Here is a 55,641-nt window from a genome sequence, read left to right on the forward strand (position 1 = left end):
ACCCGCCCCGGCCCACCCGCTCCGGCCCACCCGCTCCGGTCAGTCGAACCAGCGGTCCCTGGCCAGCTCCTCGGTCCTGGACGGGTCCTCCAGCAGCGCCGCGACCTCGAACCGGCGCGGCCACTCCCGGGCCGCCCACGCCAGCCCGGCTGCGACCCCCTCCAGGGTGGCTGCGTGCAGCACGCCGTCGCGGGTCAGCCGCCAGTCGATCTCCACACCGTCCACGACGAGTTCCTCGTGCTCGACGTACGTGGCGGGCGTGCCCGGCCCGAGCAGCGCCCGCACCGGCTCCGGTACGTCGTGTTCGGTGCCCTCGCTGTCGACGTCGCCGGTGACGGACTCGCTCAGCCGCCGCACCTGGAACAGTTCGGCCAGCTCGGCGGCGCGCGAGGGGCGGACGGGCAGCAGGGCCACGCCCTCGGTGAACGGCAGCAGGTCGGGCGAGTCGACGACCACCGCGTCGGCGGCGTCCACCACCTCGACCCGGCCGTCGACCACCGCGCGCAGCTCCTCCGGCAGGGTCACCTGATCCGGGTCCAGGTCGGCCAGCGCCCCGTAGAGGGCGTGCAGCCGGCCGGAGGTGACCGCACGGTCGGGGTCGGCGAGACGGTCGAGGAGTTCGGCGGCGCCACCCGGTTCGTCGAGCAGCGCGGACACGGACGTACGGACGCCGAGGGCTCGCAGCACCTGCTCGTCCTCGAAGCCGGTGGCGTCGGCCTCGTCGTACAGGCCGCGCAGCAGCGGGTCGCTCCCGGCGGCGCGCAGACCGGCCGGGCGGCGGCCGCCGAGCACCGGGTGCCCGCGCAGCCACCAGGCGGTGTAGGGGCGTACGACCTCGTGGGTGCCGTCCGGCAGCAGGACGCGGACCGGCTGGGTGAGCGCGTCGCGCAGCGGCGGGCGGGCGAGCAGCGCGAGGGCGCGGGGCCACTGGTCGTCGTCCACGAGGTCGAGGTCGCGGACGGCGACGAGTTCGGTGGCCACCGGCGGCACCGGGCTGTCGGGGAAGCGGTCGAGGACGTCCTCGCTCCACACGTCCACGGCGTCCAGCAGGCCCGCGTCGTCGGGCTCGGCGAAGTCCCCTTCGCGGGGCTCGAGCTCGTCCGGGTCGAGGACGACGTCGGTGGCGCGGACGAGGACGAAGTCGACCAGCACGCCGCAGGCGGCCAGCGGAGCCTCTCCCCACTTGTCCGCCAGTTCGCGGTCCACGGCGGCGAGTTCACCTTCCCGCATCACCTGGGCGAAGGGGCCACCGGGGAAGACCAGTTCGCAGGCCGGGGAGAGTTCGCCGTCCTCGTCGGGCAGGGCGAGGGCGCCCAGCCACGGCTCGTCGCCGGGTTCGAGACCCGCGTCGCACACCAGCCCGAGCACGGTGTCGGCGAGTTCGTCGGCGTCGGGTGCCTCGTCCTCCCAGTTCAGGGCACCCTCGTCGTCGAGGGAGGCGGCGACGGCGGCCCGCACCTGCGGGGTGGTGAGCACCGCGCGCGGAGTCGCCGGGAGGGCGCCGAGCTTCTCCAGCAGCGGGTGCGCGGCGTCCGGGTGGGCGACCTTGAGGCCGAGCCGGGCCAGCGTCGCGGGGTCGATCCGGGCGGCCTCGGCACCGGGCAGCAGCACCTGCCGGGGCCCGATGGCGGTGCGCCCGTCGGCCAAGGGCACCGGCAGCCCGGAGAGCCGGTCCGGGTCGACGCCGGCGAGGCTCTCGTACAGCCGCCGCCACCAGTCGGGCGACTTCTCCAGCCCGGCCAGCCGGTCGATCGCGTCGGCCAGCGGGAGGCGGGCCACACCGAGCGTGCGCAGTTCGGCCCGCCGTTCGAGCCCGGCGGGCAGAAGGGTGGGCAGCACCTCGGCGAGCACCCGGACCGTGTCCGCTCCGGCGCCCTCGACGACCTCGGCGTCCCGGGGCCGCAGCGACTCGGGCAGATCGGAGTCCTCGCCCTCCTCCCCCTGCCCGCCCGGCTCGACGGCGGGCGGCAGGAACGAGGTCCGCGGGAGCCGCCCGAGAACGGCCTGTCGCAACGCGCCGTCCAGCTCACCTTGGCCGAGCGGACCGGGCACGAGGTCGATGATCCCGGCGGTCACCGGGCGCCAGGCGGCGAGCAGCCCGGTGTAGGCGTCGGCGGCGCGCTCCACCAGGAAGTCGGTGAGCGGGCCGGGGGCGGTGTGCCGGCGGGTGGAGTCCAGCGGGAAGGAGGCGATGAGCAGGGCCGGGACGCCCAACGGCTCCTCGCTCGGCGTCGGCGCGTGCACGACCGGGCTGGTGCGGGGCCGGGCAGGGGTGCCGTCGGCGTCCACCGGCACGGCCCACGTCACCGACCAGTGCGGGCGCAGCCGCTCCTCGATGGGCCGGTCGGCGAGCAGGTCCGCGGTGAGCGGCCCGTGCGCGGCGACGGTACGCCAGCGGGTGGTGCCGTCCCTCGAGTCCTCGATCACGGTGAGGGTGCCGTCGCTGCCGCGCCGCACGGTGCGGGGCGGGGCGTCGCCGATCTCGACGACGACGTCCTCCAGACCGGGCAGCGCGAGCAGCAGGGCGTCGTCGACGGCGTGCAGCAGCCGCTCGGCCAGATCGGCGGCGGCCGTGTCGCGCAGCGGCAGGATGACGGCGGTGTCGTACGGGGCGGGGGCGGTGCCCTCGGCGGGGAGGGGAAGCCGCAGCAGCGGCACATGCCCGTCACGCCGGCGGATCTCCTCCCCCAGCCCGGCACTGCCCCCGGCGCTCTCACCGGCCAGCCCGCGTGCTTCGGCGAGCGACCAGCGCACCCCGCCGTGCCGGCCGACGACGGCGGGCTCGTCGGTGACGGCGAGGACGGCGGCGAAGCCGACCCCGAACCGCCCCACGGCCCGGTCGGGAGTGTCCCGCTTGGCGGAGGCCCGCAGGGTGGACAGCGACTCGACCCCGGCCGCGTCCAGCGGGGCCCCGGTGTTGGCGGCGACGAGCACCCCGTCGCGCAGCGTGAGCCGAAGCCGCCCCGGCACCCCCGCGCGGGCGGCGGCGTCGGCGGCGTTCTGCGCCAGCTCGACGACGAGACGGTCCCGGTACCCGCCGAGGACGAGGTCCTCCTCGGCATTGGCGTCCTCACGGAACCGTGCGGGGCTGGCGGCCCAGGCATCCAGCACCCCGCGCCGCAGCCGCGCCGTACCGAACGGGTCCGTGCCCTCGGCAGCGGGCCGTACGAACTTGCTCACGGTCACTCTCCTCATCGGCCCTGATCGGCGTGAGATCGAAGGTACCGCGCCCGACGTCCCCGACGAGCCGAGCCCGGCTCGGGCCGGGCCCGTGCTGTCCCCTATGGAGGCCGGGCACCTCCCTGGCCGGGAAAGCGCCTTCAGTGACGTGCGGGAACAAGCAGCCGATACGCGCAGAGGGAACGTGACCGCGCAACGCCGGATGTCCGGGCGCCGGTCAGGCCGCGTGCTCCTCGAAGCGGAACCCGGGACTGGTACGAGGGTCGATGCGGGCTCCGGCTTCCAGAGCCGTGGCCAGTCGCTCGATCAGCGCCGGCGTGGGGTCGACACCGCTCTCCTCGATGGCCTCTTCGGACAGCTCGGCACGCCGGGCCGGCTCCGCGGTGGTCCAGCCGAGAGCGGAGCGCCGGTCGTAGACGGCCTGGGCGAGGTCCATGCGGCGGCCCGCGGCACGGTACGCCGGATCCTCACGGTGTTCCGGCGGCACTTTCCCACTCGTGTGGTATCCGCTGCTCATCGGGCCTCCTCTTCCCTACTGTAGACGGCGTGCTCACTGGCTGGTGTGTGCTCCGCCTCGCACAGTTTCCTCGCTCGCTGCGCTCTCAGGAGGACATCGCCGGCCGCCGCATCTCGAACAGGGCGTGCATGTAGTCCGCTGTCTGCAACAACCCGTGAAGGTTGTGGGTCCCGTATGCCGTCAGTTCGACAGCCCGCGCCTCCAACTTCGCGATGTCCCGAACCGTCTTCGGGTACCGAATCCGCTTCACGTCCTCCCAGGCCGCCGCGACGAGCCCGCCCGCGTCCAGCACCTCGTCGGCCTTGACCAGGTACTCCCGTTGGGGAATCCGCTTCCCGCTCTCGACCTTGTAGGCGAGGTCGTCCCCGTACCCCATCGCCGCCGCGAACTCGGGGACCCTCATGTCCATCGCCTCGCGGCGCGGCTTCAGTTGCCGTCCGACGGTGGTGATGACCACGACGCCCCACTCGTCGTCCGGATCGACCTCCCACCCCGGCTCGTCCGCCTCACGGCACAGCTCCCACCCCCACCGCCGTTCCGCGCACCCGCCGACCCACCGCCAACCGAGTCGTACCGCATGCGGAACTGCGACGGCTGCGAACGCGGCTTCCGCGCCCCCGAGTCCCAGCCCCGCTGCCACGACTGCCTCCCCGCCGCAAGCAATGGCCACGCCCCCTCTTGAACGGGAGAAACGCACCTTGATGTTCGCGCCCCGCCCCCCGGCCGCCCCAGGCGACTAACCTGACCTGTGCACTCCCGGGAGGACTCCATGAGCACACAGGCCGAACACGGGCATGAGCTGGCTCCCCGCCCCGAGCAGACCCCGGACGCCCTGCGAGCCGCCCTCGCCGTAGTCGCCCCGGGGCGTCTGCCGGAAATGCAGCGGACGAAGGACGAGGCCTTCGCCAAGGCCGTTGAATGGCAGTCCCTCAGCCCTGTACGCAGTTGGGTCCTGGCCTGGGCCCGGGACATCGAAATCACCCGCCGCCCCGACCTCGCCACCCGCTACGCCCACGCCAAGGCCGACCTGGAACACGAGGACCCCGCCGTGGCTCATGAGGCTCTGCGGGAGCTGAGCACCGTCCTGGACGAGGCCATGGAAGCAGTACGCGCTTGAGCTGGACCTGGGAGTACGCCTTCGGCGCGGAGGAAGCCGCCCGCACCGCGCCACCCGCCTTCCTCGCCGAAGTGACCCGCAAGGCCGACGAGCTGGTCAGAGCGGCAGAAGCACAACACCTGCACGGCCGCGCACATGCCGGGAACGACCCGCCAGGAGGAAGCACTGTCGTCCCCGGCGGAATGTTCACGTACCAGATCGTCGTACGCAGCCAGCGCGTCTACGTCATCCAGATCACCTACTTGGGCTTCTGAGACGGCACGCCCCAAGACACTGCGGACCCCGGTGCCGAAATCGGGTGGTCAAGCATCCCTGAGGGAAAGAGAGACCGGGGTCCTCACCAGGAACACCGCCTACGAGTGGCCCAGCTCCGCCGACGCCTCGTCCTCCGTGGCCGGGACCGAGCCGGAGTCGGCGGCCGGCCGCAGCGGGAACGGGTCGACGCGGGTTTCGTCGATGACCGGGGCCGGGGGCTGGGGCGGCTTCGGCATGACGGCGGCCTCGGAGTGGCCGCCGCAGCCGTAGGAGAGGGAGACCACGCGGCCGTCGGCCGGGGCGAACTCGTTGGCGCAGATACCGAAGGCCTGGCCCAGGGAGCCGCCGATGGGGGCGAGGAAGCCGCAGCTCACACAGGGCGCGGGGGCAGCCTGCGCCATCGGGGTCTTGGCGCCGAACGCCTCCTCCCAGCGGTCGGCGGCGATGTGCAGGCCGTAGCGGGACAGGACGCGGGCACGGCGCATGCCGAGTTCCTCGGCGACCGACGCGATCGAGCCGCGGGCGGGTGCGATCGTCAGGTCGGCCGGGGCGACCCCGGTGACCTCGGCGTCCTCCGCCTCGACCAGCTCGGCGAGTTCCGCGGAGACCGTGGAGTTCGGCGACGGCTCGTCCTCGCCGGAATAGCCGGGCTCCAGGCGCAGGTCCTCGGCGTCGGTGGGCAGCAGGTCGCCGGGGCCCATGTCACCGGGGCGCAGCCGCTCGCTCCACGGCACCCACTCCGGCGCGAGCAGCGCGTCGGGGCCGGGCAGCAGGACCGCCTCGTCCACCGTGACGATCTTGGCGCGGGAGGCGCGGGCGACGGTGACGGCCCAGCGCCAGCCCCGGTAGCCGATCTCCCGGCACGCGAAGAAGTGGGTGACGACCCGGTCGCCCTCGGAGACGAGCCCGTCGTGCTCTCCGACGACCCCGGGCGCGGCGGCCTCCTCGGCGGCGGCACGGGCGAGGTCGACCGCCTCGGCGCACAGGCGGTCGGGGGTGCGGCTTCGCGTTGTCGCTGCGCTCACAGGTATCGCTTCTCTCCTACGCCGTCTCACGAGTGCGCCACTCCCAGCGCGGGGGCGGACGGAGCGGACCGGAGGACCGCGTCGACGTCCGCGCCGATTCGTGCTCGGGCGCGCCTCCATCCATTCTGCGGGATGGCTGAGATACGCACGCTACCTTCTCCCGTGCGTATGGCCTACACCGACGGTAGCTCTTGGGCCACCGCGCGCCGGAATCCGCCCGGTCCACGTCACCTCGCCAGAGCCGTCACACCCGTACCGCACCGGTGTGGCGGGTACCCGGCAGGGCGGTCGGCAGGCACTGTGCCGATGCGGTGTTCCGCCGGACAGCGGCACGCGTCGGGGCCGTCACCCCGGTTACGGCACTACGTACCGCCCTATCGGGGCACTATGAACGTCGTGGCTACCGCAAGGACACCCCAGGGCGCCACCGGGACCGGTGGGGCGAACGGGGTCAGGGTGAAGGAAAAGGGCCGACGCGTCGGGACGGGCCGGACAGGCCGCCCCCTGCGTGCGCTCGGGCGCGGCCTGCGCTTCCCGGTGACCGGAACCGCGCGCGGAATCCGCCGGGCCACCCACGCGCACGGCGCCGGCGAGTCCGGGCTCGGCAAACTGATCGAACTGCACGGGGTGAACGGCGCCGGCGACGTCATGGTCACCGTCGCGCTCGCGTCCACCGTCTTCTTCTCCGTGCCGACGGACGAGGCCCGCGGCCGGGTCGCCCTCTACCTCGCCATCACGATGGCCCCGTTCACGCTCCTGGCCCCGGTGATCGGCCCGCTCCTCGACCGCCTCCCGCACGGCCGCCGGGCCGCGATGGCGGGCGCGATGCTCGCCCGCGCGATCCTCGCCCTGGTGCTGTCCGGGGCGGTCGTCACCGGCAGCATCCAGCTGTATCCGGCCGCCCTCGGCGTGCTGGTCTCCTCGAAGGCGTACGGGGTGGTCAGAAGCGCCGTCGTGCCCCGACTGCTGCCCCCCGCGTTCTCCCTGGTGAAGGCCAACTCCCGGGTCACCCTCGGCGGGTTGCTGGCCACCGGCATCGCGGCGCCGATCGGCGCGGGACTCCACCAGATCGGGCCGCGCTGGCCGCTGTACGGGGCGTTCGTCCTGTTCGTGACGGGGACGGTGCTGTCGTTCACGCTGCCGTCGAAGGTGGACTCCGCGAAGGGTGAGGGCATGGCGCTGCTCGCGGCGGACGAGACGCATCTGCGCGGCCCGCACCTCAAGCCGGTCAAGCGGCCCGGCCTGCGCACGGTCGGCCCAGCCGTCACCCACGCGCTGGCCGCCAACGCGTCCATCCGCTGTCTGACCGGGTTCCTGATCTTCTTCCTCGCGTTCCTGCTGCGCGAGCATCCGATGACCGGGCAGAGCGCCGCCGTGTCCCTGGGGATAGTGGGCGTGGCGGCGGGCGCGGGCAACGCGCTCGGTACGGCCGTCGGGGCGTCGCTGAGATCCCGGGCGCCGGAGATCATCATCGTGATGGTGGTCGCCTGTGTGGTCGCCGCGGCAATCACCGCGGCGGCGCTGTTCGGCGCGGTCGTGATCGCCTGTCTGGCCGCGGTCGCCGGGTTCGCGCAGGCACTGGCCAAACTGTCCCTGGACGCGCTGATCCAGCGGGACGTGCCCGAACTGGTCCGTACGTCGGCGTTCGCGCGCTCCGAGACGCTGCTCCAGGTGTCGTGGGTGCTCGGCGGGGCGGTCGGCATCGCGATGCCGCTGATCGGGTCGCTGGGCCTGACGGTGGGCGCCGCGATCGTCGCCACGGGCTGGCTGACCACCGTGCGCGGCCTGCTCGGCTCGGCCCGGCACGGAGGAGGCGCCGGGCGCGCCCGGGTGGCGTGAGCCCGTTCGCCGTACGACGGGGGTTTCGTGCGACGGGGGTTCCGTACGACGGAGGTTTCGTGCCACGGAGGTTTCGTGCGACGGAGGCGCGGCGTCCGCGTGCGAGTGGCGTAACGCTCCGGCCACGCCGTACCCCCACGTGGGCAGCGGACGGGACGCGCCCGATAGCCTTTCGCCCATGACCACGTTGCCTCGCGGCACAGCCGCTCCGAGTGCCCGCGCCGTGCGACGCCGCCGCGCCGTCGCCACCGCCGGCGCCGTATCCGCCGGACTGCTCGTCCTGTCGGCCTGTGACAAGCCGACGGCGATCTCCACCCTCACCGTCGGCAGTTCCTCGGTGAGCTCCGAGGCGACCTGCGGTGGCCGCGGCGAGGCGCTGAAGGCCTCCGACGTCACCAAGTGCCTGCAGGACAAGGGCGTCAAGGAGATCACGGTCGACCCGGACGAGACCGTGCGCTTCGGTGTCGACCCGAAGATCGCCGACAAGGGCTGGACGATCCTGATGAACGGCCAGCCGCTGACCGACTCCAGCACCAAGACGTACCGCACCATCCCCGGCAGCGTGTTCTTCAACGCCCAGTACGGCGCCCAGGGCGACTCGACCCTGGTGTCGGTCAAGGAGGGCGAGAGCAACGCCACGGGCCTGTGGTCCTTCCGGCTGAAGAAGGACGCCTGATCAACCCGAGGAGCGGCTCGAGCGGCCCCGGTACGTCCGCCGCCCCCGGGTCCCCCGCCCGTACGGGGCTGAGGGCCCGGGGCGGCGTTCTCGTGACCACCGCGGTCCCCGCCGAACGGGACGCGGTGGCCAGGGCGTTCCCGGGGGCCTCGCACGAGGTCGCCCTGCCGGGAGTGACCGTGGTCGAGATCGCCGCCGGTCCCGACGTGCTCGCCGCCGGTGTCGGCCCGGCCCTCGCCGCCGCCTCCACGGCCACCGCCCTCACCGCCGCCGCCCTGACCGGCCGCCCCTACGACCTCGTCGTCTCGGCCGGGATCGCCGGCGGTTTCGTGCCCCACGCGCCCGTCGGCTCGCTCGTCGTCGCCGACGAGATCACCGCCGCCGACCTGGGCGCCGGGACGGCGGACGGCTTCCTGCCGGTGACCGCCCTCGGCTTCGGCACCGTCACCCACCTGCCCCCCGCCACCCTGGTCCGGGACGTGGCCGCCGCGACCGGCGCGCTCACCGGCGCCGTCCTCACCGTGTCGACGGTGACCGGCACCGCGGCCCGCGCCGCGCACCTCGGCGACCTGCACCCCCGCGCGCTCGCCGAGGCCATGGAGGGCTTCGGGGTCGCCGAGGCCGCCGCCGCGCACGGTGTGCCCGTGCTGGAGATCCGGGCGGTGTCGAACCCCGTCGGCCCGCGCGACCGCGATGCGTGGCGCATCGGCGACGCCCTGGCGGCCCTCACCGAGGGCTTCGGGAAGCTCGCGCCCGTCCTGGAGAGTTGGAACCGGCATGACCACTGAATCCCGCAAGCCCGACGAGTCCCGCGAGTCCGGTGAGCAGTCCGCGACCGGCGACCGGCCGCTGGGCATCGCGTACTCCCCCTGCCCGAACGACACCTTCGTCTTCGACGCCCTCGCGCACGGCCGCGTCCCCGGCGCGCCCGCCCTCGACGTCACCTTCGCCGACATCGACATCACCAACGGCATGGCCGAGCGCGGCGAGTTCGACGTGCTGAAGGTGTCGTACGCGGCCCTCCCCTACGTCCTCGACGAGTACGCCCTGCTGCCCTGCGGAGGCGCGCTCGGCCGCGGCTGCGGCCCGCTGGTGCTGACGCGGGACGAGGGGCATGGGGGCACCTCCCCGCTCATGGGGGTCCCCCCGCTCATGGGGGTCCCCCCGCTCGAGCGAAGCCGAGAGTGGGGGAGAAGCCGAGAGTCGGGGAGAAGCCGAGAGCTTGGGGGACTCAGCGGCCGTACGGTCGCGGTGCCGAGCGAGAAGTCGACGGCGTACCTGCTCTTCCGCCTCTGGGCGGCGGACACCCTGCCCGGCGGGATCGGCGAGATCGTCGTCATGCCGTTCCACGAGATCATGCCGGCCGTGCGGGACGGGAAGGTCGACATGGGACTCGTGATCCACGAGGCGCGCTTCACGTACCGGAACTACGGGCTGCACAAGCTCGCCGACATGGGCGAGCACTGGGAGCGGACCACCGGGCTGCCGATCCCGCTCGGCGCGATCATCGCCAAGCGGTCCCTCGGCGCGAAGACCCTGACCCTGCTCGCCGACTCGGTCCGCGCCTCCGTACGGGCCGCCTGGGACGACCCCGAGGCGGCGCGTCCGTACGTCATGGAGCACGCCCAGGAGATGGACCCGGCCGTCGCCGACCAGCACATCGGGCTGTACGTCAACGAGTTCACCGCCGACCTCGGCGAGGACGGCTACGCGGCCGTGCGGGGCCTGTTGACGCGCGCGGCGGCCGAGGGACTGGTACCGCCCCTGGGCCCGGACGCGCTGCGGTTCCCGTAACGGGAGGCGCTTGGTCACCCTGGTCGTCCTCGTGCTGCTCCGCGTTCATTCGTAAAGTGGTGTGGGGGTCGGTCAGGCGGAAGTGTCGAGACAGAGGCCACCGGCGCAGTCGAGGCAGTCTTCGGAATGCCGGAGGGAAGTCAAAGCGTTTCCCTGTCTGCTTCGACACCCCACCAACGTGACAACGCCCCTTGCGGCTGGACGCCTCAAGGCCGGCCGTAGATCTCCCGCACGTTGTCCCTGGGCGCAGGCCTCGTCTTCGCTGCCGGCCCCTCGGCGAAAGCACGGAGCAGGTTCTCGGTCGTGCGGGTCACGAAGGCCCCGGTACGGGCGTCCATGCCGTGGTTCCTCCCGTTGTCCCTGGTGCCGGCCATCAGCGCCTCGACCCACCGCATCGTCCCCGACGCGAACACACCGGCGCCACTGGGCACGGTGTAGTACGCCGAGTCGGAGTGGCTGTTTTGGCCGTTGCACAGGAGAGGGGAGTGGGCGATGATCTCGATCGGCGCTCGCGGGAGCGCTCCGGGGGTGACTCGGTCGTACTCCACGCCGACCAGGTGAGGGAAGGAGTCGCCCCGCTTCACGCCGGTACCCGCGAAGAGCCAGTGCTCTGCGTTGTGGACGACGTAGGGGGCGTCCGTGGGATAGCCCTCGTAGAGGACCCCGGTCAGGAGGGATTCAGGCGCGGCGGCGGGGACGCTGCGGAAATCGGTGGTCACCAGCGCGGGTCGATCCGGGTAGAGCGGATCGGCCCGGTAGTCGGATTTGTAGCAGACCACCGTGCGGCCCTCTCCCCCGGGCCCGCCCTCCAGTCTGATACGGCGGAAGCAGGTGTTGGCGCCGAGGAAGGCCAGGTTCGTTCCGGCGTCGCGGGCCCGTGACAGGTACTGCCGCTGCTCCGGCGTCCAGTACTCGTCGTGGCCGAGAGACACGGCCGCCGTGGCGGCCTCCAGCACCGAGGGGGCGAAGTGGATGTCGACACCGGTCGTGTACGCCAGAGGGATGCCCAACCGTTCCGCCAGGACCACCGCGGCTCGCTCGTACACCAGGAACTTCTCGGCGCCGTCGCCGTCGTAGGGCCGGTCGAAGGAGACAGCGAGCGCCCGCGTTCCGTACTGGCCGCCGGCACCCTCGTAGAGGCTGTAACCGCCCCAGAGGTTGTACGCCTGCCACGTCGCGGGCGCATGGATCAGCAAAGTCCTGCCCGCGGCGCTCCGGGAACGGACGATCAGGGGAACGTACCGCTGCGGGCCGCTCGAAGCGTCCAGCCGCAGCAGGTAGGCGCCCTCCGGCCAGCCATCGGTGCGCACCTCGGCCGTCCGCTCCCATCCGGCTCGCACCGTACGCGTGGCGGAGATCAGGTGCGCCGCGCCCTGGACCCGGCCGTCCAGCGTTTCGGAGCGCCAGACCAGCCTGGCCTGTGCACCGCCGTACCAGCCGATCCGGTACGCCGAAACGCGGAAACCGGGTGAGGTGGTCGAGACGTACAGCCCGAATCCTTCCCCCGGCAGGACACTCGACTTGTCGGTGTAGCCGACGACATTCTCGGGCCGGCCCGTCGCACGCAGTCGCCAGTCGTGGTCGCCTTGCCGGGAACGCTCGGACGGCCCGGTCGAAGCCCCGGGATCCCCGCCCGCCGGTGCGTCGCAGCCGCTCAGCGCCGTACCGGCGGCACAGGCACCTGCCACGGTGACGGTTCCCAGGAAGCGTCTGCGACTCAGCGCGGTCCCGGGACTGCCGGCCTCGCCTTCGGGACGCTCCGTCTTCCCGTCCATCCCGTCCGTCGCGTCCATCCCGGCCATCCCGTCCGTCGAACCGTCCAGAGAGACGTGCACGGACCCGTCCTACGCGCGTGAAGGGCTGTGCTCTCGCCGCCATCGTGGACGAGTCCCCAGCCTCCGGCATATCCATGGACCCGAAAGGGGTATCGAACTCCTAGGAGTCTGTGATCAGGTGACCTGCGACGGGCCGGACGGCCGAGCGGCCGACCCGGGCTTCGCCGCCGACGGCGCCGTAGCGACCTTCACGGCGTTCCTGGACCAGCTGGACCGGGCCGCCCCTCCCGACAGGGAGATCCACGTGGTGTGCTCGACAACGGCTCATCCCACACCGCCAGGCACACCAAAGCATGGCCGGCCGCGCACCCGCGCCGGCATGTCCACCGGACCCCACCGCCCGCCTCCTGGCTCAACCAGGTCGAGCCGTTCTTCTCCGCCCTGAACCGCGGGGTCCTGCGGCACGGCGACTTCTCCAGCCGCGACGACCTGATCGACAGGCTGGAGAGCTACGTGATCAGGCACAGCGACACGGCCAAGCCCTCCCGCTGGACCTACGAGGGCACCCCGCTCAAGACAGCCGATCAACACCCCTCCACGAATGAACGCGGAGCAGCACTAGACGTCCAACTGGTCGGCGACGGCGCGCAGCAGGCCGGCGATCTGCTTTCCCGAGGTGCGCTCCGGGTAGCGGCCCCGCTCCAGCATCGGCGCGAGGTCCTCCAGCAGGGTCGTCAGGTCCTGGACGATGGAGGCCAGCTCGTCGGGCTTCTTGCGCTGGGCCGCGGCGACCGACGGGGTCGGATCGATGACGGTCAAGGACAGGGCCTGATCACCGCGCTGCCCGGCGACCACCCCGAACTCGACGCGCTGGCCCGGTTTCAGCGTCTCGAGTCCGGCGGGGAGGACCGAGGAATGGACGAAGACGTCACCGCCGTCGTCACGGGAGAGAAAGCCGAAGCCCTTCTCACTGTTGAACCACTTGACTTTGCCGGTAGGCACGTCTGTCCTCGTCCTCGTACTCGTCGGAAAACTGCTTCGGAAAACGGCTCTTGATAGCACTCGGGCGGGTCCCGGTGACCCGCCGCCACCAAGGCTAGTGTTCTTCGGACAGGTGACAAGACTGCCGCCGGGTTGTTCCCTCGGGCCAGGAACTACCCTGGTCGAGTGGCTGACAAAACCCAAGCGAATTCCCCGGCTCCCGGAGACGGCCTGGTCCGTGCCGGCGGCATCGTGTTCATCATCGGCGCTGTGGCCACTCTGGTCACGGTGGCCCCGTTGTTCCTCGGAATCGAGGCCTTTCCGACGTACATGTTCGTACTGAGCATGCTCATGGGCGTCGGATTCCTGCTGGCCGGCGCGGGCGTGCTGCGCTCGGCCGCGGCGGGACGCCGTCAGGCGCGCGCCGCCGGGGAGTAACCCGGCCGGCCCCCGTTGTCCTGGCTGTTCAAGTAGTCCGAGAGCCAGCGGGGGAATTCCGTCAGGTCGGCGAGGACCACGTCCGCGCCCGCCTCCCGCAGTTCCGCGGGGTCGCAGGGGCCGGTGGCGACGGCGACGGACAGCGCGTCGGCGGTCCGCGCGCCGCGCACGTCGCCCACGTGGTCGCCGACGTACACGCCCGCGCCGTGCTCGCGCAGCGCCAGCGCCTTCTGCTCGGCCCACAGGTCGCCGATCACGGCGTCCGGTTCGATGCCGAGGTGGGCCAGGTGCAGCTTGGCGTTCGACTCGTACTTCGCGGTGACGACGATGGCGCGCCCGCCCGTCTCGCGTACGGCGGACATGGCCTCGCGGGCGCCGGGCAGCGCGGGCGTGGCGGCGATGGCGAACGTCGGGTACATCGCCCGGTACAGGTCGGCCACTTCGTCGATCCGCTCGGCCGGGAACCAGTTGATCAGCTCGTCCGCGAGGGGCGGTCCCAGCCGGGTGACGGCGAGATCGGCGTCGATGTACGTTCCGGTCCGCTCGGAGAGTGCCTGGTAGCAGGCGCGGATGCCGGGCCGGGAGTCGATGAGCGTCATGTCGAGGTCGAAGCCGACGGTGGGCAAAAGCGTGATCGTGGAGGCCATACCCGCCATTGTGCCCAGCGCACGCAAACAACAGACCACGGGCGTACGCACCCCTCAGCGGGGGCGCTGGGAACGCCAGGTCAGGAACAGGGCCGAGGCGCCGGCCGCGGCCCGGACCACCCAGGGCCAGGTCTCGGAGACGGCGTCGTTCATGGTGCCGTCGGCGATGGGGGTGCCCCAGCGCTCCTCGGTCCTCCCCCAGAGCCAGACGGCTCCGCCCGCGATCGCGAGACCGGGCAGGACGATGACCGCCCACTTGATCTCGGCCTGGGTGAGGCGGCGGGAGGCGTAGACGATGACCCAGCCGAGGAGCAGGGCGAACCAGTTGCCGAGCACGGCGCCCACGACCAGCAGGCCCGCGGCGACCAGGAGCAGGGGGTTGCTCCAGCCGCCGGACGGCAGGCGTGGGAGCCGGCGCCGGGAGGCGGAGCCGCTCTTCCCGGTCCCGGCCTCGACGGCGGCCGGGGCCCCTTCGGTCTGCGGAGCGGTTCGCGCACCGGGTACGGACGGCCCGGGTGCCTTCCCGCCCGGCCCGCCCGGCCCTTCGGCGCCCTTCGCGTCCTTGGACGGCGGGGCCTTGAGCAGTTCGGGGATCTCCACACCGCCGATGAAGCCGGGGACCGCGTCGCCGACGCCGAAGGGGCTGCTGTCCACCCGCCACCAGTCGGGCTGGTCGGCGCTGTCGCCGAGTTCGTCCGTACCGGCCTGGTGCGGCGCGGACGGTCCGTCGGAGGCAGGGGTGGCGTTCGGGTCCCCGGCCGGGCGGGGGCGGGGGACGACGCGGCGCAGGACGTTCTTCGCCCGCTGGGCGCGGTCGGCGGCCCGCTGAGCGGGGACGGCGGCGGTCGCGGGCTCGGGTTTGCCCAGGGCGACGCCCCCGTTCCCCTCCGCCCCCCAAGCCGTCCCCTCGGTGCCGAAGGAGCCGGAGAAGCCGGAGGAGGCCGCTGTCACGATCTCGTCCGGGGTGCCCATGCGGGAGATGATGCGGCGCACGGCGGTCGGGGAATCGACGACGGCCTTCGCCCGGCGCCGGTCGATCTCGTCCCGCAGCTGGGCGACCAGACGCATACGGGTCGCCGACGGCAGCTGCCGCTGCTGGGCCACGTCGCCGACGCGGCTCAGATACTCGTAGACGACCTGGTCACTCTCGATACCCACGAAGTCCCCTCCGGGGCGGATGCGTTGGCGGACGACGTCGGACGACGGTACCGCGACTCCGGCCGCCCGGCCCAACTCCACGCACCACACCGGCGCACCCACCCGCTACGGTGATGCGGATGAGCACCGAGGAGAAGCCCGCGGCGGCCCCCCGATCCCTCGCGGAGGCGCTCCGGGGACGGGGCGACGCCGAGCTTGCCGCGCTCCTGCGCAGCCGGCCGGACCTCGTCACGCCCGTGCCCACCGACCTCACGCAGCTGGCCGCCCGGGCCGGTACCCGCGCCTCGGTCGTCCGCGCCCTGGACCGGCTGGACCGGTTCACGATGCAGACCGCGCAGGCGCTGGCCGTGGCGGCGGATCCGGCGCCGTACGACGAGCTGCTCGGGCTGCTGGCGGGCGACGAGGGCGACCGGGCGGTGTCCGCCGCGCTGCCGGGCGCCGTGCGGACGCTGCGCGAGCAGGCGCTGGTGTGGGGTGACGACGACCGGCTGCGGCTGGTCCGTACGGCCCGTGAGCTGCTCTCCCCTTCCCCGCAGCATCCCTCGCCGACAGGCCTCGGCCCGACCGTGCGGGAGGCGACCGCCGGGATGTCCCCGGGGCGGATCCAGGAGATCGTCACGACGGTCGGGCTGCCCTCCACGCACGACTCGGTCTCCGCCGTGGCGGCGCTGACCGGGCTGTTCACGGACCGGGAGCGGATGGCGGCGCTGCTGGCCGAGGTGCCGTTCGAGTCGCTGGATGTGCTGGAGCGGCTGATGTGGGGGCCGCCCTACGGTCAGGTCACCGCCGATCCGGCGACCCGGCTGCGCCGGCTGCTGGACCGGGGGCTGCTGCTGCCGACCGCGCCAGGGACGGTCGTCCTGCCGCGGGAGGTGGCGCTGCATCTGCGCGGCGGGCGGGCGCACCGGACGACGGAGCCGGTGCCGCCGCCCGTCGAGGCGGCGGCCACGCACCGTCCACAGGTGGTGGACGCGACGGCGGCCGGGCAGGTGTACACGGCGCTGGCGACCGTCGAGGAGCTGCTGAAGGACTGGGACGAGGGCGGCCCGGCGGTGCTGCGGTCCGGCGGGCTGAGCGTGCGGGACCTGAAGCGGACCGCCGTCGCCCTGGACGTGACCGAGCCGGTCGCCGCGTTCTGGGTGGAACTCGCCTACGTGGTCGGCCTGCTGGCTTCCGACGGTGGTAGGGGCACCTCCCACGCCCTTAAGGCAGTGGGGGACGACGAGCGGTACGCGGCGACGCCGGCGTACGACACCTGGCGGGAGCGGCCCGCCGCCGAGCGCTGGACGACGCTGGCCGCGGCGTGGCTGACGGCGACCCGGACGCCGGGACTGGTCGGCGGGCGGGACGCGAAGGACCACACCCTGTCGGCGCTGGGTCCGGGGCTCGACCGGTCGGCGGCGCCCGAGGTACGGCGCCGGGTGCTGGCGCTGCTCGCGGGGCTGCCGGAGGGGGCTGCGCCGGACGCCGGGTCGGTGACGGAGCGGCTGCGGTGGGAGCGGCCGCCGCGCTCGGCGGGCGGCGCCGCCGGTTCCGGTTCCACGGGCCCGGGCGGGGTCGGGGGCGGGGTCGAGGGCGACGATCTGCGCTCGCGGCTCGCCCGGTGGACGCTGACCGAGGCCGAGATGCTGGGCGTCACCGGCCGCGGCGCGCTGTCCGCGCACGGCCGGGCCCTGCTCGGGATGCCCGCGCCGAAGGCGCGGGCCGAGCGGACGGCGCGGGCGCCGGAGTCGGCAGGGCCGGGCGACCGGCTCCCCGTCCATCACCGGCCGGCCGTCCCGCACCCGGCCTCCCCCACCTCGCCCTCTCCCGCCCTCACTGTCCTCACCCCCGCCGAGCAGGCCGCCGCGTCCGCTGCGGCCGCCCGGCTGCTCGCCCCGCAGCTGCCCGAGCCACTGGACCACGTCCTGCTCCAGGCCGACCTGACGGCGGTCGCGCCCGGCCCGCTCCAGCGGCCGCTCGCGGACATGCTGGGGGTGCTGGCGGACGTGGAGTCGAAGGGCGGGGCGACCGTCTACCGGTTCACGCCGGGCTCGGTACGCCGTGCCCTGGACGCCGGCCGGGCCGCCGCCGACCTGCACTCCTTCCTCGCCGCGCACTCCCGTACTCCGGTGCCGCAGCCACTGACGTATCTGATCGACGACGTGGCCCGCAGGCACGGGCATCTGCGGGTGGGCGCGGCCTCCGCGTACGTACGCTGCGACGACGACGCGGTGCTGAACGAGATCCTCGCCGACAAGCGGGCCGCGGAACTGGGCCTGCGCAGGCTCGCGCCGACGGTGCTGGCCGCGCAGACCGATCCGGCCGGCCTGCTGGAGGGACTGCGCCGGATGGGGTTCGCGCCGGCCGCCGAGTCCGCCGAGGGCGATGTCCTGATCACCCGCGCCGACGCCCGCCGCACCCCGCCGCGCGCGGCACCCGAGCCGGTCCCGGAGGGGCCGCCGGTGCCCGACGACACGCTGCTCACCGCGGCGATCCGCGCCGTCCGTGCCGGTGACCTCGCCTCGACCGCCCCGCGCAAGGCCAAGGCCGGGGAGGCGGACGGTGCCGGGGCGGGGAGCGGCGAACTGCCGCGCACCGGGTCCGCCGAGACCCTCGCCACCCTGCAGGCCGCCGTCCTCACCGGCGAGACGCTGTGGATCGGCTACGTGAACGCGGAGGGCGCCGCCAGCCAGCGCGTCATCGCCCCGGTCCGCGTCGAGGGCGGCTTCGTCACGGCGTACGACCACACGGCCGACGAGGTGCGGACGTACCCGCTGCACCGGATCACCGGGGTCGCGGAACTGGCGGACGACGAGAGCTGAGCGGGCTCCGCCCTCCGGGGGCGGGCCTCCCGCGTACGCTGCACTCATGGTGCAGAGCACAGCGGCGGACGTCGACAGCTACCTCGCCGAGGTCCCGGAGGGACGCAGGGCCGCCCTGGCCGAGCTGCGGCGGTTGTGCAGGGCGGAGCTCAAGGGCTTCGCCGAGGTGATGGCGTACGGCATGCCCGCCTACGAGCGGGACGGCACGACCGAGATCGCCTTCGCCTCGCAGAGGCAGTACGTCTCCTTCTACCTCCTGCGAAGCGACGTCCGCGCGGCCTTCGAGGACCGGCTGGCGGGGCACGACATGGGCAAGGGCTGTCTGCGGTTCCGCAAGCCGGAGCATGTGGAGACCATCGACTTCGACCTGGTGCGTGATCTGCTGCGCGCCACGGCGTCCAGACCGGGGACGGTCTGCTGACGGACACGACCTCCTGACGTACACGACCTCCTGACGTACACGACCTCCTGACGGACACGGCCACCTGACGGACACGACCTCCTGCCGGACACGGCCACCTGACGGACACGGCCCCCTGCCGGACACGGCCTGCTGACGGGCGCGGCCCCCTGCCGGAGCGTCGTCCGCTGTCCTTGTGGCTGCCGTCACTCCGGCCCCCAGGGGGCGGGCGATCAGGCAAACTGGACGTTTGGCCGTGCTGTGCCCGTGCCGAGTCCGTCGCAGAAAGGCAGCCGCGCGTGAATGGTCCGCTCATCGTCCAGTCCGACAAGACGCTTCTCCTGGAAGTCGACCACGAGCAGGCCGGTGAGTGCCGCCGTGTCATCGCGCCGTTCGCCGAGCTGGAGCGGGCGCCGGAACACATCCACACCTACCGGGTGACCCCGCTCGGCCTGTGGAACGCGCGGGCCGCCGGCCACGACGCCGAGCAGGTCGTGGACGCGCTGGTGAAGTACAGCCGCTACCCGGTGCCGCACGCGCTGCTCGTCGACATCGCCGAGACGATGGACCGCTACGGCCGGCTCAGCCTGCTCAAGCACCCGGCGCACGGTCTCGTCCTCACCAGCACCGACCGGCCCGTGCTGGAGGAGGTGCTGCGCTCCAAGCGGATCGCCCCGCTGGTCGGCGCCCGCCTCGACCCGGACACCGTCGCCGTGCACCCCTCGGAGCGCGGGCAGATCAAGCAGGTGCTGCTGAAGCTGGGCTGGCCCGCCGAGGACCTCGCCGGGTACGTGGACGGCGAGGCGCACGACATCGAGCTGCGCGAGGACGGGTGGGCGCTGCGCCCGTACCAGAAGCAGGCCGTGGAGAACTTCTGGCACGGCGGCTCCGGCGTGGTCGTCCTGCCCTGCGGCGCGGGCAAGACGCTGGTCGGTGCCGGTTCGATGGCGCAGGCGAAGTCGACCACGCTGATCCTGGTCACCAACACCGTCTCGGCCCGCCAGTGGAAGCACGAGCTGGTGAAGCGGACCTCGCTGACCGAGGACGAGATCGGCGAGTACAGCGGGACGCGGAAGGAGATCCGGCCCGTCACCATCGCCACCTACCAGGTGCTGACGACCCGCCGGAAGGGCGTCTACCAGCACCTGGAGCTGTTCGACTCCCGGGACTGGGGCCTGATCCTGTACGACGAGGTGCACCTGCTGCCCGCGCCCGTCTTCAAGTTCACGGCGGACCTCCAGGCCCGGCGGCGGCTGGGCCTGACGGCGACGCTGGTGCGGGAGGACGGCCGCGAGTCGGACGTGTTCTCGCTGATCGGGCCGAAGCGGTTCGACGCGCCGTGGAAGGAGATCGAGGCGCAGGGCTACATCGCGCCCGCCGACTGCGTCGAGGTCCGGGTCAACCTCACCGACTCCGAGCGGATCGCGTACGCCACCGCGGAGACCGAGGAGAAGTACCGCTTCTGCGCGACGACCGCCACCAAGCGGAAGGTCACGGAGGCGATCGTCCGGCGGTTCGCGGGGCAGCAGATCCTCGTCATCGGGCAGTACATCGACCAGCTGGATGAGCTGGGCGAGCACCTGAACGCCCCCGTGATCAAGGGCGAGACGTCGAACGCCCAGCGGGAGAAGCTGTTCGACGCGTTCCGGAAGGGCGAGATCAGCGTCCTGGTCGTGTCCAAGGTCGCGAACTTCTCGATCGACCTGCCGGAGGCCACGGTCGCCATCCAGGTGTCGGGCACCTTCGGGTCCCGACAGGAGGAGGCCCAGCGGCTGGGCCGGGTGCTGCGCCCCAAGGCGGACGGCCACCAGGCCCACTTCTACTCCGTCGTTGCCCGCGACACCATCGACCAGGACTTCGCGGCCCACCGCCAGCGGTTCCTGGCGGAGCAGGGATACGCGTACCGGATCATGGACGCGGACGAGCTCCTCACGGAGAGCTGACCCCGTACGACCGCGTGCGCCGTGATCAGCCTCGGGCCCGCCGTGCCTGGTCCATCAGCTTTTCCACGAGGAGATCGACGTCGGTCCAGAGGTTTCCCTTGTATCCCTGACCGGTGTCGATGCTGTTACGCAGAGTCCGGGCGCGGGCCGTCGCCTCCACGTCCATCACGCACCACACCTCGTCGTACGCGGCGAACCTGTCCTGACGACTGCGCGGTGCCCGTGGGCCCGACCCAGGCCCAGAGGTCCCGGTCGGGCGGGTAGGGCACTGCCGGCGTCAGGGGCGCGGAGTGGTCCTGGCTCATGGGGCCGGTCAACAACCCGCGCGCCCGGCGCCCGGACACAGGTGCACGTACTCAGTCGGGCGTGTGCACGAACTCGGGCCGGCCCTCGGCGCGTCGCACGGCACTCCCTCGCGCCACCCGATCGGACGCGTGTCGGTTGCCCGGCGAGTGGACCGCCGATGGTATGGCAGCGGGTCTGCTGCCGCGGGCCCGTCTCCCGGCTGTTGCGAGGGAAGGACCTGCCCATGCCCAGGACCGCCACCGCCCCACGGACGCCGCTCACCAGAGCCGCGGGGGCCGCGGCCGGAGCGGTGGTGCTGCTGCTCGGGGCGGCCGGCCCGGTGGCCGCGGGCGGGCCGGGCGGCGGTGGGGGCGACGGCGGCGGCGACAAGGTGGTGCTGCGGTGGCAGGACTGCCGGAACGTGACGCAGACCGGGTTCGAGTGCGCGGTGGCGAACGTTCCCCTGGACCACGCCCGCCCCGGGGACCGCACCATCGAGCTGACGGTGATCAGGCGCCCCGCCGCGGCTCCGGAGAAGCGGGTCGGCACGCTGTTCTTCAACCCCGGCGGTCCGGGCGGCCCCGGCACCGTCGGACTCCCGGAGCTGTACGACAAGTTCCCGAAAGAACTGCGGGACCGCTACGACATCGTCAGCTGGGACCCGCGCGGGGTCGGCGAGAGCACGGCCGTACGCTGCTTCGGCACCGCCGAGGAGGCCGTCGACTGGCAGGCGAAGCTCCCGCCGTTCCCGGTGGGCGAGCGGGGGCAGCAGGCGTTCATCGCCGCCTACGCCGATCTCGCGAAGCGCTGCGCGCAGAGCGATCCGCAACTGCTGCGCCATGTCTCGACCGCCGACACCGCCCGCGACCTGGACCTGCTGCGCGCTGCGCTCGGCGAGGAACAACTGCACTACTGGGGCGTCTCGTACGGCACCCTCCTCGGCGCGACCTACGCGAACCTGTTCCCCGAACGGGCGGGACGGCTCGTCCTCGACGGGAACGTGGACCCGGCGGCCTGGGTGGACGGGCTGGGCGCGGCGGCGGGCGTGGCAGCGGGCGCGGACCGGGCGGCGGGTGAGGGCGACGCCATGGCCGGGCTGAACACCTTCCTGCGGCTCGGCTCCCACCTCGGCTCCGCCGACACGCTGAGGCAGTTCCTCGACCACTGCGGGCGCGCGCCGGTGTCCCGCTGCGTCTTCTCGGCGGGCAGCCCGGCGGCCACCCGCGACAAGTACGACACCCTCATGGCGCGCCTCGCCCAGCGGCCGGCGAGCGACTGGACGTTCGCGAGGGCGGTGAGCGAGGTGCGCGGCGGGCTCTACACCGTGCACCCCGGCTGGGCCGGTGTCGCCGACCTGCTGCAGTCGCTGTGGATCGGCCGCCCGCTCATACCGCTCAGCAATCCGGCGGGGGCGACACGTTATCCGGGCTTCGAGCAGTCGTTCGCGGTGCTGTGCGCGGAGAGCCCCAACCCGCGGTCGCCTCGGCTCTACCCGGGGTTGGAGGAGCGGGCGGTGGCGGAGGCGGGGGAGTTGAGCCGCTGGTGGGTGTGGATCACCGAGCCGTGCGCCTCCTGGCCGGCCCGCGCCGCCGACCTGTACACCGGCCCGTGGGACAGGGCGACCGCCCACCCGGTGCTGGTGGTGAACACGACCCACGACCCGTCCACCCCGTACCAGGCGGCCGTGAACATGGTGAAGGAACTGCGCAGCGCGCGGCTGCTGACGGTGGACGGGTACGGGCACACCGCGTTGGACAACCCGAGCGCGTGTGTGGAGCGGCACGTGGTGCGCTACTTCCTCACGGGTGCGCTGCCGCCGAAGGGCGCGCGGTGCACGCAGGATCTCCCGCCGTTCGTCGAACGGATCCCCGGGACGCCGACGGAGCAGGTCCAGGAAGCAGCATTCGGGGCGGACCCCGACACGGCACCGGAGCCGGCAGCTGCGGGCGCGCCGTCCGCGCTCCTGCCGCCGGCCGGGGACGCGGCACTGCCGTACGGCCGCTGGCCCCTTGAGGTCGTCGCCGGTCTGCTTCCCCCGGACCGCCGCCCGGCTCTTTGACCCGGGCCGGGCGCTACGCGGTCAGCGGCGGCGGACGCCCGCCTCCTCGTTGTACTCGCCGAGGACGGCGACCGAGAAGAGGCTCTCGGCGTAGATCCGTACCGCGCGCAGGGCGTTGCCGAGGCGGTGCGGGGAGTGGTGGACGGAGCCGATGGCGGTGGCACCGCGGTGCGGGACGCCCCGGCCAGGGGACCGGTCGCCTGGGATGAAGGTCGCTGTGCTCATGTGCCCAGAGTGCGCCGGATCACCCGTTCGGGGCATCGGTCGTTGGGCCCCCGTTCAGGTCCCGTCGCGTACGCCCTGAGACGCACGGTGTCCCCTTCGAGGAGGACCCGCGCCCCTGAGAGCCCCTGAGGGGTCCAGAGCCCCGAACCCTGATGCCGGGGTGGCAGGAGGGCAGTTAGCCAGGACGGCAGCACGGCAGCACGGCAGAGGGAATTTGTCGTTCGCCCCGCGTGCGGGAGCCGACTAGAATCTCCCGCTCGCCCCGGTCACAGGAACGAAAGCCGACCGGGGCCTTCCCGCCTCCCTCGCCGGAGTGCCGCCGCCCGGACGGAAACCGGGTGGTCCGCCATGCCGTGATCACGCGGCATCACCGCCAGCACCAGCCGGAGGCAGACCCGTGCCCGCGCACGTCCCCGAACCCGCGCCCGCCACCACAGCCATGCCCGCCACCAGCACCGTCGACGGCGCCGTTGACGGCGACGGCGGAGGCCCACTGGCCCGCGAGCGCTCCCACCTTTCCGCCTCCCGTACCGCCCTGCGCGCGATGCGCGAGGACGTCGAGGCCCTCGACATCCGCGACGTCACCGCGAACTGGGTCAACGCGCAGATCCTGGAGCGGCAGATCGGGGACCGCATCAAGGCCCTGGCCGACCTCAGCGACACCCCGCTGTTCTTCGGCCGGCTCGACTATCTGCACGCACCGGGCGTCGAGAAGGCGGAGGGGGCCGAGGGCGAGCGCCCGCAGCCGGAGGCCGCTGATCGGACACTGCATATCGGGCGTCGGCATGTGCACGACCCCGGCGGCGACCCGATGGTGATCGACTGGCGTGCGCCGGTCTCTCAGCCGTTCTACCGGGCGTCCAAGAAGGACCCCATGGACGTCGCGCTGCGCCGCCGTTTCGGCTACACCGGCGGGGACCTCACGGCGTACGAGGACGAGCACCTGTCCGACCCGGCGGAGGCAGCGGTCACGAGCAGGCTGCTCCAGCAGGAGATCGAGCGGCCGCGTGTCGGCCCGATGCGGGACATCGTCGCCACGATCCAGCCCGAGCAGGACGAGATCGTACGGTCCGGCCTGTCGGGCAGCGTCTGTGTGCAGGGAGGCCCCGGTACCGGGAAGACGGCCGTCGGCCTGCACCGGGTCGCCTACCTGCTGTACGCCCACCGCGAGCGGCTGGCCCGCGCGGGCACGCTGGTCGTCGGGCCGAACCGGTCCTTCCTGCACTACATCGAGCAGGTGCTGCCCGCGCTGGGCGAGCTGGCGGTCGGGCAGGCGACGGTGGACGACCTGGTGGCCCATGTCGAGGTGCGCGGGACGGACGACGCGCGGGCCGCGCTTGTCAAGGGCGACGCGAGGATGGCCGAGGTACTGCGCCGGGCCCTCCACGCGCACGTGACCATGCCCACCGAACCGGTCGTCGTCGTGCGCGGCTCGCGCCGCTGGCGGGTACCGGCGTACGAACTGGAGGTCCTGATCCGTCAGTTGCTCGACCGGGACATCCGCTACGGTGCCGCCCGCGAGGCCCTGCCACAGCGCATCGCGCACGCCGTGCTGGTGCAGATGGAGCGGGCCGGGGAGGCACCGGACGACAGGGTGCAGGACGCGGTGGCCCGCAACAGCGCGGTGAAGGCGGCGGTGAAGGCCCTCTGGCCGGCCGTCGACCCGGCGAAGCTCGTCCTGCGGCTGCTGGCGGACCCGGAGTTCCTGGCCGAGCACGCGGCCGGACTGCTCGACGAGGACGAACGGAAAGCGATCCTCTGGGCGAAGCCGGCGCGGTCGGTGAAGTCCGCGAAGTGGTCGGCGGCGGACGCGGTACTGATCGACGAGGCCACCGACCTGATCCGGCGCACCCACTCCCTCGGGCACGTGGTGCTCGACGAGGCGCAGGACCTCTCCCCCATGCAGTACCGGGCGGTGGGCCGGCGCTGCACGACCGGTTCGGCGACCGTCCTCGGTGACCTGGCCCAGGGCACCACGCCGTGGGCGACCCGGAGCTGGGAGGAGGCGCTGGGCCACCTGGGCAAGCGGGACGCGGTGGTCGAGGAGCTGACCGCCGGTTTCCGCGTCCCGACGGACGTGATCGCGTACGCCTCCCGGCTGCTCCCGCACATCGCGCCGGGCCTGGCGCCGGTGGCGTCGATCCGTGACAACCCGGGCTTCTTCGAGGTCCGCCGGATCGCGGGGGCGGGTGACGTGGTATCCGCGTGCGGCGAGTTGCTGCGCAACGAGGGCTCGGTCGGCCTGATCGCCGCCGACGCCCGCATCCCGGAGCTGGCGGAGGTTCTGGCGGAGGCGGGCCTCGGTTACGTCGCGCCGGGCGAGGAGACGACGTACGACACCCGGCTCACCCTGGTCCCGGCGTCCCTGGCGAAGGGCCTGGAGTACGACTACGTGGTCCTGGACGAGCCACGCGCCGTGGTCGACGGCGAGCCCGACGAACGCACCGGCCTGCGCCGCCTGTACGTCGCCCTGACCCGAGCGGTCTCGGGCCTGATCGTGACGCATGCGGCGCCCCTGCCGGAACAGCTGCTGAACTGAGCCGATCCGGCGGAGACGGTGTCAGCCTCCGTCCACAACCCGGCGCCACTTTGCGACGGCTTCGGCCGAGACGGGCCCGGTCCATCCGTCGGGCCGGGCCGCGCCCCCGATGTGAAAGGCACGGATCCCGGCGGTGAGCAGGGTGGGCACCTGTTCCAGCCGCAGGCCGCCGCCGACGAGCAGCTGCTGCTGGTACCCGGGTTCGCCCTCTCGCCCTCGTCGGGCCTCGGCGAGCAGGGTGGGCAGCCCGTCGGCGACACCGCCGGGCGCGCCGGCGGTCAGGTAGGTGTCGAGGCCGGGCAGCCCGTCGAGCTGCTTGCGGAGGGCGTCGCGGTCGGCGGCGCGGTCGATGGCGCGGTGAAAGGTCCAGCGGCAGCCGTCCAGCGCACCGGCCACCCGCTCCACGGCGTCCAGGTCCACCCGGCCGTCGGCGTCGAGGAACCCGAGAACGAACTCCTCGGCCCCGGCGTCCCGCACCTGGTGGGCCGTGCGCGCCAGCCGGTCGAGGTCACCGGCGGCGAACCCGTCGGCGAGGCGCAGCATCACCCGCAGCGGGAGGCCGACGGCCGCGCGGACGGCGGCGACGGTGGCGGCGGACGGGGTGAGCCCGTCGGCCGCCATGTCGGTGACCAGCTCGAGCCGGTCCGCACCTCCCGCCTGGGCGGCAACCGCGTCCTCGACGTCGAGGGCAATCACCTCCAGGACTGCACGCTTGCTCATGGAACCCCATTCCTCGGCGTCAAGGCACGGATCGTCGACGACTAGAGCCCAGAGAGCTGGCGACCTAGAGGTCTAGTCCAATCCAGCCTACGCCCGCCGACCGGGGATCCGCGCCCCCGCACCCCGCGGCCGGTCTCACTCCCCGAAGATGTTCAGCTCCGCGGCCGCAGCCCCGGCCAGTACAGCGCGCCGTCGCCCTCGTCGAAAATCGCGCTCTGATTGCCCTGGGCCGGCGGCTTCCAGGCGGCTTCCTCCGTGGACCGCCCGGGCCTGCCGACACGTCGTCGGGCCCGGGCGGGGGTCAGGTCGCCGGTACGGGTTCCAGGTCGTCGCCCTTCTTCGCGGAACCGGAGACCGACGCCGCCGAACGCCTCTTCGTCCGGTCGGGCATCTCCCACGTCTCGGACCGCAAGGTCGCCGCAGGCACCGAGTTGGTTCACCTGCCTCGCGGGGGGCTTCGAGCCGGCGGGGGACGGCGTCGGCGCGCAGGTGCTTCAGGTCCGGGACGGGGTCGCAGAGGGTGCCCGAGGAGTCGGCCCCGGTCCAGCGCCGCGTCCTTGCCCGCGTTGCCGACGTACACGCTGTCGTTCCCGTGGCACGTCCGCCGAAAAACGTGAGCACCCCGGCCCCACGCTCCTGAGGACCCCGAAGCCGAGACCGGCCGAGGTCTCTGACTGGTGTCCTGTCCGGCGAGCCGGATGGGAGTCGAGCCGCACGGAGACGGCGGTCCCGGCAAGACCGGACGGGCCGAGCTCGACCTCTGATGGATCAGGGCACGCAGCAGGAACAATGGCCGCATGGCCGACACCGATGTTCTGCGTGAGCGTTTCGTCCGGGCGCTGGAAGGGGCCCGTGAGCCCGGGGGCGGGCCCGACCCTGTGCCCTACGCCGACCATCTGATCGGCCGCTGGCAGGAGGATCAGCGGCGGTATCACACCGTCGCGCACCTCACCGCCGTGCTCGACCGGGTCGACGAACTGGAGGCGTACGCGGACGACCCCGACGTCGTACGCCTCGCCGCCTGGTTCCATGACGCCGTGTATCTGCCGGACCGGTCCGAGAACGAGGAGCGGTCGGCGCGGCTGGCCGAGCGGGCGCTGGCCGAGGCCGGGGTTCCGGAGGCGAAGGTCGCCGAGGTGACGCGACTGGTGCGGCTCACCGCCACCCACGACCCGGCCGACGACGACCGTGACGGCCAGGTGCTGTGCGACGCCGATCTGGCGATCCTCGCCTCGCCCCCGTCCGCGTACGCCGCCTACACCGCTGCCGTCCGCGCGGAGTACCACTTCGTCCCCGGCGACGCCTTCCGCGAGGGACGGGCCGCCGTACTGCGCCGGCTCCTCGACCTGCCCCGCCTGTTCCGCACGCCGTACGGACGGGAGCACTGGGAGGCCACGGCCCGGTACAACATCCGCGGCGAGCTGGAAATGCTGTCGACCCCGACGCCACCGTCCTCATAGCCTTCCCCTCATGCATGCCTTGGGAGCGGAACAAGTGGAGGAGGCCGTCGCGGACTGCGTGGCGGCCCTGGGTGTGGTCACCGACCGGGAGTGGGAAGGTGTGCGAGCCGGGCGGCTGGAGTGGGGCTGCCGGGAGACCGCGGTGCACATCGCCTCCGATCTCCTCGCGTACGCCGGTCAGTTGGCCGGCCGGGCGCAGGACGCGTACATACCCTTCGAGATCACCCTCGACGGCACCGACGACGGCTTGGACCCCGCCGGCAACGCGGGCGTCCTCCAGGTGATCACCACGACCGGCGCCCTCCTCGCCGCCACGATCCGCACCACCCCGCGCGCGGTCCGCGCCTTCCACCCGTACCCCTTCCGGCACGCGAACCGCGAGGGCTTCGCCGCGATGGGTGTGGCCGAGGTGCTACTGCACACCCACGACATCACCGAGGGCCTGGGCATACGGTACGAACCGCCCGCCGAGCTGGCCTCGTTCGTCCTCACCCGGATCTTTCCGCGGGTCCGGCCGGGGCCCACCCCCTGGCAGACCCTGCTGTGGGCGACCGGGCGCGGCGAGCTGCCGGGGCGCGAGCCCGTCGGCCCATGGCGCTGGAGCAACAATCCGGTGCTCCGCGGCGAGCGGCTCGACCTGGAGGGCCTCACGCCGGCGAGCGCCGCCGACCTCGGCACGGGCGGTGACGGCGGCTTCGCGTGGGTCGGCTCCGCTCCCGCCGAGGGCACCCGGATCGGCGCCGGGATGATGGCCAAGCAGTACGAGGAAGGGGAGTTCCGGCCGGAGTGGACCGCCTACGTCCTGGTCCGGCGGGAGGACGGCCTCGCCGTCGGCGCGATGGGATTCCACAGCGCTCCGGGCCAGGACGGACGCGTGGAGATCGGCTACGACCTCGTCGAGGGCGCCCGCGGCCACGGCTACGCCACGGAGGCGCTGCGTACCTTGTCGGCGTGGGCGCTGGCCCAGAACGGCGTACGGACCGTCACCGCCGTCATCGACCGTGCCAACACGCCCTCGCAGGGCGTCGTCACCCGCGCCGGATTCACCCGGGTCGGCGAGGACGAGGCGAAGGGCGAGTACGTCTACGAGCTCCGAGAGGTTGGAGAGGCCTGAGAGCCCGTGAACAAACTGTCAATCCCCTGGTTCAGAGCTTGGTCATGGTCCTCGACCGGTTCGCGAAGTAGCTGCGTGACCATGCCTTCGGGGAGGACGGTGGGGCGATGGACCGTCAGGCAGTCGAGGAACTGAACGTAGATCTCGCGGAGTTCACGGGCGATGTCTTCGCGTACCTGGCCTACGCAGGTCAGCGTGGTTACGGCCGTCAGTACCTGCGCGGGCTGATGCTGGACGGCAAGCGCAAGTCAGTGGAGCCGATGGCGGAGCGCCTGGGCACCCCCAGGCAGAACCTGGGGCATTTCGTCGCCCAGTCCACCTGGGACTACCGCGAGGGGATGCGGCGTGTGGCGGCCACGCACCGACCGGCTGCTGCGGCCGTCGGCCTGGTTGATCGACGATCACCCCTTCGTCCGCCATGGGCATGGCACCGCCGGTGCGATCGTGCAGCACTGCGGCGAGCGCGAGCAGCACTTATGCCAGGTGGCCGTGTGTGCCGTCGTTGCCGTCAAGGCTGCCGTCAGCTCCAAAGGTGACGCCGCAGCAACGAGCGGACTGCCCGTCCTTCACAGCCGACACCCACGACTCCTCGGCTGTCATCAGGAGACGAGGATGGAGATGCCGTCTCCGAGCAGCTTCAGCCCGAGGACGAAGAACAGGACGGCCATCACGGCGACGTTGTGCTGAGCTGCCCACTCTTTCCAGTTGCCGAGCGTGGTCTTGGCTCGCTCTCCCCCGAGGAAGAAGACTCCCAACGGGGCCAGCAGGCCGAGGGTGGCGATCAGGACGAAGATTGCCAGCGACGCGATCTGCTGCCCGACCGGCAGTCCGGCTGAGCCGATCGAGGCGCCCGCGGTGATGGTCAGCGGGGCGTTCTTGGCGTTGAGCGCGGCCAAGGCCAGCCCGAGTGCGAAGACCTTGACCGGCGTGAGGCGGTCGATCGCGCCCATCCACTTCGGCAGTTGGGCTTGCGAGGGATCCTTCGGGCGCCGGTGCCATTGCCGGGCGCCGAAGAGAACGAGGAACAGGCCCAGAGCGAGCTTGAGGAATCCCACCCAGGTGGCCGGGTGGCCGTGGGCGGAGGCACCTGCGGGAGAGGCGATCGCCAGCATCACCGCGCCCAGAACCGAGAGTCCCAGGATCCAGCCGACGGTGAAGAGAACTCCGTTGAGACGTCCCCGAGGCGTGGCGAGTATGAGGATGATTGCGATGATCGGGAGCGGGCTGACGGCGACTGCGGCCGCGAGACCCAGCACGTCACCGAGAACGTGGCCCATGGTTGCCTCCGGGTGTCGATCCAGTGGAGCAGGGGGGCTGCGGAAGCGGATGACCCGGTCGCCCGGGCGGCGCAACGGGCTGGTGCGCGATGGGCTGCGACACTGTCTTCGCGGCCGCGCGGAAGTGGCTGCCCGGCAACGGTGATGACGACGTACTCGGCACGTCTCACCGAATTCCATCTTCCTGCGCCTGGCTGGATCTGTCCTCGGGAGCTTCTCGGGACGTGAGGACCCCGGCGTCGGCCTGCCGCACCGGGCAGGCGGCCCCGCGATTGCCGGAGCTTCGAGATACCACCCCAGGTGACCACAACGCCCAGGGGCCGAGATGCGAGGCAACTCAGCCGCAGGGAGGATCGGAGATGTGAGGGCGATCGCGCCTCATGTCCGGGCGCTGGGGACCCTCGCACCGATCCGTGGCAGGAGGACCTCGCGATGGCTGCGACGACAGGCGCAACCCCGTCGGCTCACCATGAGCACCCGGGCAGGATGGATGGGGTCTGTAACGAGTTCACCGTTTTCACCAAGATCAAGCCGGGCGAGGCCGATGCATTGCGCGAGGATCTCACCTGGCTCGGCGACGCGGCGAATGACGAGAATGTCCATGCGGCACTGCGCCAGATCGGCACGCTGCATGACGCACGGCACGTCATTTTCGACAACGACACCAGGTTCATGTTCGCCAGCGTCTTCGACGGCTCCTGGGACACCTACATCGACGACTTCGCCAAGACGGTGGTCGGGGCCCGCTTCGACAAGGTCTTCTCACACAGCGAAGGGTTCCCCGGCATCAAAGATCCAGGGGTCAAGGACTGGTTCCTCGCCCACCAGGAGCCCGCAGGGGTCTTCGTCAGCGCGTACCCCGATCTGACCGTTCAGCAGATCTACAAGGACCAGCGCGTGGACAACGCGTTCCAGGACGTGCTGGACACCACCGAGTTCCGGACAGCGCTGGACAACCCGGCCAACGCGGAATTGGTGGCCACACCCGCCTTCCAGAAGCTGCTGGAGGAAGCCTCGGCCTAAACCCGGACAGCCCAGAACCCGGACATAACCGACCCGCGGACCCGACCCAACGTTGGACCGCTTCGGCGGGTGCGGGTCGGCTGCTGCGGGGCTGCCCAGGCAGAGACCGATGTGGAGGCACAAGCGATCATGAACACTGCGAACAGCCGCAGCGCGGCCGGCGTGCGCATCGAGATCGACGACGTCCAGAGCGGGGCCCTACGCCCGCGGCCCGTGCCCTACGAGGGAAAGTTCATCTTCCTGCGCGTCGATGACCGCCACGCCGGGCGCGCCCTGCTGCGGCGGCTGCTTCCGGTGACCTCGGGTGGTCTGCCCAGCGCGGACCGGAGCCAGGATGCCTGGGTGGCTGTGGCGTTCACCTATCAGGGGCTGAGGGCCCTGGGAGTGCCCCAGGAGTCGCTGGACAGCTTTCCGCGGGCGTTTCGTGAGGGCATGGCCGCCCGGGCAGAGCTGATCGGTGACGTGGGCGAGAGTGCCCCGGACCACTGGGAGGCACCGTTCGGAACAGGCGATGTCCATATCGCGTTGAGCGCCCTCGCCTCCGATGCGGCACAGCTGGGCAAGAAGCTGGAGCAGGCCCGTGTCGCCTTCGAGGACACATCCGGTGTCCAGGTGATCTGGCAGCAGGAGGTCCGCCAGCTCCCGACCGGGCGCACCACCTTCGGCTTCCGTGACGGCATCAGCCATCCGAACATCGAGGGCGTCGGACTGCCCGGCTCCAACCCGCAGGAAACTCCCATCAAAGCCGGCGAGTTCATCCTCGGCCACCCCGACGAAACCGGCAGCCTGCCGCCCATGCCCACCCCCGATGTGCTGGGCCGCAACGGGACCTACGCAGCCGTGCGCAAGGCCCACACCAACGTGGCGGCCTGGCGCCGGTTTCTGCGCGCGAACAGCTCCAGCGCCGAGCAGGAGGCACTCCTGGCGGCGAAGATGGTGGGGCGCTGGCCGAGCGGAGCACCGCTGGCACTGGCACCGGAGCACGATGATCCGGAGCTGGCGGCCGATCCGCACCGCGTCAACAACTTCCTGTACCGGGAGCACGACGATCGCGGCTACCGGTGCCCCGCCGGTGCGCACATCCGGCGCACCAACCCCCGCGATTCCACCATCATCGGCGACGCACGGATGCATCGCCTCATCCGCCGCGGCACCACCTACGGCCCGCCGCTGCCGGAGGGTGTGCTGGAAGACGACGGCGCCGAGCGTGGCCTGGTCGGAGTGTTCCTCGGCACCCATCTGGAACGGCAGTTCGAGTTCATCAAGGCCCAGTGGATCAACGACGGCAACTTCATCGGCTACCCCGGCGAGAAGGACGCGGTAGCCGGCCATCACGGCGGAACCGGCACCGTCACCATCCCGGAGAAGCCGGTCCGGCGTCGTCTGCAGAACCTGCCCAGCTTCGTGGTCACCCGGGGCGGTGAGTACTGCTTCGTGCCGGGGCTGCGCGCCTTGCGCTGGCTCGCGGAACTGGAGGGCTGAGGACAGTTCCCACCACGGTCTTCGAGGAGGGTTCGACACCATGGCAGCACAGTTCGTCCGCTATACGCCTGACGTTGAAGCCGACGATCCGAACTTCGACCGCACCCTGCAGACGGTGATCGGCAAGACCGAGAGCTACATCGCCGACTCCGTCGAAGCCGGTGGCACCGGCCGGGCCCTGCGCGACGCCCACGCCAAGGGCTACGGGCTGGTCCGAGGGGAAGTGGAGATCCTGGACGGGCTACCCCCCGAGTACGCCCAGGGCATCTACGCGACTCCGGGAACCCACGATGCGCTCATCCGCTTCTCCAACGGCTCGCCTCACGCCGGAGCAGACGCACGGCTGGGCGCCGCCACCGGACTGGCACTGAAGATGTTCAACATCCCCGGCCCGACCCTGCTGGAAGACGAACCGGACACGGGCACCTTCGACTACGCCAACATCAACGGACCGATCTTCTTCTGCAACACGGTCGAGCACTACCTGTTCATCCAGGAACTGTTCCTGAACGCGCCGGCCTACTTCTCCCAGGGCCGACCCGGAGCACATCGTTTCTTCACCGAGTTCGTGACCGGAAAGGGAACGCTGGATCAGGACAACTGGGCGTGGGACGAGTTCCTGGCGTTCCTGCGCCTGTCAAAGATCCCTCCGGTCAACGTACTGCTGTCGAGCTACTGGACGATGGGCGCGGTCCGGCACGGGGACTACATCGCCAAGGTGCGCATCACCCCCGACCCGGACTTCGCCGCCGCGGTGGTCCGGCGCGACATCGATCCGGCCTCGGCGGCGGAGGTCTTCCGACCGGCCCTGCAAGCCGAGCTCCAGGAGCGGCCCTACGCCTTCGACATCCAGGTCCAGCTCTGCACCGACCTGAAGCGCATGCCGGTGGAGGACACGACCGTGGAGTGGCCCGAGCAGCTCTCGCCGTCCGTCACCGTGGCGAAGCTGCGGCTGCCGCAGCAGGACGTCTCCGGCCCGGAGAACCTGGAGAAGATGGACTCGCTGTCTTTCACACCCTGGCGGGTCACCGCCGAGCACACACCCCTGGGCAACATCATGCGGGCCCGCAAGGAGGTCTACCGGCGGTCCTCCATCGCGCGTCACAAGCTCAATCAGCAGCCGCGTACAGAGCCCCGCAGCGCCGACGAAGTACTCGGGCCGGTCGATGCTTGATCATCAACGGTAAGTGACCGTCCAGCCAGTGATTTGGGACGAAGAGGACGTGCCAGACGCGTGCCAGATCCTGCGGGGAACCACGGGGAACACCGGGGAATCAACGGACCCGCCACCAGGTGTCGAAGCCCTTCCGCCGCAGGACAGCCCTGCGTCGAGCCCCAGATCACCTCAGCTTCCCAAGCTGAGAGGCTGCCGCGGACCACTGGAGTGCGGCCGGGACAGCCCACCGTGCCCCGCGCAGGAAGAGGACCGCGGCACCACCGGATCGGTTGATGCGATCCTGGGGCTCTCCGCTGCGCAACGGCCCGCGTGGGGAGTTCGGCGGCCTCCACCGCCGCTGCCGACCAGCACCGTGCCACCGTGTCACCGTGATCGACTCGCGCTCTTGCGCACCCGCAGGCCCGCCCCGTGCAGCAGCCGTACCACCTCGCGGCTGCTGACCTCCACCGCACCGGCGAGCACGACGTCCGTGTACCGGTGCTGGGGAATGTCGTAGTGGTCGCGTTCGAAGGCGCGGCGGGGGACGCCGAGGGCGGCGGCGAAGGCGTGCAGTTCGTCGTAGGAGACGTCGCTGACCAGGTGGGACCAGAGTCGGCCGTGGCCCGGCCAGGTGGGCGGGTCGATGTACACGGTCACGCCGAGGCCGCCCCACCCTCCCCGCCGCCCGGTGCCCCGCTCAGCGAGCCCACCGCCGCGACCTTCACGCCCGACTGATGGCACACCCAGTGCGGGTCGGGGCCCAGCTCCGGTTCCACCTCCAGCGCGTGCGGGTCGCCGGAGCCGCACACCGGGCACAGCGGCCAGCGGCCGTACCGCTCCAGCAGGGCGTCCTGCACGTCCTGGGCGACCAGGCCGGCCACGAACTCGGCGCCCTGGGGCCACTGTTCGACCCACCAGCGGCGCTGCGCCACGGACTCCTCGACGAGTGAGACGATCTCCGCCTCGGCGACCTCGTGCGCGACCAGGTCGGCGAGCACGAGGGCACGTGCCGCGTGCAGCGCCTGCTCCAAAGGGCTGACGGGGCCGACGGGGGTGTCGTCGGTGCCGTCGGGGGCGTCGTGGGGGTCCATGCCCCCATTGTGCGCACTCTTGACCCCGCCACCGAAACGAAAATATCTTTCAACGGTGACCCAGGATGTGAAGGAAATTTTCGCGGACCGGCGCGGCACCGGTGCCCGCGGCGGTTCCGCCGCCACCCCGTCCGCCCGGGCCACCCCTCCGGCCCCGCCGGCCCCTCCGGCCCCGCCCGCTCCCGCCGCCCTCGCGGCCAAGGTCCGTACGCTGGCGCCGTCGATGACCCGCTCCATGCAGCGGGTCGCCGAGGCCGTCGCGGGCGACCCGGCCGGCTGCGCGGCCCTCACGGTCACCGGCCTCGCCGAACTCACCGGCACCAGCGAGGCCACCGTCGTCCGCACGGCCCGCCTGCTCGGCTACCCCGGCTACCGCGACCTGCGCCTGGCCCTCGCCGGGCTCGCCGCCCAGCAGGAGTCGGGCCGTGCCCCCGCGATCACCACCGACATCGCGGTGGACGACCCCATCGCCGACGTCGTCGCGAAACTCGCCTACGACGAGCAGCAGACCCTCGCCGACACGGCCGCCGGTCTGGACACCGGCCAGCTCGACGCGGCCGTCGCCGCCCTGGCCGGCGCCCGCCGGACGGACGTGTACGGCATCGGCGCCTCCGGCCTGGTCGCCCAGGACCTCACCCAGAAACTGCTGCGCATAGGGCTGATAGCCCACGCCCCCGGCGACCCGCACCTCGCCGTCACCAACGCGGTGCAGCTGCGCGCCGGTGACGTGGCCATCGCCATCACGCACTCCGGTTCGACCGGCGACGTCATCGAACCGCTCCGGGTCGCCTTCGAGCGCGGGGCGACGACCATCGCGGTCACCGGCCGGCCGGACGGGCCCGTCACCCAGTACGCCGACCACGTACTGACCACGTCCACGGCCCGCGAGAGCGAGCTGCGCCCGGCCGCGATGTCGTCCCGGACCAGTCAGCTCCTGGTGGTGGACTGCCTGTTCGTGGGCATCGCCCAGCGCACCTACGAGTCGGCCGCCCCCGCGCTGTCCGCGTCGTACGAGGCACTGGCCCACCGGCACCGGAGCGGTTCCCGCTAGCCGCGGCCCCGCCCCCCACCACAGTTCCAGCACCGGACAGACCGGAGAAAGCCGTTCCATGACCCACACGTCCGAGTCCTCCGAGTCCTCCGCGCCCGAGACGCCCGACACGCCCCGGCCCCGCACTCTCCGTGCCGAGTTGGAGACCCTGACCACCGAGGCGTTCCGTCCGGAGCTGGCGGACGTCGACCGGCTGCCCACCCTCGGCATCGCCCGGCTGATGAACGGCGAGGACGCCACCGTCGCCGCCGCCGTGGCCGAGCAGCTGCCCGCGATCGCCGCCGCGATCGACTCCGTGGCCGAGAGGATAGCCCGGGGCGGCCGGCTGGTCTACGCGGGCGCGGGCACCGCCGGCCGGCTGGGCGTTCTGGACGCCTCCGAGTGCCCACCGACCTTCAACACCGGCCCCGGCCAGGTCGTCGGCCTGATCGCGGGCGGCCCCGGCGCCCTGGTCACCTCGGTCGAGGGCGCCGAGGACTCCGCGGAGCTGGCCGCGGCCGACCTGGACGCGCTGGTACTGACCGCCGACGACACGGTGGTCGGCGTCTCCGCCTCCGGGCGCACGCCGTACGCCGTCGGCGCCGTCACGCACGCCCGCGCGCGGGGCGCCCTGACGGTGGGCCTCGCCTGCAACGCGGGCAGCCCGCTCGCCGCCGCGGCCGAGCACGGCATCGAGGTGGTCGTCGGCCCGGAGCTGCTGGCCGGCTCCACCCGTCTCAAGGCCGGCACCGCCCAGAAGCTCGTCCTCAACATGATCTCGACGATCACGATGATCCGGCTGGGCAAGACGTACGGGAACCTGATGGTCGACGTGCGCGCTTCCAACGAGAAGCTGCGCGCCCGCTCCCGCCGTATCGTCGCCCTCGCGACGGGGGCGGCGGACGCCGACATCGAGCGCGCCCTGGCCGCCACGGACGGCGAGGTGAAGAACGCCGTCCTGGTCCTGCTGGCCGACGTGGACGGCCCGACCGCGGCCCGCCTCCTCACCGGCTCCCACGGCCACCTGCGCACCGCGCTGGCACAGGCACCGGGACCGCAGGACGCCACGGGCTGACCCGGGCCCGAACCCCTCGCATCCGGGCCTGGGATACTGGACCCGCCCACCCCACTCCGGAGGCGACCATGAACCACGCGCAGCTCACCGCCCTGGGCCGCGCCCTGCGCGTCCTCGGTGAGCACGGCGAGGCCCTGTCCGGGGACTCCCCGGACGCCAAGCTGCACGAGGTCCGGGCGGACCTGAAACGAGCGCTGGACCGGTTGGAGGAGAGCGTCAGCACGGCCGTGCCCAGCACGCGCTGCCCCGAGCACCCCACCGGCCCGGTCGACGAGAGCGCCCCCGACCTGTGCCTGCTGTGCGAGACCCGGCGCCGTACGGCCCGCCGCGCCGAGTTCAACGGGCCGGCGCCCCAGCACGCGCCCACCGGGCCCGTACCGTCCCGGTACGGAATGCACAGCGACCGCCCCCAGCCCCAGCAGCGCTGGCTGCCGGAGCTGTGGAACGGTCAGGCGTGGCAGTTGTGCGGCACCCCGCGCCGCGACCGGCGCGAGGCCGAACTGTTCATCGCGGCCGAGCGGCGCGGGCCCCGGCCCGCCATGGCGTACCGGCTGCTGCTCGAGTTCACCGACTACGAGGTACTGCGCGTGTGGGGCACCACGGTCCGGGCCGGCGGCGAGCCGACCGGGAATCCGTAAGCCCGCGCCCCCGTACCCCCGCGCCCCCGCAGCCCTGTGGCTACGCCTTGACTGCCGGAACCTCGGCGGACTCGGTCCCCGCCCCGGTCGAGCCCTTCGCGCTCTCCGCACGCGCCACGGTCGGACCCTCCGGGCGCCGGCGCGGGATGAAGGCCGCCACGACGAACCCGACGAGCGCGGCACCCGCGCCGAGCGCCAGCACCGTACGGAAGGCGTCCTCGGACGGCACCGCGAACGAACCGAGCCGCGTGGTCATCTGGGCCAGGACGACACCGGCGACGGCGCTGGCGACGGACGTGCCCAGGGACCGCATCAGGGTGTTGAGGCTGTTCGCGGAGCCCGTCTCGGAGGCGGGCACGGCACCCATGATGAGCGCGGGCATCGCCCCGTAGCAGAAGCCGATACCGGCGCCGATGACACAGGACGCCAGCACGAAGTGCCACACCTCGGCCATGAGGACGACGTTCAGCCCGTAGCCGACGGCGACGATCAGGGCGCCGATCATCAGCGTCACCTTCGGCCCCTTGGCGCGGGAGACAAGGGCGGAGACCGGGGCCAGCGCCATCATCACCAGGCCGGACGGGGCCATGACCAGGCCGGCCGTCAGCAGCGACTTGCCCAGGCCGTAGCCGGTCTGCTCCGGGAGCTGGAGCAGTTGCGGGATGACCAGGGACATGGAGAACATCGCGAAGCCGATCGCCACCGAGGCGGCGTTGGTCACCAGCACCTGGGGGCGGGCCGAGACCCGCAGGTCCACCAGCGGCTCGGTGACGCGCAGCTCGTAGGAGCCCCAGGCCACCAGGATGACGACGGCCACCGCGAACAGGCCGAGCGTGGTGCCGCTCCCCCAGCCCCAGTCGGCGCCCTTGGAGATCGCGAGCAGCAGGCACATCAGGCCGGCCGCCATCCCGATCGCGCCGGGTACGTCGAACCGGCCGCCGGTGCGCACCTTCGACTCCGGTACGAGGACGGCCACCAGGGCGAGCGCGACGACGCCGAGGGCCGCCGAGGTCCAGAACAGCGCGTGCCAGTCGAAGTTGTCGGCGATGAGCGCGGCGGCGGGCAGGCCGAGGGCGCCGCCGACACCGAGCGAGGCGCTGATCACCGCGGTCGCCGATCCCAGCCGCTCGGCGGGGAGTTCGTCGCGCAGGATGCTGATGCCGAGCGGGATCACACCGGACGCGAGGCCCTGCAGGGCACGGCCGACGATCATCGGGGTCAGGCTGTCGCTGAGTCCGGCGACCACGGAGCCGACGATCAGCATGCTCATGCTGAGCAGGAGCATGCGCCGCTTGCCGTACATGTCGCCGAGGCGCCCCATGACCGGGGTCGCGACGGCCGCGGCGAGCAGGGTCGCGGTGATGGCCCAGGCGGTGTCCGACGCCGAGGCGTTCAGGAACTTCGGCAGCTGTCCCACGATCGGGATGACCAGCGTCTGCATCAGCGAGACGACGATGCCGCCGAAGGCCAGGACGGCCACCACGGCGTTGGGTTTGGGCGGCGCGGATTCCCTGGCCTCGGCGGGCCGGATGGGTGCGTCGGACATGAGGGAGCTCTCCGTCGTGGCTCAGTTCTAATTGACTTGGGCAACCTTATAGAGCTTAATTGAGTTAAGCAAGTTAATACAGCCGGGCCTTTTGGTCTGTCTTGTCGCCATGAAACGGACACCTGGAGCAGGCCTGGAGCGGACCTGGAGGCCGAAGCGGGAAGCCACGCCGGAAGCCACACAGGGAGAAGAGGCGGGGAGCCGGCGCACACTCCCTGCGGGACGCGCGCGCCGGCTCCCCGCCTCCGGGGCTCAGCTCAACTCAGCGTCCTGAGCGACGCCGCGTCGTACGGCGCGAGCTCGTCGACGCGCCCGCGCTGTCGCTCTCCCAGGCCGACTGCACGCGACTCGCCCCGCTGGTGGCGGAGTGGTTCGCGCGCGGCGCCACCGATGAGACCGTACGCACCGCCCTCACCGCCGGCCTGCCCGCACCGGTGCACCACCCGGCCGCCCTGCTCCGCCGCCGCCTGACCGACAAGCTCCCGCCCGAGCCGCCCCCTGCCCCGGCTCAGCGCCCGCCCCTGCGGCTCCTGGAATGCGCGAAGTGCCGTACGCCGGGGCCTCCCGAGGCGCTACCGGGCGGCCTCTGCGGCGCGTGTCGGGGCGAACGCGCCCTCGCCCGCTCCCACACGCCCCTGTCCGTCACCACGGTCCAGGCCCGTGCGGCCGGGATCCGCGCTGCGATGTCCCAGAAACGACGCGAAAGGACACCCGTATGACGGCTCCTACGGTCCGGCGACACCACCCCGGGGCACGATGGAGGGAAGGAGGCGACGCCATGACCCGTGACACCGCTGAACGCCCGCAGATGTCCGTCGAGGACTTCGAGGAGCTCGTCCGCAGGGCTCCGAGGGAGATCCGCAACCGGCTGGAGTTCCTCGGCGGACGGCTGCGCATCCGGCACGGGCCGCTCGACGTCGACGAGTTCGAGGAGCTGGCCGAGGCCGCGCCCGAAACCGTGCGGCTCGAATACATCAACGGAAAATTGAAGTGCTCTCCCGGCTGAAGCCGGGAGAGCACTTCAACCCTGGGGGGCGACCGTCGAGCTTCCGCCCCCGGTGAGCATCACCCTCGACACCGAGAGGCTCAAGGACTACGCCGACTGAACCCCGCCGGTCCGAAGACGCCCGAGGGCGGCACCCCCTGCTGTGCAGGAAGTGCCGCCCTCGGTACCGACGGACCGGGTCCGAACCTGAGGTGAGTCAGGCTCAGAAGTCCATGTCACCGCCCGGCATGCCGCCCGGAGCGGCCGCGCCGGCCTTCTCCGGCTTGTCGGCGATGACGGCCTCGGTGGTCAGGAACAGCGCGGCGATCGACGCGGCGTTCTGCAGCGCGGAACGCGTCACCTTGGCCGGGTCGATGATGCCTTCCTTGACCAGGTCGACGTACTCGCCGGTCGCGGCGTTCAGACCGTGACCCGGGGTCAGGTTGCGCACCTTCTCCACCACGACACCGCCCTCGAGGCCGGCGTTCACGGCGATCTGCTTCAGCGGGGCCTCGAGCGCGATCTTCACGGCGTTGGCGCCGGTCGCCTCGTCACCCTCGAGCTCCAGCTTCTCGAACACCTGGGAGGCCTGGAGCAGGGCCACGCCGCCACCGGCGACGATGCCCTCCTCGACGGCCGCCTTCGCGTTGCGAACGGCGTCCTCGATGCGGTGCTTGCGCTCCTTGAGCTCGACCTCGGTGGCGGCACCGGCCTTGATGACCGCGACACCGCCGGCGAGCTTCGCCAGGCGCTCCTGCAGCTTCTCGCGGTCGTAGTCCGAGTCGCTGTTCTCGATCTCGGCGCGGATCTGGTTCACGCGGCCCTGGACCTGGTCGGCCGAGCCGGCACCGTCGACGATGGTGGTCTCGTCCTTGGTGATGACGACCTTGCGGGCCTTGCCCAGGAGGTCGACCGTGGCGTTCTCCAGCTTGAGGCCGACCTCCTCGGAGATGACCTCGCCGCCCGTGAGGATGGCGATGTCGCCGAGCATGGCCTTGCGGCGGTCGCCGAAGCCCGGGGCCTTGACCGCGACGGACTTGAAGGTGCCGCGGATCTTGTTGACGACCAGGGTCGACAGGGCCTCGCCTTCGACGTCCTCGGCGATGATCAGCAGCGGCTTGCCCGACTGCATGACCTTCTCCAGGAGCGGCAGCAGGTCCTTGACGTTGCCGATCTTGGAGTTGGCGATCAGGATGTACGGGTCGTCGAGCGACGCCTCCATACGCTCCATGTCGGTGGCGAAGTACGCCGAGATGTAGCCCTTGTCGAAGCGCATACCCTCGGTGAGCTCCAGTTCCAGACCGAAGGTCTGGGACTCCTCGACGGTGATGACGCCTTCCTTGCCGACCTTGTCCATGGCCTCGGCGATGAGCTCGCCGATCTGGGTGTCGGCGGCGGAGATGGAGGCCGTGGAGGCGATCTGCTCCTTGGTCTCGACGTCCTTCGCCTGCTCCAGCAGGGCACCGGAGACGGCCTCGACGGCCTTCTCGATACCGCGCTTGAGGGCCATCGGGTTGGCGCCGGCGGCTACGTTACGCAGGCCCTCCTTGACCAGGGCCTGGGCGAGAACGGTCGCGGTGGTCGTACCGTCACCGGCGACGTCGTCCGTCTTCTTGGCGACTTCCTTGACCAGCTCGGCGCCGATCTTCTCGTACGGGTCCTCGAGCTCGATCTCCTTGGCGATGGACACACCATCGTTGGTGATCGTGGGAGCGCCCCACTTCTTCTCGAGGACGACGTTGCGGCCCTTGGGGCCGAGCGTCACCTTGACGGCGTCCGCGAGCTGGTTCATGCCGCGCTCGAGGCCGCGCCGTGCCTCCTCGTCGAACGCGATGATCTTGGCCATGTGAAGTGGTCCCTCCAGGACTGGGGGTGATGACTCCAGGACCGCGCCCGCGCCCGCGACGGACGGCTCACAGACCCGGTGGTTCCTTGCTCCACCGGCCCGCGGGCCTCACCGACCCGGTCCTTACGTTGTCACTCTCACCTTCAGAGTGCTAACGCAATGATTAGCACTCGACCCATGCGAGTGCAAGCGCCTTCGAGGATCGGCAGGCCACTCAGCCACCCGCGAACACCCCGGACAAGACGGACAGCGGGGCGGACACGCCCCCGGGGGCGAGCGGCGGGACGGGCCCGGGGCAAGGCGAAGGGCTCGTGTCCCCGGGGTGACCCCGGGGACACGAGCCCTTCGCCGGCAGGAAAATTCTCGTGGTTGCTGGTAGCGCGTTCAGGCGGTGACGCGAACCATGTCGGCCTGCGGGCCTTTCTGGCCCTGCGAGATCTCGAACTCGACCCGCTGGCCCTCTTCAAGGGTGCGGTAGCCGTCCATCTGGATCGCGCTGTAGTGGACGAAAACATCCGCACCACCGTCGACCGCGATGAAGCCGTACCCCTTCTCCGCGTTGAACCACTTGACGGTGCCCTGAGCCATGCCTAACTCCCCTATTACTGGCCCTTGCACAGATCCGCACTTCGCGGATCCGGGTCAGACCTCACTCCCCAAACGGTTGGGGGCGTGCGCCGGAACGCGTCGACCGCGGCTGAATGTATCTGCCCAACTGCCCTCTGCAACAGGTCAATCGGACGAGAAATCTCGACGTCGCCGGTCCGGAATGTGACGGGAATTCACCCGATTTCAGGGCAAGTCAGACCGGGCAAACGCCACAAAAGCCGCAGAAATGGCCCAGACTTTGGCTACATCCAGTCGGGCGGGCGGCAGGAATTAATGGTTCCCGATGGGGAAATCGGGACCGTGTTCCCCGACTCTATCGTGTTCAACCCCACGGAATTGCCCCCTCCGCTTCTCTCACGGAGGGGGCAATTCGATGGACGCTCAGTAAGGGTGATTACCGAAGGTAATGATCAGCCGCCGGCGACGGCCGGGATGATCGACACACCCACACCGTCCGGGGTCGCGGTGTCCAGGCCCTGCTCGAAGCGGACGTCGTCGTCGTTGACGTAGACGTTGACGAAGCGGCGCAGCTTGCCCTGGTCGTCGAGGACCCTGGCGGCGATCCCGGTGTGGTTCTTCTCCAGGTCGGCGATGACGTCGCCGAGAGTGGCACCCTCGGCGCCGACCTCGGCCTTGCCGCCGGTGTAGGTGCGCAGGATGGTGGGGATGCGAACGGTCACGCTCATGCGACTTGACCTCCAGTAACGATGAAGATTCTCTACGTTTCGGCCGCCGGGCCGGCGGCTTCGGCCTGTGGAGCCTGCGCAGGACCCCGGCTTGGATGCGTCCCGGGGCAGCCCTGCCGTGAAACGGGAAGCCCACCGGCCGACCGCCGGCCTCCTCCGGGCTCCGAAGAGGGGGTCAGGCGAGGCCGGCCTCTCGGAACGACTCCAGGCTGGGACGGATGGTCGCGGTCAGACCGGTGTCGGCCACCGCGTCCAGCGTCTTGAGACCGTCGCCGGTGTTGAGCACGACGGTGGTCAGGGCCGGGTCCAGGTCGCCGTTCTCGATCAGCTTCTTCGTGACGCCGACGGTCACGCCGCCCGCGGTCTCGGCGAAGATGCCCTCGGTCCGGGCGAGCAGCCTGATGGCCTCCACGACCTGCTCGTCCGTCACGTCCTCCACCGCGCCGCCGGTGCGGCGCGCGATGTCCAGGACGTACGGGCCGTCGGCGGGGTTGCCGATGGCGAGCGACTTGGCGATGGTCTTCGGCTTCTGCGGCCGGACGACGTCGTGGCCCGCCTTGTACGCGGTCGACACCGGTGAGCAGCCCTCCGCCTGGGCACCGAAGATCTTGTACGGCTTGTCCTCGACGAGGCCGAGCTCGATCAGCTCCCGCAGCCCCTTGTCGATCTTCGTGAGCTGTGAGCCGGAGGCGATGGGGATGACGATCTGGTCGGGCAGCCGCCAGCCGAGCTGCTCGCAGATCTCGTACGCGAGGGTCTTGGAGCCCTCGGCGTAGTACGGCCGCAGGTTGACGTTGACGAAGCCCCAGCCCTCGCCGGCCGGGTCGCCGATCAGCTCGGAGCAGAAGCGGTTCACGTCGTCGTAGTTGCCCTCGATGCCGATGAGCTCCCCGCCGTAGACGGCGGCCATGACGACCTTGCCCTGCTCCAGGTCGTGCGGGATGAACACGCAGGAGCGCAGGCCGGCGCGGGCGGCGGCGGCGCCGACGGCACCGGCGAGGTTGCCCGTGGAGGAGCAGGAGAGGGTGGTGAAGCCGAAGGCGCGGGCGGCCTCCAGGGCCTGGGCGACGACCCGGTCCTTGAAGGAGTGCGTCGGGTTGCCGGAGTCGTCCTTGACGTACAGGCCGCCGGTGACGCCGAGTTCGCGGGCGAGGTTGTCGGCCTGGACGAGCTTGGTCCAGCCGGGGTTGATGTTCGGCTTGGTCGCCACGTCGGCGGGGACGGGCAGCAGGGGCGCGTAGCGCCAGATGTTCGCGGGGCCCGCTTCGATGCGCCGGCGCAGTTCCTCGGTGTCGTAGCCCGAGAAGTCGTAGGCGATCTCCAGCGGGCCGAAACACTCCTGGCAGGCGAAGACGGGACCGAGCGGTACGCGGTGGCCGCACTCGCGGCAGGACAGCGCGACGGCGGGTCCGAGATCGACCGAGGGCTCGGCGGATTCCGTGGTGCTTTCAACAGTCTGCACAGCCATGTGAGGCGAGGCCCTTTCTCCTCATCTTCCTCACGACGCATCTCGCCGTGAGACGGATTTGGCACCTTCCCTAGCCGGGAGCCTCGCGAGAACGATCAGCGACGCGATCCACGCGCTGGGCGGCGGACGCCGCAATGCGCTGTGATCGTCGATCGACGGTGATCTACGAGAACCGGCTGGAGGGTTGCCGGGGCTTCATCGGGCCGTTTCCCTCTGCCCCTCTGGATGAGCTGTATGCAGTTGTGTCGTGCGGTTGTGGGTCGTGCGGTCATACGGCGCGGACGAGGACCGGAGAGGGTCGTGACCCCCGATGTACGGGGTTCATCCGCGTTGTTCAAGACTGTAACCGAAGGCCAGGACGGTGGAGAGAGCACGTCCGAACCGCGAGACGGGTCACAGGGGCATGGATCACAGGGGTACGGGCCGCAGGGGTACGGGCCGCAGGAGTATGGACCAGAGGGGTTATGGACCGCAGAGGTGAGGAGCCGTCGACCGTGCTGGAAGAAGTCGAGCGCTGGCTGGCCGACCGCTCCTGGTCCGTGACCGACCGCCCGACGCACCGCCTCCTGGCCGCGAAACGCGCCACGGGACAGACGGTGAGCGTGGTGCTGCCCGCGCTCAACGAGGAGGCCACGGTCGGCGGGATCGTCACGGCGATCCGGCAGGAGCTGATGCTGCGGGTCCCGCTGGTCGACGAGATCGTGGTCGTGGACTCCGGCTCGACCGACCGCACGTCCCAGGCGGCCGCCTCGGCGGGTGCGACCGTGGTGCACCGGGACACGATCCTGCCCCGCATCCCCGCCGTGCCCGGCAAGGGCGAGGTGTTGTGGCGCTCCCTGCTGGTCACCCGGGGGGACATCGTCTGCTTCGTCGACGCGGACCTCAGGGAGTTCTCCGCCGACTTCGTCTCCGGCATCGTCGGCCCTCTGCTCACCGAGCCGGACGTGCAACTGGTGAAGGCCATGTACGACCGGCCCCTGGGCTCCGCGGCCGGCCAGGGGGGCAGGGTCACGGAGCTGATGGCGCGCCCGCTGCTCAACCTGCACTGGCCGCGGCTGGCCGGCTTCGTGCAGCCGCTCGGCGGCGAGTACGCGGCCCGCCGCTCGCTCCTGGAGCGGCTGCCCTTCCCCGTCGGCTACGGCGTCGAGCTGGGCATGCTGATCGACTCCCTGCACCTGGTGGGCCTGGACGCCCTCGCCCAGGTCGACGTCGGCGTCCGCAAGCACCGCCACCAGGACGGCCAGGCCCTCGGCCGCATGGCCGCCGCGATCTACCGCACCGCCCACCTCCGCCTGGCCCGCGGCCATCTGATATGCCCCGCGCTCACCCAGTTCGAGCGGATCGGCAACACCTTCGCACCTCGTACGTACTCGGTGGATACGGAGGAACGGCCGCCCATGGCGGAGATCGCGGAGTACCGGGCACGGAAGGTGGCGTAAGCACGCTCGCCGCGTGGCAAGAACTTCCGCCACGCGGCGTCAACGTGTGCGCCACACCGCATAGGGCCCGTGACGCCAGGGCGCCTCCTCATACCCTCGCATCGTGCGTTTGAGCGCATCAGCGACGGGCTAGGTTGAGGCGTGTGACTCCGCTCCCTGCCTGAAGGAAGGGGCTTCCCATCCAAGGATTGCGGTCCAGCCCGAACCGATCCCATAGGGGACAAAGGGGAAATAGCATGCGCAAGGAGATCGGGTGAGGCGTATGGCTTCCACGCAGGCTGGTCAGGGTGCTCAGGTGCTGGTCGCGTCGAACCGCGGCCCCGTTTCGTACGCGGTGGACGAGGACGGTTCGCTGCGGGCCAGACGAGGTGGCGGCGGGCTGGTGTCCGGACTGTCGGCGATCGGGCCGGACGCGGGCGCGCTGTGGGTGTGCTCGGCACTGTCCGACGGCGACCGCGAGGCCGTGCGGCGCGGGGTCGGCGAGGACGGCGTGCGGATGCTGGACATCCCCGCGGACGTGCACGCCGACGCGTACAACGGCATCGCGAACTCGGTGCTGTGGTTCGTGCACCACATGCTGTACCAGACACCACTGGAGCCCGTCTTCGACGCGGAGTTCCGCCGGCAGTGGGCGTCCTACGAGGCCTACAACCGGGCGTTCGCCGAGGCGCTGGCCGAGGAGGCGGCCCAGGGGGCCGCGGTCGTGGTGCAGGACTACCACCTGACGCTGGTTCCGGGGCTGCTCCGGGAGCTCCGCCCCGACCTGCGCATCGGCCACTTCTCGCACACTCCGTGGGCCCCGCCGGAGTACTTCCGGATGCTGCCCGACGACATCGCCGGGCAGGTGCTGCGCGGGATGCTGGGCGCGGACCGGCTCGGCTTCCTGACCCGGCGTTGGGCGGACGCCTTCACCGCGTGCTGCGAGCGGTTCGCGGGCGGGCTCGGGGAGACCGCGATCGGGGTGCACGGGCTGGGCGCCGACGCGGAGTTCCTGCGCGGCCGCGCGCACGAGGCGGACGTCGAGGAACGGATCGTCGCGCTCCGCGAGGAGATCGGCACGGCTCCCGACGGGACCGCGCGCAAGGCCATCGTCCGGGTCGACCGGACCGAGCTGTCGAAGAACATCGTGCGCGGCCTGCTCGCGTACCGGCAGCTCCTCGACGACCGCCCCGAGTGGCGCGAACGGGTCGTGCACGTCGCCTTCGCCTATCCCTCCCGGCAGGACCTCGCCGTGTACCGCGCCTACACGGCCGAGGTGCAGCGGGTCGCCGAGGAGATCAACGAGCGGTACGGGACACCGGGCTGGCGGCCCGTCGTCCTGCACGTCAAGGACGACTTCGCGCGCTCCCTGGCCGCGTACCGGCTGGCCGACGTGGCCCTGGTCAACCCCATCCGGGACGGGATGAACCTGGTCGCCAAGGAGATTCCGATCCTGTCCGACGGGGGCTGCGCGCTGGTGCTGTCCCGGGAGGCGGGCGCGTACGAGGAACTGGGCGAGGACGCGATCGCCGTCAACCCGTACGACGTGGTCGACACGGCGCGGGCCCTGCACGAAGGGCTCACGATGCGCCCGGAGGAGCGGACCGAGCGCGCCAAACGCCTGACCGAGGCGGCGACGGCGCTGCCGCCTCAGCAGTGGTTCCTGGAGCAACTGAACGCGCTGCGCGGGGAAGAATAGGACCTTTTGTTCGAGTCGGACCGGACCAGGGCGCGGGGTCCGGTGCTGCCGTGCGTCGCACAGCGGAGGCGGGAGCCGAGCCGGAACCCCGGCGACCGACGACAACGCGGCGAGGTGCGGTGCCGGGGCCCGCGAGCCCGGCACGACCCGAACGACAGGCCCTCGCACCGGCCGCTCCCGCCCGCCGTCCCCGCCGACCTGGATGGCCGGTCACGTATGCGTGCGGACGGGTGGGCGTGGATAGGTTGGCGGTATGGGCAGCCCTACGGACTCCACAGACCCGAACGCCACGCACTCCGACGCCTCCGACTCCGACGCCTCCGGCGTCCCTGATGCCGGCGGCGCGAACGCCTCCGCCGCCCTGCCGGTGCCCGCCACGCGGGCCGGGCGGGACGGGCTCGACGCGCTGCTCGCGCGGCCGGGGAAGGCGCTGATCGCCCTCGACTTCGACGGGACGCTCTCGCCGATCGTGCCCGACCCCGAGCAGGCCCGCGCCCATCCCGGCGTGGTGCGCGCGCTCGCCGCGCTCGCCCCCCAGGTGGCCTCCGTGGCGGTGATCACCGGCCGCCCGCCCGCGGTCGCGGTGCGGCACGGCGGCTTCGTGGACGTCCCCGGTCTGGAGCACCTCGTCGTCCTCGGCCACTACGGCGCCGAGCGCTGGGACGCCGCCACCGGTGACATCACCGCGCCCGCCCCGCACCCCGGGGTCGCCGCCGTCCGCGCGGAACTGCCGGGGCTGCTCGACCGGGCCGGCGCCCCGGAGGGCACCTGGACCGAGGAGAAGGGCCGCGCGGTGGCCGTCCACACCCGCAGGACCGCCGACCCCCAGGCCGCCCTCGAGGCGCTGCGCGAGCCGCTGACCGGCCTGGCACAGCGGCACGGGCTGGTCGTCGAGCCCGGCCGCATGGTCCTGGAGCTGCGTCCGCCGGGCATGGACAAGGGCGTCGCCCTGACACAGTACGCCCGCGAGATCGGCGCCGGGTCCGTCCTCTACGCGGGGGACGACCTGGGCGACCTCCCCGCCTACGCCGCCGTCGACGGACTCCGCTCGGACGGCGTTCCCGGTGTGCTGGTGTGCAGCGGCAGCGACGAGGTCACGGAGCTACGGGAACGCGCGGACGTGGTGGTCGACGGCCCCGAGGGGGTCGTCCACCTGCTCGGGGCGCTGGCGCGGGCCCTGGCCCCGCGGAACCGACCGACCTGACCGGCCAACCGACCGACCAACCAACCGACCTGACCGGCCGACCAACCTGACCGGCCGGCACCACCGGCCGGCGACGGCCGCCCCCGCCGACGGCCCGCGTTCAGCGTTCCGTGCGGCGGGACTCGCGGACGCGTCTGAGCCGGTTCACGGTGACCGGGTCGTGGGCCAGGGCGCGGGGGTCGTCGAGCAGGGCGTTGAGGAGCTGGTAGTAGCGCACCGGGGCCAGGCCCAGCTCCTCGCGGATCGCCCGCTCCTTCGCGCCGGGGCCGAGGAAGCCGCGGCGCTCCAGCGCGATGATGTCCCGCTCACGCCGCGCCAGCCGCTCCCGCTCCTGCCCCTGTTCCCGCTCCCGCTCCTGTTCCTGCCCCTGTTCCCGCTCCTGCCCCTGTTCCTGTTCCTGTTCCTGCCCCTGTTCCTGTTCCTGCCCCTGTTCCTGTTCCTGCCCCTGTTCCCGCTCCCGCCCCTGTTCCCGCCCCTCGTCCATGCCTCGGCTCTGGTCCATACCCGCACGGTAACCGCCGCCGCTGACAGCCGGTCCGCAGGCGGCGGGCATGTGCCCTACCGCGCGCTCTCCGCGCGGGTGGCGGTCGCCTGGAGTCCGCCCAGCACGCCCTCGGGGCTGCCCTTCGGGGTCACGGCCTTGCCGATCCGCTGCTTGATGGCCGCGTTGACGTCGGCCCAGGAGGTGTTGCCGACCGGATAGAGCTCCGCGGTCGGCAACCGGTCGAGGAAGAGCTGGAGCTTCTTGTCCTCCGCGGACTCGTCCATCACGCGGGACGCGGAGGTGGTGACCGGCAGCGGGTCGTACTCGCGGGAGAATCCGAGCCGCTCGTCCTCGCCAAGCTCCGCCGCCGCGCTGTTTTCCGCCCCAACTCCGGTGCTCCGCGCCATCCACTCCGAAATGTTTCCGATCATCGGATCAAGGTCTCCACCACGTAAGTGGACTAGACCTCTTGCGGGTCCCGGGGTCACACTGTCCCCCGTGGAACATGTCATCGCCCTCGATGTGGGCGGCACCGGGATGAAGGCCGCCCTGGTCGGAGCGGACGGCACACTGCTGCACCGGGCCCGCCGGGCCACCGCGCGCGAGCGCGGTCCGGACGCGGCCGCCGCCGGAATCCTGGACTTCGCCGCCGACCTCCGCGCCCACGGCGCCGAGCACCTCGGCGAGCCCGCGTCCGCCGCCGGCCTCGCCGTCCCCGGCATCGTCGACGAGACGCGGGGCGTCGCCGTCTACTCCGCCAACCTCGGCTGGCGCGACCTCCCGTTGCGCTCGCTGCTCGCAAAGCGGCTCGGCGGCATCCCGGTCGCCCTCGGCCACGACGTCCGCACCGGCGGGCTCGCCGAGGGCCGCATCGGGGCGGGCCGGGGCGCCGACCGGTTCCTGTTCGTGGCGCTGGGCACCGGCATCGCGGGCGCCATCGGCATCGACGGCCGGGTGGAGGCGGGCGCGCACGGCTTCGCGGGCGAGATCGGCCACATCGTCGTACGGCCCGGGGGCGCCCCCTGTCCGTGCGGTCAGCGCGGCTGCCTGGAGCGGTACGCGTCCGCGGCGGCGGTCGGCGAGGCGTGGGCGGCGGCCTGCGGCGACCCGGGCGCGGACGCGGCCCACTGCGCCAGGGCCGTGGCGTCGGGCGACGTACGGGCCCGGAAGGTCTGGCAGGAGGCGGTCGAGGCGCTCGCCGACGGGCTGGTCACCGCGCTCACCCTGCTGGACCCCCGCACCCTGATCATCGGTGGCGGGCTGGCCGAGGCGGGGGAAACCTTGTTCACACCGCTGCGGGAGGCCGTCCTGCGGCGGGTCACCTTCCAGAAACTTCCGTCCCTGGTCCCCGCGGCCCTCGGGGACACCGCCGGATGCCTGGGCGCGGGACTTCTCGCCCGGGATCTCCTCACCGCCACTGACCCCTCGGAGGTAACCACCTGATGGCCCCCGCCAAGGTTCTCACCGGTGCCCGGGTGGTACTGCCCACCGGGACCGTGGACAACGGCCGCGTGACCGTGGAGGGCACCCGGATCGTCGCCACGGCCCCCGCGAACGCCTCCTCCGACGTCCCCGGGAACGTCGTCGAAACGCTCGACCTGACCGGGCACTGGCTGGTGCCCGGCTTCGTCGACCTCCACAACCACGGCGGCGGCGGCGCGTCCTTCCCCTCCGGGACCGTCGACGAGGTCCTCAAGGGCATCCACACCCACCGCCTGCACGGCACCACCACCCTGGTCGCCTCGACCGTCACCGGCGACATGGACGTCCTCGTCCGGCGCGCGGGCCTGCTGGCGGAGCTGGCCGAACAGGGCGACATCGCCGGCATCCACTTCGAGGGCCCGTTCATCTCGCCGTGCCGCAAGGGCGCGCACTCCGAGGAACTGCTGCGCGACCCCGACCCGGCGGAGGTCCGCAAACTGATCGACGCCGCCCACGGCCGGGCGAAGATGGTCACCCTCGCCACCGAACTGCCCGGCGGCCTCGACTCCGTACGCCTGCTGGCCGAACACGGCGTGATCGCGGCCGTCGGCCACACCGACGCGACGTACGAGCAGACCGTGGCGGCCATCGACGCGGGCGCCACGGTCGCCACCCACCTGTTCAACGCGATGCCGGCGCTCGGCCACCGTGCCCCCGGCCCGATCACCGCCCTGCTGGAGGACGAGCGGGTCACGGTCGAGCTGATCAACGACGGCACCCATCTGCACCCGGCCGCCCTCCAGTTGGCGTTCCACCACGCAGGGCCCGGACGGGTGGCGTTCGTCACGGACGCGATGGACGCGGCCGGTTTCGGCGACGGCCGCTACCTGCTCGGCCCGCTGGAGGTCGAGGTTGCGGACGGTGTGGCCCGGCTGGTGGAGGGCGGCTCCATCGCGGGGTCGACGCTCACCCTGGACCGCGCCCTCAAGCGGGCGGTGACCGTCGACGGGCTGCCCGTCGAGCACGCGGTCGCGGCCCTGTCCGCCAACCCGGCCCGGCTGCTGGGCATGGACGACAGGATCGGCTCCCTGGAACCCGGGAAGGACGCCGACCTCGTGGTCCTCGACGCGGACTTCACCCTCAAGGGCGTGATGCGCCGGGGGGAATGGGTGGTCGCTCCCCAACTGGGCTGATCCGTCCCCCTGTCGGGTCCTCGCCGGGAAGCGGGTGCCCGACCGGGGGGTGGGCCGACCGCCGTCTCTTTGGCATGATCGGGGGCCGGAATGACGGAGGGAGGCCCGCCCGGTGATCCTCACGGTGACACTGAACACCGCTCTCGACATCACCTATCGCGTCCCCGCCCTGCGCCCGGACGCCTCCCACCGGGTCACCGAGGTGACCGAACGCCCCGGCGGCAAAGGCGTCAACGTGGCCAGGGTGCTCGCCGCCCTCGGCCACGAGGTGACGGTCACCGGCTTCACCGGCGGTCTCACCGGACGGCTCCTGCGCGAGAGGCTCACCGCGATACCGGGCCTGACGGACGCGCTGCTCCCGGTGTCCGGCACGACCCGGCGCACCACAGCCGTGGTCGACGAACGCTCCGGCACCACCACTCAGCTCAACGAGCCCGGCCCGGTCGTCTCCCACGCCGAGTGGCACGCCTTCCAGGAGGTCTACGAGAACCTGCTGGAGGGAGTTTCCGCAGTGGCCCTGTGCGGCAGCCTGCCCCCGGGCGTCCCGGTCGGCGCCTACGCGGGACTGATCCGCACCGCCCGCGCCGCCAAGGTCCCCGTCCTCCTCGACACCAGCGGGACACCGCTGCGCCGCGGCATCGCCGGACGCCCCGACATCCTCAAGCCGAACGCCGAGGAACTGGCCGAACTCACCGGCTCCCACGATCCGTTGCGCGCCACCCAGGACGCCCGCCGGCGCGGCGCCGGCGCGGTGGTCGCCTCCCTGGGCCCGGACGGGCTGCTCGCGGTGACTCCCGAGGGCCACTGGCGCGCCACACCGCCGGCCCGCCTGCGCGGCAACCCCACCGGCGCCGGCGACTCCCTGGTCGCGGGCCTGCTGTCGGGCCTGGTGAAACACCTGCCGTGGCCGGACCGCCTCGCCCGAGCGGTCGCGTTGTCGGCGGCGACGGTACTGGCGCCGGTTGCAGGCGAGTTCGACCGGGAGGCTTACAAGGAACTGCTCGGGCGGGTGGTGATCACAGGGGAGGTCAGCGCGGCCTGAGGCATGCCCTGCGCAGGTGTCGAGGACCGCCCTCCGGGCGAGCGACCATCAGGCACCCACGGCCGCCGAGAGAGACCGGCCGAACCGCGGCTGTTCCTCCGGCGGTCGCTGCTTGCCGCTTGTCGAATCGCAGGTCAGGGCACGTGTACGACCCACACGAAGCTCTGGGGACTCCTGCGCACGGTGCGAGGGCGACTAGCGACAAGAGAGCCGGCGACGCACCCTGGAACAGCGGGAGCCGTAGGCGAGCCATAGGGCCACTGACACCCATCCGGCGCGAGTCAACCCGCCCCCCGAACCATGTTCGACCGCGAGAGGCCCCGTAGGAACGCTCCGTGATGGAAGTTTCCGTCTCCGCGCGCACGCACAGAGGGGCCGCCGGAAACCGGAAAACCAGCGACTAAACGTGACAGAGGCAGGGCCAAGAAGGAGCAGCCTACGGCCGCGCATCTCTGGGCTCGCGATGGTCGCGCGCCGCAGCCGCCCATGGCGAGCGCCGTGCAAGGCTGCGGCGCTCTGTGTACGTGGGGACGGCAGTCCAGGGAGGCGGATCCGCCCGCCCCCGCTTGGAAGGCCGTCGCGGGAGCCTTCCAAGGGGCAGGCGGCAAACATGGGGTAGGCGCCGTCGGCCCCTCCCGCCCTGGACGGCTCCCAGGGCTCTTCAGAAGGGGGCAGGCGGCCGTGCGTACCGCCAGCCTCCCCCTCTGAAGAGCAATCCCTCAGCCATCCTGGAGAGTTGAGGGAAAACAGCGTCCGCGGCGTCCGCCGGAATTCCCTCACCGCCTCTGGTCTGCACCGTTCCTGTGGACGCTAAAAATGTTTAGCGTTCGCCAGGGTCCGGGCGCGCCCGGTTACCAAGAGCCTTATTTTGCGTAGACCTCAATCCCCGTAACGGTGCCGGGGTTGTCCGAGTAGGTGCCCGGCTGCAGAGTGACCAGCTTGGTGCCGACGCCGCAGCCGGTGCCGGGGGTGATCTTCCAGAACTCTATTTTATAGGACGTTTGGTTCGAGACGGACTTGGCAGTCTTGAAGGGGTAACAGCCGGGCGTTACAGACATGACGGTCCTGGTTCCAGTCCTGTTCGCCCCCGACCATCCGCAGACGTTCCCCTTCGTACAGGTATTGGGGTCAGCCGCCGCAGCTGGCGTGACAAAGGTGCCGCCCAGCAGCGCACCGGCCAAAGCCACCGTCGTCAGGCTTTTCTTGAGCATGCTCATACGAAGCTCCCTGCATTTCTTGATCAACAGATATTGGGACGGTAGCCCCGGGGGTGCGGCTTCACCAGCACTTAACGCGTCATCAACTGGCAAGTTTTATATGGCGCTTGGGCCAAAATCCGTCTCTCCTTCGTCGAGCGTGCAGGCCGCCCGCGAGGCGCTCGCCGCGCGCTTGCAGCACCTGCGCAAGGACGCCGCCTTCACCGGGAAGGGACTTTCCGCCCGGTGCGGCTGACACCCGGCGAAAACCACCAGGAGCCAGAAGGACGAGATCCCGCCCTCGGACGCGGACATCCATACCTGGTGTTCGGCCTGCGGTGCCGACGAGCAGGCCGAAGACCTGATCGCCACCGCCCGCGCGGTCGACTCGGTGATCTGGAGTGGCGGCGCCTGCACCACACCGGCAGGCGCAAGGTCCAAGAAGGCTGGAACGCCCTCCACGAGCGCACCCGCGTCTGCCGGGTCCACGTCTCCAACGTGCCGCCCGGCTTCTTCCACGGGCTCCCTGCTTCGCCACGGCCCTCATGAAACGGATCACCGCCTTTCAGGGCGCGCCCCCAGCGACATCTCCGAAGCGGTCGCCGCCCGCGTCGCGCGGCTCCCGGTTCCTGTGCGAGGGCGGCCACCGCTACGTCGTCCTCATGGCGGAATCCGTCCTGCGCCACCGCACCGCCGACCCCGACGCCACGAAGGGGCGGCTGCGCCACCTCCTGGCCTTGACGCCCCTCGCGTCCGTTTCCCTCGGGATCAACCTGTTCACCGCGCAGCACACTGTGTGGCCGCTGGAGGCGTCCTACCCCCACGGCGACGTCCAGGCCGTGGGGGAGACCCTGACGGCAGAGATCAAGGTGATGCAGCCGCGCGAACTCGCCGAATACGCCAAGGCGTTCACCGGCCTCGCGGGGATGGCGTGTACAGCGACGCCTCACCCGCTCTCATCCAGGCCGCAATTGACGCCCTCGGGTGAACCTCCGCAATCTCGTTGAAGAACGGCTCGTCGCCTCCGTAACGTCAAACAACACCGACGCACCAGTAAACGCTCGGGAACGCAGAAGAGACCGCCCCGGGCCCGGCGTGGGGCAGGGTGGCCTCTTCACCT

At 71.9% G+C, this 55,641-nt stretch carries 50 protein-coding genes, 4 pseudogenes and 1 riboswitch; of the genes and pseudogenes, 31 read left to right on the plus strand and 23 right to left on the minus strand.

Annotated features, from left to right (window positions below; genetic code table 11):
* Positions 1-39: 39 nt before the first annotated feature.
* From ACFPZI_RS08700 to ACFPZI_RS08710, 3 genes and pseudogenes are all read right to left on the minus strand, one after another.
* Positions 40-3,180: a sacsin N-terminal ATP-binding-like domain-containing protein gene (locus ACFPZI_RS08700; RefSeq protein ID WP_381360429.1), complete on the minus strand. Its 3,141-nt coding sequence runs from the start codon at positions 3,178-3,180 to the stop codon at positions 40-42.
* Positions 3,181-3,397: 217 nt separating this feature from the next.
* Complete coding sequence (locus tag ACFPZI_RS08705) at positions 3,398-3,697, minus strand: helix-turn-helix domain-containing protein (protein ID WP_381360431.1); 300 nt, start codon at positions 3,695-3,697, stop codon at positions 3,398-3,400.
* A 91-nt stretch (positions 3,698-3,788) separates the two neighbouring features.
* Positions 3,789-4,214: pseudogene (locus ACFPZI_RS08710) on the minus strand (helix-turn-helix domain-containing protein); the annotation flags it as partial.
* A 252-nt stretch (positions 4,215-4,466) separates the two neighbouring features.
* Here ACFPZI_RS08710 and ACFPZI_RS08715 point away from each other — a divergent pair.
* On the plus strand, positions 4,467-4,814 hold the full coding sequence (locus ACFPZI_RS08715; RefSeq protein ID WP_381360433.1) for a hypothetical protein: 348 nt from the start codon (positions 4,467-4,469) through the stop codon (positions 4,812-4,814).
* Positions 4,811-5,068: a cupredoxin domain-containing protein gene (locus tag ACFPZI_RS08720; RefSeq protein ID WP_381360436.1), complete on the plus strand. Its 258-nt coding sequence runs from the start codon at positions 4,811-4,813 to the stop codon at positions 5,066-5,068. Before ACFPZI_RS08715 ends, ACFPZI_RS08720 begins: the two co-directional genes overlap by 4 nt.
* A gap of 99 nt (positions 5,069-5,167) precedes the next feature.
* On the opposite strand, the gene ACFPZI_RS08725 is transcribed toward ACFPZI_RS08720, so the two are convergent.
* Positions 5,168-6,094 (minus strand): DUF3027 domain-containing protein, encoded by a 927-nt coding sequence (locus ACFPZI_RS08725; protein ID WP_381360439.1) that lies wholly within the window; start codon positions 6,092-6,094, stop codon positions 5,168-5,170.
* Between the two features lie 396 nt (positions 6,095-6,490).
* On the opposite strand from ACFPZI_RS08725, the gene ACFPZI_RS08730 reads away from it, so the two are divergent.
* The 4 genes from ACFPZI_RS08730 (at position 6,491) to ACFPZI_RS08745 (ending at position 10,403) form a co-directional block, all read left to right on the plus strand.
* Positions 6,491-7,933, plus strand: coding sequence for an MFS transporter (locus tag ACFPZI_RS08730; protein ID WP_381360440.1), 1,443 nt, complete (start codon positions 6,491-6,493; stop codon positions 7,931-7,933).
* A 178-nt stretch (positions 7,934-8,111) separates the two neighbouring features.
* On the plus strand, positions 8,112-8,609 hold the full coding sequence (locus ACFPZI_RS08735; RefSeq protein ID WP_381360443.1) for a DUF2771 domain-containing protein: 498 nt from the start codon (positions 8,112-8,114) through the stop codon (positions 8,607-8,609).
* 92 nt (positions 8,610-8,701) lie between these two features.
* Positions 8,702-9,397: a futalosine hydrolase gene (locus ACFPZI_RS08740; protein WP_381360445.1), complete on the plus strand. Its 696-nt coding sequence runs from the start codon at positions 8,702-8,704 to the stop codon at positions 9,395-9,397.
* Positions 9,387-10,403 (plus strand): 1,4-dihydroxy-6-naphthoate synthase, encoded by a 1,017-nt coding sequence (locus ACFPZI_RS08745; protein WP_381360447.1) that lies wholly within the window; start codon positions 9,387-9,389, stop codon positions 10,401-10,403. Before ACFPZI_RS08740 ends, ACFPZI_RS08745 begins: the two co-directional genes overlap by 11 nt.
* 206 nt (positions 10,404-10,609) lie before the next feature.
* Here ACFPZI_RS08745 and ACFPZI_RS08750 read toward each other — a convergent pair whose 3' ends face one another.
* On the minus strand, positions 10,610-12,178 hold the full coding sequence (locus tag ACFPZI_RS08750) for a N,N-dimethylformamidase beta subunit family domain-containing protein (RefSeq protein ID WP_381360639.1): 1,569 nt from the start codon (positions 12,176-12,178) through the stop codon (positions 10,610-10,612).
* Between the two features lie 309 nt (positions 12,179-12,487).
* Here ACFPZI_RS08750 and ACFPZI_RS08755 point away from each other — a divergent pair.
* Positions 12,488-12,661 (plus strand): annotated as a pseudogene (locus tag ACFPZI_RS08755) (transposase); the annotation flags it as partial.
* A 135-nt stretch (positions 12,662-12,796) separates the two neighbouring features.
* Here ACFPZI_RS08755 and ACFPZI_RS08760 read toward each other — a convergent pair.
* Positions 12,797-13,180: a cold-shock protein gene (locus ACFPZI_RS08760; RefSeq protein WP_381360450.1), complete on the minus strand. Its 384-nt coding sequence runs from the start codon at positions 13,178-13,180 to the stop codon at positions 12,797-12,799.
* Between the two features lie 165 nt (positions 13,181-13,345).
* On the opposite strand from ACFPZI_RS08760, the gene ACFPZI_RS08765 reads away from it, so the two are divergent.
* Positions 13,346-13,597, plus strand: a complete 252-nt coding sequence (locus ACFPZI_RS08765; RefSeq protein ID WP_381360453.1) for a hypothetical protein — start codon at positions 13,346-13,348, stop codon at positions 13,595-13,597.
* On the opposite strand, the gene ACFPZI_RS08770 is transcribed toward ACFPZI_RS08765, so the two are convergent.
* Positions 13,573-14,244: an HAD family hydrolase gene (locus ACFPZI_RS08770; RefSeq protein WP_381360456.1), complete on the minus strand. Its 672-nt coding sequence runs from the start codon at positions 14,242-14,244 to the stop codon at positions 13,573-13,575. The genes ACFPZI_RS08765 and ACFPZI_RS08770 overlap by 25 nt on opposite strands.
* 54 nt (positions 14,245-14,298) lie before the next feature.
* Complete coding sequence (locus tag ACFPZI_RS08775; RefSeq protein WP_381360458.1) at positions 14,299-15,402, minus strand: hypothetical protein; 1,104 nt, start codon at positions 15,400-15,402, stop codon at positions 14,299-14,301.
* A gap of 119 nt (positions 15,403-15,521) precedes the next feature.
* Here ACFPZI_RS08775 and ACFPZI_RS08780 point away from each other — a divergent pair, with 119 nt between their 5' ends.
* The 3 genes from ACFPZI_RS08780 to ACFPZI_RS08790 all read left to right on the plus strand — a co-directional run bounded on the left by ACFPZI_RS08780 (position 15,522) and on the right by ACFPZI_RS08790 (position 20,549).
* Positions 15,522-18,206 carry a helicase-associated domain-containing protein gene (locus ACFPZI_RS08780; RefSeq protein WP_381360460.1) on the plus strand — a complete coding sequence of 895 codons (2,685 nt, stop codon included), beginning with the start codon at positions 15,522-15,524 and terminating at the stop codon, positions 18,204-18,206.
* A gap of 46 nt (positions 18,207-18,252) precedes the next feature.
* Complete coding sequence (locus ACFPZI_RS08785) at positions 18,253-18,627, plus strand: iron chaperone (RefSeq protein ID WP_381360463.1); 375 nt, start codon at positions 18,253-18,255, stop codon at positions 18,625-18,627.
* 278 nt (positions 18,628-18,905) lie between these two features.
* On the plus strand, positions 18,906-20,549 hold the full coding sequence (locus tag ACFPZI_RS08790; RefSeq protein WP_381360466.1) for a DNA repair helicase XPB: 1,644 nt from the start codon (positions 18,906-18,908) through the stop codon (positions 20,547-20,549).
* Between the two features lie 25 nt (positions 20,550-20,574).
* Here ACFPZI_RS08790 and ACFPZI_RS08795 read toward each other — a convergent pair whose 3' ends face one another.
* On the minus strand, positions 20,575-20,718 hold the full coding sequence (locus ACFPZI_RS08795; protein ID WP_381360469.1) for a hypothetical protein: 144 nt from the start codon (positions 20,716-20,718) through the stop codon (positions 20,575-20,577).
* 360 nt (positions 20,719-21,078) lie between these two features.
* Between ACFPZI_RS08795 and ACFPZI_RS08800 the strand changes: the two genes are divergently transcribed.
* Positions 21,079-22,893, plus strand: a complete 1,815-nt coding sequence (locus ACFPZI_RS08800; protein ID WP_381360471.1) for an alpha/beta hydrolase — start codon at positions 21,079-21,081, stop codon at positions 22,891-22,893.
* Positions 22,894-22,914: 21 nt separating this feature from the next.
* On the opposite strand, the gene ACFPZI_RS08805 is transcribed toward ACFPZI_RS08800, so the two are convergent.
* Positions 22,915-23,118: a hypothetical protein gene (locus ACFPZI_RS08805; protein ID WP_381360474.1), complete on the minus strand. Its 204-nt coding sequence runs from the start codon at positions 23,116-23,118 to the stop codon at positions 22,915-22,917.
* Positions 23,119-23,557: 439 nt separating this feature from the next.
* Here ACFPZI_RS08805 and ACFPZI_RS08810 point away from each other — a divergent pair, with 439 nt between their 5' ends.
* Positions 23,558-25,657 carry a HelD family protein gene (locus ACFPZI_RS08810; protein ID WP_381360641.1) on the plus strand — a complete coding sequence of 700 codons (2,100 nt, stop codon included), beginning with the start codon at positions 23,558-23,560 and terminating at the stop codon, positions 25,655-25,657.
* A gap of 21 nt (positions 25,658-25,678) precedes the next feature.
* Here ACFPZI_RS08810 and ACFPZI_RS08815 read toward each other — a convergent pair whose 3' ends face one another.
* Positions 25,679-26,377 carry a copper homeostasis protein CutC gene (locus ACFPZI_RS08815; protein WP_381360477.1) on the minus strand — a complete coding sequence of 233 codons (699 nt, stop codon included), beginning with the start codon at positions 26,375-26,377 and terminating at the stop codon, positions 25,679-25,681.
* Positions 26,378-26,678: 301 nt separating this feature from the next.
* Entirely contained in the window at positions 26,679-26,804 is a 126-nt protein-coding gene (locus ACFPZI_RS08820; RefSeq protein WP_381360479.1) for a hypothetical protein, read from the minus strand.
* A 370-nt stretch (positions 26,805-27,174) separates the two neighbouring features.
* Between ACFPZI_RS08820 and ACFPZI_RS08825 the strand changes: the two genes are divergently transcribed.
* From ACFPZI_RS08825 to ACFPZI_RS08835, 3 genes are all read left to right on the plus strand, one after another.
* The gene (locus ACFPZI_RS08825) at positions 27,175-27,837 is read left to right on the plus strand and encodes an HD domain-containing protein (RefSeq protein WP_381360482.1); all 663 of its coding nucleotides are present in this window, start codon (positions 27,175-27,177) and stop codon (positions 27,835-27,837) included.
* A gap of 10 nt (positions 27,838-27,847) precedes the next feature.
* The gene (locus ACFPZI_RS08830; RefSeq protein WP_381360485.1) at positions 27,848-28,951 is read left to right on the plus strand and encodes a GNAT family N-acetyltransferase; all 1,104 of its coding nucleotides are present in this window, start codon (positions 27,848-27,850) and stop codon (positions 28,949-28,951) included.
* Positions 28,952-29,058: 107 nt separating this feature from the next.
* The gene (locus ACFPZI_RS08835; RefSeq protein WP_381360488.1) at positions 29,059-29,487 is read left to right on the plus strand and encodes a transposase; all 429 of its coding nucleotides are present in this window, start codon (positions 29,059-29,061) and stop codon (positions 29,485-29,487) included.
* A gap of 63 nt (positions 29,488-29,550) precedes the next feature.
* On the opposite strand, the gene ACFPZI_RS08840 is transcribed toward ACFPZI_RS08835, so the two are convergent.
* On the minus strand, positions 29,551-30,228 hold the full coding sequence (locus ACFPZI_RS08840; RefSeq protein WP_381360489.1) for a GAP family protein: 678 nt from the start codon (positions 30,226-30,228) through the stop codon (positions 29,551-29,553).
* A gap of 432 nt (positions 30,229-30,660) precedes the next feature.
* On the opposite strand from ACFPZI_RS08840, the gene ACFPZI_RS08845 reads away from it, so the two are divergent.
* The 3 genes from ACFPZI_RS08845 (at position 30,661) to ACFPZI_RS08855 (ending at position 33,907) form a co-directional block, all read left to right on the plus strand.
* Positions 30,661-31,251, plus strand: a complete 591-nt coding sequence (locus tag ACFPZI_RS08845) for a hypothetical protein (RefSeq protein WP_381360492.1) — start codon at positions 30,661-30,663, stop codon at positions 31,249-31,251.
* Positions 31,252-31,380: 129 nt separating this feature from the next.
* A complete protein-coding gene (locus ACFPZI_RS08850) occupies positions 31,381-32,733 on the plus strand; it encodes a Dyp-type peroxidase (RefSeq protein ID WP_381360494.1) in 1,353 nt (450 codons plus the stop codon).
* Between the two features lie 40 nt (positions 32,734-32,773).
* On the plus strand, positions 32,774-33,907 hold the full coding sequence (locus tag ACFPZI_RS08855; protein WP_381360497.1) for a catalase family protein: 1,134 nt from the start codon (positions 32,774-32,776) through the stop codon (positions 33,905-33,907).
* Between the two features lie 366 nt (positions 33,908-34,273).
* Here the strand turns inward: ACFPZI_RS08855 and ACFPZI_RS08860 are convergent, their stop codons facing one another.
* Together ACFPZI_RS08860 and ACFPZI_RS08865 are read right to left on the minus strand one after the other, a co-directional pair.
* Positions 34,274-34,546, minus strand: a complete 273-nt coding sequence (locus ACFPZI_RS08860) for a DUF4031 domain-containing protein (RefSeq protein ID WP_381360500.1) — start codon at positions 34,544-34,546, stop codon at positions 34,274-34,276.
* Positions 34,543-34,980 carry a hypothetical protein gene (locus ACFPZI_RS08865; RefSeq protein ID WP_381360503.1) on the minus strand — a complete coding sequence of 146 codons (438 nt, stop codon included), beginning with the start codon at positions 34,978-34,980 and terminating at the stop codon, positions 34,543-34,545. Before ACFPZI_RS08865 ends, ACFPZI_RS08860 begins: the two co-directional genes overlap by 4 nt.
* Before the next feature lie 55 nt (positions 34,981-35,035).
* On the opposite strand from ACFPZI_RS08865, the gene ACFPZI_RS08870 reads away from it, so the two are divergent.
* The 3 genes from ACFPZI_RS08870 to ACFPZI_RS08880 all read left to right on the plus strand — a co-directional run bounded on the left by ACFPZI_RS08870 (position 35,036) and on the right by ACFPZI_RS08880 (position 37,723).
* Positions 35,036-36,031 (plus strand): MurR/RpiR family transcriptional regulator, encoded by a 996-nt coding sequence (locus ACFPZI_RS08870; protein ID WP_381360505.1) that lies wholly within the window; start codon positions 35,036-35,038, stop codon positions 36,029-36,031.
* 58 nt (positions 36,032-36,089) lie between these two features.
* Positions 36,090-37,085 carry an N-acetylmuramic acid 6-phosphate etherase gene (murQ, locus tag ACFPZI_RS08875; protein WP_381360508.1) on the plus strand — a complete coding sequence of 332 codons (996 nt, stop codon included), beginning with the start codon at positions 36,090-36,092 and terminating at the stop codon, positions 37,083-37,085.
* Between the two features lie 68 nt (positions 37,086-37,153).
* Positions 37,154-37,723 carry a hypothetical protein gene (locus ACFPZI_RS08880; RefSeq protein ID WP_381206611.1) on the plus strand — a complete coding sequence of 190 codons (570 nt, stop codon included), beginning with the start codon at positions 37,154-37,156 and terminating at the stop codon, positions 37,721-37,723.
* A 40-nt stretch (positions 37,724-37,763) separates the two neighbouring features.
* Here ACFPZI_RS08880 and ACFPZI_RS08885 read toward each other — a convergent pair whose 3' ends face one another.
* On the minus strand, positions 37,764-39,269 hold the full coding sequence (locus tag ACFPZI_RS08885) for an MFS transporter (RefSeq protein WP_381360511.1): 1,506 nt from the start codon (positions 39,267-39,269) through the stop codon (positions 37,764-37,766).
* 359 nt (positions 39,270-39,628) lie between these two features.
* On the opposite strand from ACFPZI_RS08885, the gene ACFPZI_RS08890 reads away from it, so the two are divergent.
* Together ACFPZI_RS08890 and ACFPZI_RS08895 are read left to right on the plus strand one after the other, a co-directional pair.
* Positions 39,629-39,988 carry a hypothetical protein gene (locus ACFPZI_RS08890; protein WP_381360513.1) on the plus strand — a complete coding sequence of 120 codons (360 nt, stop codon included), beginning with the start codon at positions 39,629-39,631 and terminating at the stop codon, positions 39,986-39,988.
* An 89-nt stretch (positions 39,989-40,077) separates the two neighbouring features.
* Positions 40,078-40,269, plus strand: a pseudogene (locus ACFPZI_RS08895) (Uma2 family endonuclease); the annotation flags it as partial.
* 208 nt (positions 40,270-40,477) lie between these two features.
* Here the strand turns inward: ACFPZI_RS08895 and groL are convergent.
* The 4 genes from groL to thrC form a co-directional block, all read right to left on the minus strand.
* Positions 40,478-42,100, minus strand: coding sequence for a chaperonin GroEL (gene groL / locus ACFPZI_RS08900; protein WP_381360516.1), 1,623 nt, complete (start codon positions 42,098-42,100; stop codon positions 40,478-40,480).
* Positions 42,101-42,484: 384 nt separating this feature from the next.
* Positions 42,485-42,688: a cold-shock protein gene (locus tag ACFPZI_RS08905; RefSeq protein WP_004986573.1), complete on the minus strand. Its 204-nt coding sequence runs from the start codon at positions 42,686-42,688 to the stop codon at positions 42,485-42,487.
* A 431-nt stretch (positions 42,689-43,119) separates the two neighbouring features.
* Positions 43,120-43,395, minus strand: coding sequence for a MoaD/ThiS family protein (locus ACFPZI_RS08910; protein ID WP_381360519.1), 276 nt, complete (start codon positions 43,393-43,395; stop codon positions 43,120-43,122).
* A gap of 175 nt (positions 43,396-43,570) precedes the next feature.
* Positions 43,571-44,863, minus strand: coding sequence for a threonine synthase (thrC, locus tag ACFPZI_RS08915; protein ID WP_381360520.1), 1,293 nt, complete (start codon positions 44,861-44,863; stop codon positions 43,571-43,573).
* 18 nt (positions 44,864-44,881) lie between these two features.
* Positions 44,882-45,095: riboswitch (SAM riboswitch) on the minus strand.
* 262 nt (positions 45,096-45,357) lie between these two features.
* On the opposite strand from thrC, the gene ACFPZI_RS08920 reads away from it, so the two are divergent.
* The 3 genes from ACFPZI_RS08920 to otsB all read left to right on the plus strand — a co-directional run bounded on the left by ACFPZI_RS08920 (position 45,358) and on the right by otsB (position 49,184).
* Positions 45,358-46,302 carry a glucosyl-3-phosphoglycerate synthase gene (locus ACFPZI_RS08920; protein ID WP_381360643.1) on the plus strand — a complete coding sequence of 315 codons (945 nt, stop codon included), beginning with the start codon at positions 45,358-45,360 and terminating at the stop codon, positions 46,300-46,302.
* 262 nt (positions 46,303-46,564) lie between these two features.
* Positions 46,565-47,980 (plus strand): alpha,alpha-trehalose-phosphate synthase (UDP-forming), encoded by a 1,416-nt coding sequence (locus ACFPZI_RS08925; RefSeq protein WP_381360523.1) that lies wholly within the window; start codon positions 46,565-46,567, stop codon positions 47,978-47,980.
* A gap of 253 nt (positions 47,981-48,233) precedes the next feature.
* Positions 48,234-49,184: a trehalose-phosphatase gene (gene otsB / locus ACFPZI_RS08930; RefSeq protein WP_381360526.1), complete on the plus strand. Its 951-nt coding sequence runs from the start codon at positions 48,234-48,236 to the stop codon at positions 49,182-49,184.
* Positions 49,185-49,284: 100 nt separating this feature from the next.
* On the opposite strand, the gene ACFPZI_RS08935 is transcribed toward otsB, so the two are convergent.
* Both ACFPZI_RS08935 and ACFPZI_RS08940 read right to left on the minus strand, forming a co-directional pair.
* Entirely contained in the window at positions 49,285-49,503 is a 219-nt protein-coding gene (locus ACFPZI_RS08935) for a DUF3263 domain-containing protein (protein WP_381360646.1), read from the minus strand.
* A 239-nt stretch (positions 49,504-49,742) separates the two neighbouring features.
* Positions 49,743-50,099: a hypothetical protein gene (locus tag ACFPZI_RS08940; protein WP_461112218.1), complete on the minus strand. Its 357-nt coding sequence runs from the start codon at positions 50,097-50,099 to the stop codon at positions 49,743-49,745.
* A 67-nt stretch (positions 50,100-50,166) separates the two neighbouring features.
* Here ACFPZI_RS08940 and ACFPZI_RS08945 point away from each other — a divergent pair, with 67 nt between their 5' ends.
* The 3 genes from ACFPZI_RS08945 (at position 50,167) to ACFPZI_RS08955 (ending at position 53,325) form a co-directional block, all read left to right on the plus strand.
* Complete coding sequence (locus ACFPZI_RS08945; protein WP_381360529.1) at positions 50,167-51,111, plus strand: ROK family protein; 945 nt, start codon at positions 50,167-50,169, stop codon at positions 51,109-51,111.
* The gene (gene nagA, locus ACFPZI_RS08950; RefSeq protein WP_381360532.1) at positions 51,111-52,283 is read left to right on the plus strand and encodes an N-acetylglucosamine-6-phosphate deacetylase; all 1,173 of its coding nucleotides are present in this window, start codon (positions 51,111-51,113) and stop codon (positions 52,281-52,283) included. Before ACFPZI_RS08945 ends, nagA begins: the two co-directional genes overlap by 1 nt.
* A 112-nt stretch (positions 52,284-52,395) precedes the next feature.
* The gene (locus ACFPZI_RS08955) at positions 52,396-53,325 is read left to right on the plus strand and encodes a 1-phosphofructokinase family hexose kinase (RefSeq protein WP_381360535.1); all 930 of its coding nucleotides are present in this window, start codon (positions 52,396-52,398) and stop codon (positions 53,323-53,325) included.
* 863 nt (positions 53,326-54,188) lie between these two features.
* On the opposite strand, the gene ACFPZI_RS08960 is transcribed toward ACFPZI_RS08955, so the two are convergent.
* A complete protein-coding gene (locus tag ACFPZI_RS08960; protein WP_381360538.1) occupies positions 54,189-54,542 on the minus strand; it encodes a peptidase inhibitor family I36 protein in 354 nt (117 codons plus the stop codon).
* Positions 54,543-54,813: 271 nt separating this feature from the next.
* On the opposite strand from ACFPZI_RS08960, the pseudogene ACFPZI_RS08965 reads away from it, so the two are divergent.
* Positions 54,814-55,509: pseudogene (locus ACFPZI_RS08965) on the plus strand (Scr1 family TA system antitoxin-like transcriptional regulator).
* Positions 55,510-55,641: the final 132 nt, after the last annotated feature.

The sequence above is a fragment of the Streptomyces chlorus genome (assembly GCF_042655885.1).
In the GTDB taxonomy this organism is placed as follows: Bacteria; Actinomycetota; Actinomycetes; order Streptomycetales; family Streptomycetaceae; genus Streptomyces; species Streptomyces chlorus.

What these genes read in the sequence shown, in the direction of transcription:
- ACFPZI_RS08770 (WP_381360456.1), bottom strand. Translation starts at nt 14,244, where the DNA reads ATGGCCTCCACGATCACGCTTTTGCCCACCGTCGGCTTCGACCTCGAC.
- ACFPZI_RS08745 (WP_381360447.1), top strand. Translation starts at nt 9,387, where the DNA reads ATGACCACTGAATCCCGCAAGCCCGACGAGTCCCGCGAGTCCGGTGAG.
- ACFPZI_RS08715 (WP_381360433.1), top strand. Translation starts at nt 4,467, where the DNA reads ATGAGCACACAGGCCGAACACGGGCATGAGCTGGCTCCCCGCCCCGAG.
- ACFPZI_RS08850 (WP_381360494.1), top strand. Translation starts at nt 31,381, where the DNA reads ATGAACACTGCGAACAGCCGCAGCGCGGCCGGCGTGCGCATCGAGATC.
- ACFPZI_RS08880 (WP_381206611.1), top strand. Translation starts at nt 37,154, where the DNA reads ATGAACCACGCGCAGCTCACCGCCCTGGGCCGCGCCCTGCGCGTCCTC.
- otsB (WP_381360526.1), top strand. Translation starts at nt 48,234, where the DNA reads ATGGGCAGCCCTACGGACTCCACAGACCCGAACGCCACGCACTCCGAC.
- ACFPZI_RS08885 (WP_381360511.1), bottom strand. Translation starts at nt 39,269, where the DNA reads ATGTCCGACGCACCCATCCGGCCCGCCGAGGCCAGGGAATCCGCGCCG.
- ACFPZI_RS08815 (WP_381360477.1), bottom strand. Translation starts at nt 26,377, where the DNA reads ATGAGCAAGCGTGCAGTCCTGGAGGTGATTGCCCTCGACGTCGAGGAC.
- ACFPZI_RS08855 (WP_381360497.1), top strand. Translation starts at nt 32,774, where the DNA reads ATGGCAGCACAGTTCGTCCGCTATACGCCTGACGTTGAAGCCGACGAT.
- ACFPZI_RS08785 (WP_381360463.1), top strand. Translation starts at nt 18,253, where the DNA reads ATGGTGCAGAGCACAGCGGCGGACGTCGACAGCTACCTCGCCGAGGTC.
- ACFPZI_RS08865 (WP_381360503.1), bottom strand. Translation starts at nt 34,980, where the DNA reads ATGGACCCCCACGACGCCCCCGACGGCACCGACGACACCCCCGTCGGC.
- ACFPZI_RS08735 (WP_381360443.1), top strand. Translation starts at nt 8,112, where the DNA reads ATGACCACGTTGCCTCGCGGCACAGCCGCTCCGAGTGCCCGCGCCGTG.
- ACFPZI_RS08705 (WP_381360431.1), bottom strand. Translation starts at nt 3,697, where the DNA reads ATGAGCAGCGGATACCACACGAGTGGGAAAGTGCCGCCGGAACACCGT.
- ACFPZI_RS08800 (WP_381360471.1), top strand. Translation starts at nt 21,079, where the DNA reads ATGCCCAGGACCGCCACCGCCCCACGGACGCCGCTCACCAGAGCCGCG.
- groL (WP_381360516.1), bottom strand. Translation starts at nt 42,100, where the DNA reads ATGGCCAAGATCATCGCGTTCGACGAGGAGGCACGGCGCGGCCTCGAG.
- ACFPZI_RS08780 (WP_381360460.1), top strand. Translation starts at nt 15,522, where the DNA reads ATGAGCACCGAGGAGAAGCCCGCGGCGGCCCCCCGATCCCTCGCGGAG.
- ACFPZI_RS08830 (WP_381360485.1), top strand. Translation starts at nt 27,848, where the DNA reads ATGCATGCCTTGGGAGCGGAACAAGTGGAGGAGGCCGTCGCGGACTGC.
- thrC (WP_381360520.1), bottom strand. Translation starts at nt 44,863, where the DNA reads ATGGCTGTGCAGACTGTTGAAAGCACCACGGAATCCGCCGAGCCCTCG.
- ACFPZI_RS08810 (WP_381360641.1), top strand. Translation starts at nt 23,558, where the DNA reads ATGCCCGCCACCAGCACCGTCGACGGCGCCGTTGACGGCGACGGCGGA.
- ACFPZI_RS08840 (WP_381360489.1), bottom strand. Translation starts at nt 30,228, where the DNA reads ATGGGCCACGTTCTCGGTGACGTGCTGGGTCTCGCGGCCGCAGTCGCC.
- ACFPZI_RS08825 (WP_381360482.1), top strand. Translation starts at nt 27,175, where the DNA reads ATGGCCGACACCGATGTTCTGCGTGAGCGTTTCGTCCGGGCGCTGGAA.
- ACFPZI_RS08910 (WP_381360519.1), bottom strand. Translation starts at nt 43,395, where the DNA reads ATGAGCGTGACCGTTCGCATCCCCACCATCCTGCGCACCTACACCGGC.
- ACFPZI_RS08940 (WP_461112218.1), bottom strand. Translation starts at nt 50,099, where the DNA reads ATGATCGGAAACATTTCGGAGTGGATGGCGCGGAGCACCGGAGTTGGG.
- ACFPZI_RS08805 (WP_381360474.1), bottom strand. Translation starts at nt 23,118, where the DNA reads ATGAGCACAGCGACCTTCATCCCAGGCGACCGGTCCCCTGGCCGGGGC.
- murQ (WP_381360508.1), top strand. Translation starts at nt 36,090, where the DNA reads ATGACCCACACGTCCGAGTCCTCCGAGTCCTCCGCGCCCGAGACGCCC.
- ACFPZI_RS08845 (WP_381360492.1), top strand. Translation starts at nt 30,661, where the DNA reads ATGGCTGCGACGACAGGCGCAACCCCGTCGGCTCACCATGAGCACCCG.
- nagA (WP_381360532.1), top strand. Translation starts at nt 51,111, where the DNA reads ATGGCCCCCGCCAAGGTTCTCACCGGTGCCCGGGTGGTACTGCCCACC.
- ACFPZI_RS08960 (WP_381360538.1), bottom strand. Translation starts at nt 54,542, where the DNA reads ATGAGCATGCTCAAGAAAAGCCTGACGACGGTGGCTTTGGCCGGTGCG.
- ACFPZI_RS08835 (WP_381360488.1), top strand. Translation starts at nt 29,059, where the DNA reads ATGGACCGTCAGGCAGTCGAGGAACTGAACGTAGATCTCGCGGAGTTC.
- ACFPZI_RS08925 (WP_381360523.1), top strand. Translation starts at nt 46,565, where the DNA reads ATGGCTTCCACGCAGGCTGGTCAGGGTGCTCAGGTGCTGGTCGCGTCG.
- ACFPZI_RS08750 (WP_381360639.1), bottom strand. Translation starts at nt 12,178, where the DNA reads ATGGACGGGAAGACGGAGCGTCCCGAAGGCGAGGCCGGCAGTCCCGGG.
- ACFPZI_RS08905 (WP_004986573.1), bottom strand. Translation starts at nt 42,688, where the DNA reads ATGGCTCAGGGCACCGTCAAGTGGTTCAACGCGGAGAAGGGGTACGGC.